Origin of the sequence: Nocardiopsis sp. NPDC007018 (assembly GCF_040635075.1) — a bacterium.
Lineage (GTDB): Bacteria > Actinomycetota > Actinomycetes > Streptosporangiales > Streptosporangiaceae > Nocardiopsis.
Genome location: NZ_JBEYHA010000002.1, coordinates 1 through 57,161, shown reverse-complemented (window position 1 = coordinate 57,161; position 57,161 = coordinate 1). Strand labels below are relative to the sequence as shown.

Below are 57,161 nucleotides of genomic sequence, written 5' to 3'. Positions count from 1 at the left end.
GTCAGGGGCGCCTCGGGCCCCCAGGACTTCGCGGCCCTGGTGGACTACTCGCACAAGCCCGGCGCCATCGAGGCCGTGCTCGGCGCGCTGCGGGAGACCACCGACGGCCAGATCACCATGGTGGTCGGCTGCGGCGGTGACCGCGACCGGGCCAAGCGGCCGCTGATGGGCGAGGCCGCCGCGCGCCTGGCCGACCAGCTGATCATCACCAACGACAACCCGCGCGGCGAGGACCCGGTGTCCATCGCGTCGGCGATGCTGGACGGCGTGGCCAAGGTCCCCGAGGACCAGCGCGCGCGGGTCACCGTGGAGTTCGACCGCGCCGAGGCCATCGGTCTGGGCGTGCACCGGACCGGCCCCGGCGACGTCGTCGTGGTCGCGGGCAAGGGGCACGAGACCGGTCAGTACGTCAAGGGCGAGGTGCTGCCCTTCGACGACCGCGAGGTCCTGCGGGGCGCCATCGAGGACGCCCTGCGCACCCGCTCCAGCGAACGCCTCGGCCAGGCCCTCCAGGACGTCCACCGCGCGCCCGACGAGGCCTGACGCCCGACACACCCGAGACGCGCCGTGGAGGGTGACGACCTCTTTCCGGGACGCGGTCCCAGACCGCGTCCCGGTGGCGTGCGCCGTCGCGACGTGCGCGAATCGTACGCGCGTGAGGTGTCGCCGATCACGAAGTGGAGCATATTGCTCCGCACAGGGCCCTGCCGGGACCCCAGACGCCCCAACATGTTCTAAGGTAGGTCCGGCAATCGCAGCCCGACACGTGCCGCCCACCCAGGCGCCCGCGGCCCGGTACCAGCCGGAGTCCGTGGCCCGGCGCGGCACCGCGCGCACGGTATCCGCGGTGCCATCCCCTGACCCGATCCCGAGGCCGGGTGGCCAATGCCCTTGGGGCGCCGTGGGCCGGGCCTGACCTGAGGAGTGGATTTGATCGCGCTCACGCTCGATCGGATCGCTGAGATCACCCAAACCGCCATCGGCGGATCAGCGCGCCCCGACGCCGTCGTCGACGGCCCCGTCGTCATCGACTCCCGACAGGTGGCGCCCGGAGCGCTCTTCGTCGCGCTGAGCGGTGAACGCGTCGACGGACACGACTACGCCGCCTCCGCCGTCGCCGCCGGAGCCGTCGCGGTCCTGGCCTCGCGCCCGGTCGACGCACCCCACCTGCTGGTGGACGGGGGCGACGACGAGGTCGTGGCGGCCCTGGCCCGACTCGCCCGGCACGTGGCCACCGAACTCGGCGACCCCGGGCGCGGAAGGGACACCACCGAGGTCGTGGGGGTCACCGGCTCCTCCGGGAAGACCACCACCAAGGACCTCATCGCGCAGGTCGTCGCCAACCTGGGTCCGACCGTCGCGCCCGCCGGTTCGTTCAACAACGAGATCGGCCACCCGCTCACGGTCCTGCGCGCCGACACCGGCACGAAGAACCTCGTGCTGGAGGTCGCGGCGCGCGGCATCGGGCACATCGCCCACCTGTGCCGCGTCGCGCCGCCCCGGATCGGCGTGGTGCTCAACGTCGGCAGCGCCCACATGGGCGAGTTCGGCGGCCGGGACGCCATCGCCCGGGCCAAGGGCGAGCTGGTGGAGTCCCTGCCCCCCGGCAGCGACCGGCGCGGCGAGGGCGGGCTGGCCGTGCTCAACGCCGACGACCCGCTCGTGCGCGCCATGAGCTCGCGCACCCGGGCCCGCGTGGTGCTCTACGGCACCGCCGAGGACGCCCAGGTGCGCGCCACGGACACCGTCATCGGCGCCGACGGCGCCCCGTCCTTCACCCTGCGCCTGCGCGGCCGCACGGCCCCGGTCCGGCTGGGGCTGGTCGGTGCCCACCAGGTCGGCAACGCGCTGGCCGCGGCGGCCGTCGCCGACGACCTCGGGATGGACATCGAAGACATCGCCGCCGCCCTCGGCGCGGCGACCCCGGTCAGCCGCTGGCGTATGGAGGTCACCGAACACCACGGTGCCACCCTCGTCAACGACGCCTACAACGCCAACCCCGAGTCGATGCGGGCGGCGCTGACCACCCTGGGCGCGCTCGCCCGGGACCGCCGGTCCATCGCGGTGCTCGCCCACATGGCCGAGCTCGGCGATGACGGACGGGCCGAACACGAGAGCGTGGGGGAGCTGGCCGCCGAGGCCGGAGTGGCCCACCTCGTCGTGGTCGGCGCGGAGGCCGAGGGGATCGCAGTCGGAGCCGAACGCGCCGCCCAGCAGGGGCGGTGGCACGGTGAGAGCATCCGGGTTCCCGACGCGGAGGCGGCAGCCGACGCGGTGCGCGAACGGATGCGCACAGGAGACGTTGTCATTGTGAAGGGATCGCGCGTGGCTGCGCTCGAAAGGGTCATCGACCTCATCACCAAGGGTGATGTCCAGTGATCGGCATCACCATCGCGGCGGGGCTCTCGCTGATCATCTCCATGGTGCTGATGCCGCCGCTCATCAAGCTCCTGTACCGGTTCAAGTTCGGCCAGGAGGTCCGCGACGACGGACCCGAGGGCCACAAGACCAAGCAGGGCACGCCCACCATGGGCGGCATCGTGATCATCCTCGGCGCGGTGGTGGGCTACTTCGGCTCCCACCTGCTGCTGTGGGCGATCCAACCGGCCGCGTCCGGGCCCACGGCCTCCGGCCTCCTGGTCATGTTCCTGTTCGTCGGTATGGGCTGTGTCGGCTTCCTGGACGACTTCATCAAGATCTACAAGCGCCGCAGCCTGGGCCTGCGCAGCGGCGCGAAGATGGTCGGCCAGGCCGTCATCGGCGTCGGCTTCGCCTACGGGGTCACCCAGTTCCCCAACGGCTACGGCTACACCCCGGCCGCCCCCCAGCTGTCGTTCCTCCGCGACTTCGGCCCGCCCCTGATGATCGGCGTGTTCGTCATCTGGGCGCTGTTCCTCATCGTGGGCTTCTCCAACGCGGTCAACCTCACCGACGGCCTGGACGGCCTGGCCACCGGTGCCACGATCCTGTCGCTGGCCGCCTACGTCATCATCGGCAACTGGCAGCTGCGCCAGTCCTGCGTGGAGGCGCTCACCTCCAGCTGCTACACGGTCCGCGACCCCCTGGACCTGGCCGTGGTCGCCTCCGCGGTGCTCGGCTCGTGCATCGGCTTCCTGTGGTTCAACGCCCCGCCGGCGAAGATCTTCATGGGCGACACCGGTTCGCTGGCCCTGGGCGGTCTCATCGTGGGTCTGGCCATCACGACCCGCACCCAGCTCCTGCTGCTGCTCATCGGCGGCCTGTTCGTCATCATCACCATGTCCGTGATGATCCAGATCACCTCGTTCCGCCTCACCGGCAAACGGGTGTTCCGCATGGCGCCGCTCCAGCACCACTTCGAGTTGAAGGGGTGGGCGGAGACCACCATCGTCATCCGGTTCTGGATCATCCAGGGCCTGTTCATGGCGATCGCGATCGGACTCTTCTACCTGGAATGGATGCCAAGCTAGAGGCATGCCGCACCAGCAACCTTCCGACAGCTCCCGCACCGCCGCCCCCGCCGAGGGTGGGAACGCCCTCGAGGGCGCGCGCGTGTGCGTCGCCGGTCTGGGTGTCTCCGGGCCCCCCGTCGCCAGGGCACTCCTGGCGCGGGGGGCCCGCGTCGTCGTCGTGGACGGCCGGGACGACGACACCACCCGGGCCGTGGCCGCCCCCCTGACCGAGGCCGGTGCCGAGGTCGTCCTGGGCTCCACGCCGCTGCCCGAGGACTGCGACCTCGTGGTCACCTCGCCCGGGTGGCGCCCCGACTCCCCGCTCCTGCTCCGCGCCGCCGAGGCCGGGGTGGAGGTCATCGGCGACGTGGAACTGGCCTGGCGGCTCAGGCCCGCGGACCAGGTGTGGCTCGCCATCACCGGCACCAACGGCAAGACCACCACCGTGCGCATGCTGGAGTCCATCCTGCGCGCGGACGGCCGCGACGCGCTCGCCGTCGGCAACGTGGGGACCCCGATCGTGGACGCCGTACTGCCCGACGAGGACGGTCACGTGCACGACGTCCTGGCCGTGGAGCTGTCCAGCTTCCAGCTGCACTGGTCCAGCAGCGTCCGGCCCCACGCGGCCGTGGTGCTCAACGTCGCCCCCGACCACCTGGACTGGCACGGCGGCCTGGAGCCCTACGCCCGCGCCAAGGGCCGGGTGTTCGCCCGCGGCACCGTCCGCGTCGTCAACACCGCCGACGCCTGGTCGGCGCGGCTCGCCGAGGAGGAGGGCGACCCGCACACCCCGGTGGTGGGGCTGCGCCTGGACACACCGCGCGCGGGTGAGCTCGGAGTGGTCGAGGACCTGCTGGTGGACCGCGCCTTCGTCGACGACCCGCACAGCAGCGCCGAGGAGCTCGCCACCCTGGGCGACGTGCGGCCCGCCGCTCCGCACAACGTGGCCAACGCCCTGGCCGCCGCCGCCCTGGCCCGCTCGGTGGGGGTCGCTCCCGCCTCGGTCGGGGCCGGGCTGCGCGCCTTCGTCCCCGAACCCCACCGCATCGCGCACGTGGCCTCGGTCGCGGGCGTGGACTACGTCGACGACTCCAAGGCCACCAACCCGCACGCGGCGGCCGCGTCGCTGAACTCCTACGCGTCGGTGGTGTGGATCGCGGGCGGCCTGCTGAAGGGGGCCGAGGTCGGCGAGCTGGTCGCCGGTGCGGCGGCCCGCCTGCGCGGCGCGGTGCTGATCGGCGCCGACCGCGAGCGCGTCCGCGAGGCCCTGGCCGAGCACGCCCCGCACGTGCCGGTGGTGGAGGTGGAGGGACCCGAGCCCGACGCGCCCGCCGGTCACACGGTGATGGACGCGGTGGTCGCCCGAGCCGCCGACCTGGCCCGCGACGGGGACACGGTGCTGCTCGCCCCGGCCGCCGCCTCCATGGACATGTTCACCAACTACCCGGAGCGCGGCCGCCTCTTCGCCGAGGCCGTCCTGCGCCTGCGCTGAGTCACCGGAGGCCACCCGTGCGTCACCTCCGGCGCGCGGGCGGCCTCCGGTGTGTCGCGGGGCACCCCGCCCGCCGCCAAAGATGGCCAACACGCGGGAAATGTCCACGGTTCCCGACCCGCCGGTACGCAAGTATTGAGGCGCGAATCGTGCGGAGGGTGTGGATGGCGGCGACGACAACGGTTCCCGGGGTGTCCCGTACCCGGGAACGTACGGCGGCCGGTGGCCGCGAACGCGGTCTCTGGCGTGAGTGGGCCCGGTCCCTGGACCGCCCCCTCACCTCCTACTACCTGGTGCTCAGTACCGCGGTGATGCTGATCTCGCTGGGCCTGGTCATGGTGCTGTCCTCGACCATGGTCAACTCCATCACCGAGACCGGGTCGGCCTTCTCCGTGGTCCAGCGGCAGATGGTCTCGGCCATGATCGGCCTGCCGCTCATGGTGATCGCCTCCCAGCTGCCCGTGTGGGTCTTCCGCATGGTCGGCTACCCGGCCATGATCCTGTCCGTGGCACTGCTCCTGCTCACCGCCTTCCAGGGCACCGAGATCAACGGAGCCATGCGGTGGCTGGAGATCGGCGGACTGGTCATCCAGCCCTCCGAACCCGCCAAGCTCGCCTTCGCCCTCTGGGGCGCGAACATCCTGGCGCGCAAGGAGGAGCTGAGGGAACTCACCGAGTGGCGCCACCTGCTCATCCCGCTGGTGCCCGGCTGCGGCCTGCTCGTCCTCCTCGTCCTGCTCGGGTCGGACCTGTCCACCTCCCTGGTGCTGCTGCTCATCTTCTTGAGCCTGCTCTGGGTGGTCGGCGCTCCCGCGCGGCTCTTCGTCGCCATGTTCGGCCTGGTCCTGGGACTGGCCGCGATCGTCATCGCGATCGAGCCCTTCCGTATGACCCGCATCGCCGTCTTCCTCGACCCCGAGTCCGACCCGAGCGGCTCCGGCTTCCAGTCCCTGCACGGCCTCTACGCCCTCGGCACCGGCGGGATCTTCGGGGTCGGCATCGGCGCCAGCCGGGAGAAGTGGGGCTTCCTGCCCTTCGCCGAGTCCGACTTCATCTTCGCCATCATCGGCGAGGAGTTCGGACTCATCGGCTCCCTGCTGGTCCTCGGCCTGTTCGGCATGCTGGGCTTCGCCGGGCTGCGCATCGGCTTCCGGGTCAAGGACCCGTTCGCGCGTCTGGCGTCCTTCGCCATCGTGACCTGGATCATCGGTCAGTCCATGATCAACATCGCCGCAGTCATCGGCCTGGTCCCCGTCACCGGCATCCCGCTGCCGCTGGTCTCCTACGGCGGTTCCGCGCTCATCCCCACGATGATCGCGCTCGGGGTGCTGCTCGCGATGGCCCGCCACGAACCCCAGGCCCAGAAGGCCCTGGCGGCCCGGGGTCCCAGCCGGGCCCAAAGGGCTCTAAGCTGGCTTGGTCTGGAGAACATCGTCGCTTCCGTCCGGAATCAGAGCGGTTCGGCGCCCTCCAAGCGCACCACGGCGCCGCGCACCCCACGCAGGACGGGTGAGCGCGGCGCACGCAGTGGTACCAAGACCACGGCCAAGAACAAGAGCGGACCGGTCCCGGCGGGTGATCGGCCAAGGAGGAATCGGCGACGATGAGGGTAGCCCTCGCCGGAGGCGGCACGGCCGGGCATATCGAGCCCGCACTCTCCCTAGCGGACGCGCTCCGGCGCGTGGAACCCGACACGGAGATCCTCTGCCTGGGAACGGAGCGGGGTCTGGAGACCCGGCTCGTCCCCATGCGCGGCTACGAACTGGGCCTGATCCCGGCGGTCCCCCTGCCGCGCAGGCTCACCCCGCAACTGCTCACGGTCCCCGGCAAGCTGGCCGGGGCCCTCAGCGCCGCGGGGGAGCAGCTCGACAAGCTCCAGGCCGACGTCCTGGTCGGCTTCGGCGGCTACGTGGCCACCCCCGGCTACCTGGCGGCCCGGCGCCGACGCGTCCCCATCGTGGTGCACGAGGCCAACCCCCTCCCGGGCCTGGCCAACCGGCTCGGCGCGCGCCTCACCCCGCACGTGTTCACCGGCCACCCCCACACCCAGATCCGCAACGGCCGCTTCATCGGCATCCCGCTGCGCCAGCAGATCACCTCGCTGGACCGGCTGGCCATGGGCGACAAGGCGCGCACGTACTTCGGTCTGCGCCCCGACCTGCCCACCCTGCTGATCTTCGGAGGCTCCCAGGGCGCCCAGCGCATCAACGAGACCGCCTTCCAGGCCGCCCCGGCGTTCCGCGCGGCGGGTGTGCAGGTCCTGCACGTGGTCGGCCCCAAGAACGCCGACGAGCCCCAGGACCTCACTCAGGACGGCGTCCCCTACGTCGCCGTCCCCTACGTGGACCGCATGGACATGGCCTACGCCGCCGCCGACGTCGCGATGTGCCGCTCCGGTGCCATGACCTGCGCCGAACTCACCGCCGTGGGCCTGCCGGGCGCCTTCGTGCCGCTGGCCATCGGCAACGGGGAGCAGGCGCTGAACGCCCAGCCGATCGTCCAGGCGGGCGGCGGTCTGATGGTCGAGAACGCCAACGTCTCGGTCGAGTGGATCACCGGCCAGCTCATTCCGCTGCTCACCGACACCGACCGCGTCGTCGCCATGTCGGAGGCGGCCGCCCGCATGGGCCGCCGCGACGCCGACACCGAACTGGCCCGAGAGGTCCTGGCGATCGCCCGCGGCGACAAGCCCACCCCTGAGATGCAACTGTCCGAGGACGACGGCGACGACGCCTTCTACGACGACGGGAAGGACACACGATGAGCCTGGTCACCCCGACCGACCCGGTCCCCGTCGACGAACTCGGCCGCACCCACTTCATCGGCCTGGGCGGGGCGGGCATGTCCGGCATCGCCCGCGTGCTGCTCCAGTCCGGGGTCGAGGTCTCGGGCAGCGACGCCCGCGACAGCGAGACCCTGCGCGAGCTCGAACGGATGGGCGCCGCGGTCTTCGTCGGCCACGCCGCCGAGAACCTCGGCAAGGCCGACACCCTGGTGGTCTCCTCGGCGATCCGCGAGGACAACCCCGAGCTCGCCGAGGCGCGCGCCCGGGGCATCCGGGTCCTGCCCAGGGCGGCCGCGTTGGGCGCGCTCCTGCTGGGCCGGGAGGGGGTCGCGGTCTCGGGCACCCACGGCAAGACCACCACCACCTCCATGGTCACCGTGGTCCTCCAACACCTGGGGGCCGACCCCGGGTACGTGATCGGCGGGAAGCTGGTCACCACCGGCCTGGGCGCGGACGCCGGTCTCGGCGAGGTCATCGCCGTGGAGGCGGACGAGAGCGACGGGTCCTTCCTCATGCTCTCGCCCAAGGTCGCCGTGGTCACCAACGTCGAGGCCGACCACCTGGACAACTACAGCGGGATCGACGAGATCCACGCCAACTTCGCGGACTTCGTCGAGCGGGTGGAGCGGACCCTCGTCGTCGGGATCGACGACCCCGGGGCGCGCACCGTCGCCGAACTCGCCCGCGAGCGGGGCAAGCGGGTACGTACCTACGGTGAGGCCGAGGACGCCGACTACCGGATCACCCGTATCCGCGCGCGCGGCTTCACCACCGAGTTCACCCTCACCACCGCCGACGGCGAGCCGATCGACGGCACCCTGGCCGTGCCCGGACGGCACAACGTCCTCAACGCCGCCGCCGCCGTGGCCGTGGCCGACGAACTCGGACACGACCTGGAGATCGCGGTGGAGGGCGTCGCCGACTTCGCCGGTGCCGCGCGCCGTTTCGAGCTCAAGGGCGAGGGCAACGGCGTGGGCGTCTACGACAGCTACGCCCACCACCCCACCGAGATCGACGCCGACCTGCGGGCCACCCGCGCCGCCCTGCGCTCCTTCTCCGAGGACTCCGAGGAGGAGATCCCCGAGGGCCGTGTGGTGGCGCTGTTCCAGCCCCACCTGTACAGCCGCACCCGGATCTTCGCCGAGGAGTTCGCGACCGCCCTGAGCCTGGCCGACGAGGTCGTGGTGACGGAGGTCTACGCGGCCCGCGAGGACCCCGAGCCCGGGGTCACGGGGGAGCTCATCACCTCCCGGGTCACCCACGACCGCGTCCGGTACGTGCCCGAGCGGGCCGACGCCGTGCGTACGGCGGCGGCGCTGGCCAGCCCCGGGGACATCGTCCTCACCATGGGCGCCGGCGACGTCACCGAACTGGGGCCGCTGATCGTGGAGGAGCTGGCCCGGGTCGCCGAAGGTACCGAGACCAGCTAGAGGAGCACCCACGTGGCCGCTGACCGCAGCAGAGCGAAGACCACGGAACGAGGCGGGGCCCAAGGCACGACCGGCGACGGGGCCGGGGGACGCGGTGGGTCGGACCCCTGGAAGGTCGCCTTCGCCGTCCTGCTCGTCGTTTCCCTGGTCTGTGTGGTCACGTGGGTTCTGCTCGGCTCCCGGCTGCTGGTGGTGCGCGACGTCGCGGTCACCGGCCTGGACCGGGTGTCGCGGGAGGAGGTGGTCGCGGCCGTGGCCGTCGAGACGGGCACCCCGCTGGTCCGGGTCGACCTGGAGCAGGGCGGCGAGCGCGCCGAGAGCCTCGACCTGGTCGAGTCCGCCGAGGTCACCCGGGGGTGGCCCGCCACCCTCCGGGTGGAGGTGGTCGAACGCCGCCCCCTGCTCGCGATCCGGGTGGGGGAGGAGTACCGGCTCGTCGACGGGGACGGCGTGCGCATCGAGGACTCCGCCGACCGGCCGGGAACGCACCCGCTGGTCCGGGTGACCGGGGAGATCGAGGGCAACACGGCGGTGCGCGCCGCCGCCGACATCGTCGAGGAGGCGCCGGACTCCCTCATCGCCCAGATACAGCTCATCGACGCCACCGACACCGGGCACATCACCGTGGAACTCGGTGACGGCTCGGTCGTGGAGTGGGGAGACGCGCACGACACCGCGGGCAAGAGCGATGTTCTGCGCGTGCTGATGCGTGAGCACCCGCCCGAGGAAGGTCGCGTCTACGACGTCGCGACGCCCGATCTGGCCATCGTCCGGTGAAGCGTGCCCCAAGGAACGGGATACCTCCGTACGAGCCGGGGCAAGAGCCGCTTCGGGGGACAAGGGGCGCGAGCGGGTGCTCCGCGCCCCGAACCGAAGCTCCCACGAGGACATTCCAGACGCGACGCGCCGAGTGTGCACTTCGCTTCCTCGCGTTATACGCCGTTAGGCTGAACTCGTCACCGGTTGCTCGCACTCGGCGGTCCGCTTACTGTCGGGAAGCACAACCAACGTCAACAACGCAGTAAGACACGCTTTCAGGGGTACACGGGAACCGTTCCAGAACGGTCTTCGGTGGCCCCGGGTCCCCCCACTCACGGTCGCCCCAGGGCGCTGTGCGGGGGTACCCGAAACGCACACTGTAGAACCGGATGCCGGACCGCCGGCGCTCCCGTGGCCCCAGGGCCGACGGACGCGGTGACGGAACGGCGTATGCGAGCGGAAAGGCCCCTCGTCGTGGCAGCACCGCAGAACTACCTCGCGGTCATCAAAGTCGTCGGTATCGGCGGCGGCGGTGTCAACGCCGTCAACCGAATGATCGAAGAGGGGCTCAAAGGCGTCGAGTTCATCGCGATCAATACCGACGCCCAAGCGCTGCTGATGAGCGACGCGGACGTCAAGCTCGACGTCGGCCGCGAGCTCACCCGTGGCCTTGGCGCGGGCGCCAACCCCGATGTCGGCCGCAAGGCCGCCGAGGACCACCGCGAGGAGATCGAGGAGGTCCTCAAGGGGGCCGACATGGTCTTCGTCACCGCGGGTGAGGGCGGCGGCACCGGCACGGGCGGCGCCCCGGTCGTGGCGAACATCGCCCGCTCCCTCGGAGCACTCACCATCGGTGTGGTCACCCGCCCCTTCGGATTCGAGGGCAAGCGGCGGGCGACCCAGGCCGAGTCGGGGATAGCGATGCTCCGTGAGGAGGTCGACACCCTCATCGTGATCCCCAACGACCGGCTCCTGTCCATCTCGGACCGGCAGGTCAGCGTCCTGGACGCCTTCAAGGCGGCCGACCAGGTCCTGCTCTCCGGTGTCCAGGGCATCACCGACCTGATCACCACCCCTGGCCTGATCAACCTGGACTTCGCCGACGTCAAGTCGGTCATGTCCGGGGCGGGATCGGCGCTGATGGGGATCGGATCGGCGAGAGGGGACGACAGGGCGGTCGCGGCCGCCGAACTGGCGATCTCCTCACCACTGCTGGAAGCGAGCATCGACGGCGCCCACGGTGTGCTGTTGTCCATCCAGGGCGGCTCCGACCTCGGACTCTTCGAGATCAACGAGGCGGCGCAGCTGGTCGCCAACTCCGCGGCGCCCGAGGCCAACATCATCTTCGGCGCCGTCATCGACGACGCCCTGGGCGACGAGGTCCGGGTGACCGTGATCGCGGCGGGGTTCGATGAACCCGAGACGACCGGTACCGCCACCCGGGAGCGCCAGCCGGTGGACCCTCCTGAGGCCGTCGCCCCCACGGCAGGCATCACGTCCGGCAGGGAGGAGTCGTCCACGAAGGCGACGCCCCCCGGCGCGGACGCGAGCGGGGCGCCGGCCAGCAGCATGCCGTGGATGACCCCGTCCCGTCCGGCCCAGCCGGTCCAGGAGGCGCCCCGGCCCGCGATGCCGCCGGTCCAGCCCGCGGTCGAGCCGGAGCCGGCCCGTCCCGAGCCGCAGGTCCAGGCCCCGGCCGAACCGCTCCAGGGCGAGTCCGAGGCGGTCGAGTCGGAGACGGTGCGGGTGGTCTCGGCGGCGGAGGCCGACGGCGCTGAGGCCGAGGCCGAACAGGAGACGCCGGACCACCCCGTCCAGTCGGTCTCGGAGGTCTCCGAGCGCCGGGGCGAGGTGCCCACGCCACGGCGTCGGGTCATCTTCGACGACCCCGACGACCTCGACGTGCCGGAGTTCCTCAAGTAGTCCGGCGCGGTCCCGGTACCATCGACGTGTCAGCGGCCCCGACCCACCAGCGGCGGGGCCGTCGCCGCCCTCGGCGGGGCGCGGCGGAGGACGGCGGGCGCCATCCCGCCGCCGCTCCCGCCCCCCCGCCGGGCACAGGGAAGGACCACGTCGCTTCGATGGGCAACGTCATCGACCTGGGGCACGGAGTCCGTGCCGCCGTCACCGAACGCAAGGGCGGCGTGAGCCAGCCTCCGTTCGACTCGCTCAACCTCGGTCTGGGCTCCGGCGACTCACGCGAGGCGGTCACCGCCAACCGCGCACGGGCGGCCGAGGAGCTCGGGTTCGACGTCGACCGGGTCGTGTGGATGAACCAGGTCCACAGCGCCGACGTGCTCGTGGCCACGGAGCCCGGCGGGGTCGGCACCTGCGACGGCGTGGTCACCACCCGGTCCGACCTGGTCCTGGCCTCGATGGCCGCCGACTGCCTGCCGGTCCTGGCCGTCGACGCCGAGGCCGGTGTCCTGGGCGCGGCGCACTCGGGCCGTCTGGGCACCGCGCACGGGGTCGCCGCCAACCTCGTCGACACGATGGTCGCCCAGGGCGCCCGTGCCGACCGCCTCACCGTCTTCCTCGGCCCCGCGATCTGCGGCAGCTGCTACGAGGTCCCCGCCGAACTCCGGGACCAGACCGCCGAACGCACCCCCGAGGCCGCCTCCACAACCCGTCGGGGAACCCCCGGTGTGGACATGGTCGCCGCGGTCACCGCCCAGCTGCGACGGGCGGGCGTCACCGACGTCACGGCCGACGGACGCTGCACCCTGGAGAGCCCCGAACTCTTCTCCCACCGGCGCGACGCGCCCACCGGACGGTTCGCCTCCTTCCTCTGGCGCACCTGACCGCCGAGCCGTCCGACCGAGCCGCCCTCCGGGGCCGGTTCCGGTCACGCGCACCCTCTCCGACCCAGAAGGAACGAACGACCGTGTCACAGACCGACCCCGAGCGCACCGAGCGGGTCCGCGCCAACCTCACGGCCGCGCGGGCCAGGATCGAGGCGGCCTGCCAGCGGGCCGACCGCGACCCCTCCGAGGTGTCGCTGATCGGCGTGACCAAGACCTATCCGGCCAGTGATGTGCGCATTCTCGCCTCGCTGGGCGTCACCGACGTCGGGGAGAACCGCGACCAGGAGGCGGCCCCCAAGGCCGCCGAGACCGCGGACCTCGACCTGACCTGGCACTTCGTGGGCCAGCTCCAGACCAACAAGGCGCGTTCGGTGGCCTCCTACGCCGACGTGGTGCACTCGGTCGACCGGGCGAAGCTGGCCCGGGCGCTCGGGGACCGCGCGGCCGCGGCCGGACGGAGCCTGACCTGCCTGGTCCAGGTCAACCTGGACACCGACTCCCGGGCCGGGGTGCTCGGTCCGCGCGGCGGTGTGGACCCGGCCGACGCGCCGACGCTCGCGGACGACATCGACGCGCACGAGGCGCTGACACTCGGGGGCGTGATGGCGGTGGCCCCGCTCGGTGGCGACCCGGACGCCGCCTTCGCCGTCCTGTACGAGGTGGCGAGCCGGATTCGGGATCGCTACCCTCAGGCGACGGTGGTCTCCGCGGGGATGAGCGGGGACCTGGAGGCCGCGGTCGGAAGAGGCGCGACACACCTGCGGCTCGGCACGGCGTTGCTTGGCGCTCGGGGACCGATCGTGGGGTAATGTCCCCACATAGACCTTGGGGCCCGTCTGTGGCGTTCGCCCGAATGGACGAACACCCCGCTGAGGCGGGGCGCAGGGGCTGGAAACGACGGAGGAGTCGGCTGCGGTGAGAACGCCGCGGGGACGACGGAGGACATGAGATGGCCGGCGCGATGCGCAAGATGGCGGTCTACCTCGGCCTCGTGGAGGACGACCGTTACGATCACCGCTATGCGGACGAATATGATGAGTTCGACGATTTCGACGAGGGCGTGGAGGAGCGGCGTGACCGCGACGCGGACACTCCACGAGGCGAGGAAACACGAGGCGACGCTGTGACGGACACCGGCGACTACCTGGGAACGGGTGAACGGCGCGGTGGAACGACCACGACAGCCTCAACCGCCGACCTGGCTCGGATCACCACGCTCCATCCACGCACCTACAACGAGGCGCGTACGATCGGAGAGCACTTCCGGGAAGGTACGCCGGTGATCATGAACCTGACCGAGATGGTCGACAGCGACGCCAAGCGTCTGGTCGACTTCGCGGCTGGTCTGATCTTCGGTCTCCATGGCAGTATCGAACGCGTGACGAACAAGGTGTTCCTGCTGTCCCCGGCCAACGTCGAGGTGACCGCCGAAGACAAGGCGCGGATCGCCGAGCGAGGGTTCTTCAATCAGAGCTAGATCATCACATTTGTCCAGAGATTGGGTCGGGGAACGACCGTGAGTATGGTCCTGTACGTGCTGCTGCTACTGCTTCAGCTGTTTGTCTTCGTGCTGATAGCGCGGGTGGTTCTGGAGATGGTGATGTCCTTCTCCAGGACCTGGCGGCCGACCGGGTTCGTGCTCGTGCTCGCCGAGATCGTGTACACGATCACCGACCCGCCACTGAAGTTCCTGCGCAGGTTCATCAAGCCGATCCGGCTGGGAAGCGTCGCACTCGACCTGAGTGTGCTGATTCTCTTCTTTGTCGTGATCATCCTTCAGAGTGTTCTGAGGGCTCTGATGGTGAGCTTCGCGTAGGGAATCGGGGACGGAAAGTACCGGCCCGGATTCCGATATGTGGTCTTGGTCATGATCTGGATTGCCGTAAGGTCACGATCAGGTAGCGTCCCTACGGACAGACTCCAAGCGCGCCAAGGAGACGAACATGCCGCTGACACCCGCTGATGTGCGGAACAAGCAGTTCAGTACCACCCGGCTCCGGCCGGGGTACGACGAAGAAGAGGTCGACGCCTTCCTCGACGAGGTCGAGTCCGAGCTGGACCGCCTCATCCAGGAGAACGAGGAACTGCGCGGCAAACTGGCCGAGTGCCTTCGGGGCAAGGTCCCCAACGCGGGCATGCAGGACTTCCAGCAGGAGCAGGCCCCCGAGGCCCCGCAGCAGATGGAGCAGATGCGCCCGGAGCCCGTCCAGGCGCAGCAGCCCGTCGAGCCGCAGCCCCAGCCGCCCGCGCCGCAGCCGCAGATGGGCATGACCGGAGCCAACCTCGCCATGGGCGGCGAGGAGAACATGGACACGGCCGCCCGCGTCCTGGCCCTGGCCCAGCAGACCGCCGACCAGGCGATCTCCGACGCCCGCCGTGAGGCGGACGAGACCCTCGGCCGCGCCCGCCACGAGTCCGAGGACATCCTCGGCAAGGCGCGCCGCCAGGCCGACCAGATCATCGGTGAGGCCCGGGCCCGTTCCGAGAACCTCGACCGTGACGCCCAGGAGCGCCACCGTCAGGTCATGGGCAGCCTCGTCCAGCAGCGCGAGGAGCTGGAGCACAAGGTCAACGTGCTCAAGGACTTCGAGCGCGAGTACCGCAGCCGTCTGAAGGACTACTTCGAGCGTCAGCTGCGCGAGCTCAACGAGGACGGCAAGTCGATCGAGCCCAACCCGAACACCACCGGCGGGTTCCAGACGATGGCGCCCCAGTCCGGCGGGTCCCCGGCGCTCCAGCAGCACGGCCCCGGCGGCAGCCCGTTCGGTCAGCCCGAGCCCGCCCAGCACGGTGGTTTCCACCCGGGTGAGGCCCCGCACGAGCGTCGCTGACCCGTCAGCGGACACGGCTCCGAACAACTGAAAACTCCGGCTCCACACGTGTAAAGGCCCTGGTCGACCCGTGATCCTTAGCCTCCTCGCCACCGTGGCGGTACTGGCGGCCCTCGTCGCCGTCGCGGCCGCCCTGGTACTCGCCGAGCCCACCCTGGTGTACGTCGCCCTGGGACTCGGCGGACTGAGCGTCCTCCTGTTGTTGGGCGCACTCGTCCAGGAACGGTTCGGCGGGAGCGGAAGGGACCGGGAACGGACGGACGGTTTGGGGAAGTCGTCCGTCCCCGTGATGGCCGCCGCGACGGCGGTCGGCACGGAACCGGGCACACAGTGGGAACCGGAGCACTCCGGGCGCGTACCCGCACCGGCTGAGCGGCCGGTGCGGGAATCCGCCGTCACGGAGCACCCCGTGCCCCAGGGGCACGAGGCCGACGCGCCCCCCGCCGCGGCGGCCGACGACAGTGACGAAGAGGCGGAGTTCGAGGTCCCCCGATGGCAGACCCCCACCGTGGGGAGCTGGCCGGAGCCGACCGGGACTCCGGAGTCCGAGCCGCGGCCGCAGGAACACTCCGCGCACGCCGAGACCGTCCCCGAACCCGACGGACCGGACCACACCCCGCTGGACACCGAGGCCTCCGACGCCCGGGAGGGCGACGCCCTTCGAGAGGACACGCCGGACCCCGTCCAGCCCGCAGGGGAGAGTGAACCCCCCGAGACCGGGGTCGTTTCCGAGCCCGACGTACCAGAGCCCGAGCCCGAGGCCGTCGAGCGCGAGATTCCCGAGTCGTCCGAGTCCGACGTACCCGAGGCCGATGAGTCTTCCGAAGCCGTGACCGCCGCGTCCGCCACGGCGGTGACGGGCGAGTCCGAGGCCGTCGAGCCCGACGGGCCCGAGGCTCCGACCTCCGAGCCCGACGCGGCCCCCGAGCCGGACGCGCGTGAGGAAGAGACGGAGCCGGTGGCCGAACCGGGCGCCGAACACGAGGCCTCCGAGGAGGCCCAGCCCGTCGAGGACGCCCCGGTCGAGCCGGGCGATCAGACCGACGAGGCCCGGGAATCGGACGAGGCCGCCGACGCGCCCGATACCCCCCGGGACGTCGCGGGGGAGACGGTCGGAACCGGCGCCGAGAGCGCCCGGGAGCACGACGCCGAGATCGACGACGTCCCCGACGTCCCCGACGCCGCCGAAGAGGCCGACGAGACCGGACCGGACTCGCCCGCCACCGACGAGCCCACCCGTCCCGTCGAGGACGGCGAGGGCGTCGACGGCGCGGAGCAGGCCGGGAACCGGCCCCGGAACGCGGACCACGCCCCGGAGGCCGACACCTCCGCCGCCCGCTGAACCCCGAACCACCGAAGGGCCCAGCTCTCCCGAGCGGGGCCCTTCGTCGTCAGCGCGCGGGGGCGGTTCAGGCGCGGCGGAACGCGAACACCACGTCGAACTCCTCCGACTCCGCGGAGTGCGGCGCGTCCTCGCCCGTCCCGGCCGCGAACGCGTCGGCCAGCACCTCACCGGCGATCATCCGGCCGTGCTCCGTCAACGCCTGACGGAGCGCCTCGTCCTCGGTCGTCCACCACACCCGGATACGGTCCGACACGTCCAGACCGCTGTTCTTCCGGGCCTCCTGGAGCATCCGGACCATCTCACGGGCCAGACCGGCGCGGCGCAGCTCCGGAGTCAGCTCCAGGTCCAGGGCCACCGTCTCCCCGGCCTCGGAGGCCACCGCCCAACCCTCGCGGGGCTGCTCGGTGACCAGCACCTCGTCGGCGTTGACCTCGACCGGCTCGTCCTCGACCCGCACCTGCGCCCAGCCGGTGTCGCGGACCTGGGCCACCAGCACGGCCGGGTCGGCGGCCTGGATGCCCTTGGCCACCAGCGGCGTACGCTTGCCGAACCGCTTGCCCAGGGCCCGGAAGTTCGGCTTGACCACGTAGTCCACGAGGTCGCCGCCGACCGACGACAGCGCGTCCAGCCCGGCCACGTTGAGCTCCTCGGCCACCTGGGCGCGGAGCTGCTCCGGCAGGTCGGCGAAGCCCGGAGCGCCCACCAGGGCGCGGGCCAGCGGCTGCCGGGTACGCATGGCCGAGTCCACGCGCGCGGACCGGCCCAGCTCCACCAGGCGGCGGGTGAGCGCCATGTTCCGCGACAGCTCGGGGTCGATCAGGGCGTCGTCGACCCGGGGCCAGGAGGCCAGGTGCACCGAGTCGGGAGCCTCCGGGCGGCGCAGCGCCGACCACACGTGCTCGGTCAGGAACGGGACGACCGGGGCCATCAGCAGGGTGACGGTCTCCAACGCCTCGAACAGCGTCGCGAAGGCGGCCGCGCCCTCGGGGGTGTCGGCCCCGCCCCAGAACCGGCGGCGGGAACGGCGCACGTACCAGTTGGAGACGTCGTCGACGAACGCGGTCAGACGGCGTCCGGCCCCGGTCGTGTCGAACTCCTCCATCGCCCGGGTGACGTCCCGCACGACCTCGTTCAGCTCCGACAACAGCCAGCGGTCCAGCACCGGCCGGTCCTGCGGGGCGGGCGCCTCGGCCAGCCTGGAGTGGTCCCAGCCGTTCCCGGCGTTGGCGTACAGGGTGAAGAACGACGTGGTGCTGTAGTAGGTCAGCAGCACCTTGCGGACGATCTCCTCCAGGGCTGCGTGACCGACCCGGCGGGCGGTCCACGGCGAGCCGCTGGCCAGCATGAACCAGCGCAGCGCGTCGGCGCCGTGCCGGTCCATCACCGCGATGGGCTCCATGACGTTGCCCAGGTGCTTGCTCATCTTGCGGCCGTCCTCGGCGAGGATGTGGCCGAGCACGACCACGTTCTCGAACGAGTTGCGGCCGAACACCAGGGTGCTCACCGCGAGCAGCGAGTAGAACCAGCCGCGGGTCTGGTCGATGGCCTCGGAGATGTACTGGGCGGGGAAGTTCTCCTCGAAGGTCTCCTTGTTCTCGTGCGGTGCGCCCCACTGGGCGAACGGCATGGAACCGGAGTCGAACCAGGCGTCGATGACCTCGGGCACCCGGCGGGCCACCCGCTGCTCCTCGGGCAGGGACGGGTCGGCGTCGGGGTCGGGGATGACGACGTCGTCCACGTAGGGGCGGTGCGGGTCCAGGTTGGACAGGTCCTGGCCGCTGAGGCGGCTCAGCTCCTCCAGGGACCCCACACAGATCTGGCGGCCGTCGGGGAACTCCCAGATCGGCAGCGGGGTGCCCCAGTAGCGGTTGCGGGACAGCGCCCAGTCGACGTTGCCGCGCAGCCACTCGCCGAAGCGGCCCTCCTTGACGTTCTCGGGGACCCAGGTGGTGACGTCGTTCTGCGCGAGCAGCTCGTCCTTGACGGCCGTGGTGCGGATGTACCAGGACGGCACCGCGTAGTAGAGCAGCGCGGTGTGGCAGCGCCAGCAGTGCGGGTAGGAGTGCTCGTAGTCGAGGTGCCGGAAGAGCAGGCCGCGGTCCTTGAGGTCGCGCACCAGCGTCTTGTCGGCCTCCTTGAAGAAGACCCCGCCCACGAGCGGCAGTTCGGCCTCGAAGGTGCCGTCCGGCCGCACCGGGTTGACCACGGGCAGGCCGTAGGAGCGGCAGACCAGCATGTCGTCGGCGCCGAAGGCCGGGGACTGGTGGACCAGACCCGTACCGTCCTCGACCGTGACGTAGTCGGCGAGCACCACGAAGTGCGCGGGCTCGTCGAAGGGCACGAGGTCGAAGGGGCGCTGGTAGGTCCACCGCTCCATCTCGTCGCCCTCGAAGCTCTCGCCCGTGAGTTCCCAGCCCTCGCCGAGGACCTTCTCGAACAGCGGCTCGGCTACCACCAGGCGCTCGTCGCCGTCGGTGGCCACCACGTACCGGACCTCCGGGTGCACTGCCACCGCCGTGTTGGACACCAGGGTCCACGGGGTGGTGGTCCACACCAGCAGCGAGGTGGGGTGCTCGGGGGAGGCCAACGGGCCGGACGTGACCGGGAAGCGCACGTACACCGAGGGGTCGGTGACGGTCTCGTAGCCCTGGGCCAGCTCGTGGTCGGAGAGCGTCGTGCCGCAGCGCGGGCAGTAGGGGCTGATCCGGTAGTCGCGGACCAGCAGGCCCTTGTCCCAGATCTGCTTGAGCGCCCACCAGACGGACTCCACGTACTGCGGGTCCATGGTGCGGTAGGCGTCGTCCATGTTCACCCAGTAGCCCATGCGCTCGGTCATGGAGGTGAAGGCGTCCACGTTGCGCAGGACGGACTCGCGGCAGCGGTCGTTGAACTCGGCGATACCGAAGGCCTCGATGTCCTTCTTGCCGCTCAGACCCAGTTCCTTCTCCACCGCGACCTCGACCGGCAGGCCGTGGCAGTCCCAGCCGGCCTTGCGGTCGACGTGGTAGCCGCGCATGGTGCGAAAGCGCGGGAAGACGTCCTTGAAGGCGCGGGCCTCCACGTGGTGCACGCCGGGCTGGCCGTTCGCGGTCGGCGGACCCTCGTAGAACACCCAGTTCTCGTTGCCGCGCGTCTGGTCGAGCGAGCGCTGGAAGACGTTCTCCTTCGACCAGCGGCCGAGGATCTCGCGCTCCGTCGCGGGCAGGTCGATCTGGGCGGGCAGCTGGGGCAGCGCGCGGGATTCGGGCCGGGGGTCGTCGGTCACCGTCGTACCTTTCTCCATCAGGGGCGTTCCTGACGGAGGGACGAGGCGCAGCCCCGCGGTACCACCCTCCTTGGAGCCGCGTCCGAGACCGCTGGGCGGCTCGCGGGCGGGTCCCACTTCGTTGGTTCGTGCCGGTTCTACTGGGGTGCGCGCACGGTGCGACACCCGTTCTTCCGGCGGCTCCGGGGTGATCTTCGCGCTGGTCGTCGCCCCCGGGCTCCCACCGTCCCCGGGTCGCTGGGCCGTACCCGCCCCTCTAGGCTGGGTGCGTCCGGTCGGGGCCAGCGTTACTCGTCCCCATCGACACGTCACCAGGATAACGCAGTGCGGCCGGGTGCGCCGCTGAACAGGGGTGAGGACGGGCCATGGCGGAGCGGACACGGGGCGCGGTCCTGGTGACCCTGCACGATCGCGACGACGCGGAGGAGCTCGCCGAACAGCTCCTGGAGCAGGGCTACGAGCCGTGCGGGGTGCACCGGGACGCCCTCGCGGGCGAGGACGACGCCGAGGACGCCGACTGGGTGATCGAGGTGCTGACCGGGCCGCACGGCGGATCGGCGGTCTTCGACGAACCGCACCTTCGGCTCCTCGCCGAGGACTACGGCGGGTTCGCCGTGGCGGAGTGAGGCGTGCGCGCCCCACCGTCGGGATCGTTGCCTTGGCGCGGCTGATTGCCTAGGCTCACGGCACCACTCACGACCGCTCCGATGGGGAGAACCCCAGTTCGGGAGGGGTGCGGAGGTCGTGGGGCAGGCGGAGGGGGAGTGCGATGAAGGCCACCCAGGCGGCGGCGTTGCCGGTGCGACCGGGCGAGGAGCCCTGGACGCCGGAGGAGCTCGCGGCGGTCCGCGAGCAGTTGGAGGGCGAGATCGCGGCCCAGCGGGAGGAGCTGAGCGAGGGGGAGCGGGAGCTCGCCGAGCGGCTCACCGACCCCGTGGAGGGTGCCGGGGACGACCCCGCGGACGCCGGGGCCAAGACCTTCCAGCGCGAACACGATCTGGCGTTGGCCTACAATACTCGTGACCTGCTCGCCAAGAGCGAGCGGGCGATCGAACGGATGGACGCGGGGACCTACGGGGTCTGCGAGTCATGCGGCCAGGCCATCGGAAAGGCACGACTCCAGGCCTTTCCGCGTGCCACCCTGTGCGTCCCCTGCAAACAGCGCGAGGAGCGTCGCTGACTGAGGTAGAGCCCTCCGGGGACAGCAACATGACCACGACCGACAACACCGTTGCCCGGCCGCGCAGGTACGTACTCCTGTTGTTGGTCGCGCTGACCGCGATCGTCGCCGACTTCCTGACCAAGGAGTGGGTGCTGGCGGCCTTCTCTCCGGGCGAGCGCCTCGACGTCGTCGGCGACCTCGTCCAGTTCACCCTGGTCTACAACACCGGCGCCGCGTTCTCGCTGGGCACCGGCTACACCTGGGTGTTCACCGCCATCGCCTCCGTCGTGGTCCTCGCGATCGCCTGGATCGGCTGGCGGGTGCGCAGCCTCTGGTGGGGTGCCACCCTGGGCCTGATGATGGGTGGCGCCGCGGGCAACCTCGTCGACCGCTACTTCCGGGGCGAGACCCCCGGCACCGGCGCGGTCGTCGACTTCATCAGCGTCGGGACCTTCCCCGTCTTCAACCTGGCCGACTCCTGCGTGGTCGTCGGCGCCTGTCTGGTGGTGGCGCTCACGTTCAAGGGGCTCAACCTGGACGGCACCCGGGCCGTGGGCGAGACGGCGGAGCCGGACGAGCCGTCCGCGAAGGACGGCGACAACGACAAGGGGAGCGGCGCGTGAGCGACATCAGGAGTCTGCCCGTCCCCGACGGCCTCGAGGGCGACCGGCTCGACGCCGCGATCGCGCGGATGTTCGGGCTCTCCCGGACCCGCGCGGCCGAGATCATCGGCGACGGCGGGGTGCTCCTCGACGGTGCCGAGGCGGCCAAGTCCGACCGGGTGAGCGCCGGGGCCTGGTTGGAGGTCACCCTCCCGCCGCCGCCCACCGCCCCGGTGCCCCGGGCCGAGGCCGTCCCGGGCATGCGGATCGTGCACGAGGACGCCGACATCATCGTGGTGGACAAGCCGGTCGGCGTGGTCGCGCACCCCACGGTCGGCTGGACCGGGCCCAGCGTGCTGGAGGGCCTGCTGGCCTCCGGGGTGCGGCTGGCCACCAGCGGCGCCGCCGAGCGTCAGGGCATCGTGCACCGGCTGGACGCCAACACCACCGGCCTGATGGTCGTGGCCAAGAGCGAGACCGCCTACAGCGTGCTCAAGCGGGCGTTCAAGGAACGCACCGTCGACAAGCGCTACCACACGCTGGTCCAGGGGCACCCGGACCCGCTGCGCGGCACCGTCGACGCTCCGATCGACCGCCACCCGGCGGGCGACGGCCGCTGGGCGGTGGTCGCGGGCGGGCGCCCCTCGGTGACGCACTACGACACCCAGGAGGCCTTCCGGGCCGCCAGTCTGCTGGAGATCAAGCTGGAGACGGGCCGCACCCACCAGATCAGGGTGCACATGTCCGCCCTGCGGCACCCGTGCGTGGGCGACCACCTGTACGGTGCCGACCCCACACTGGCCGAGCGGCTCGGGGTCCGGCGCCAGTGGCTGCACGCGGTGCGGCTGGGCTTCGACCACCCCACCGAGCACCGCCCGGTGGAGTTCTCCAGTCCCTACCCCGACGACCTGCGGGCGGCCGTGGAGGTCCTCCGCGAGGACTGACAGCCACGGCCCCGCCGGGCCCCCTCGGCCTCACGTACTCCGCCGTCCCGCCCCCTCCGGGGCCGGGCGGCGGACGCGTAGGACCCCCTGGCACAGGGCCGCGCCCAGGATGATCACGAGCGCTCCCACCGGCTGGTTCCAGGTCAGGGTCTCCCCGAGCAGGACCACCCCCGCGGTGACGGCCACCACCGGGACCACGTAGGTGACGGTGGTGGCCACGGTCGCGCCCGCCGCGCGGACCACCGCGTAGTTGAGGATGTAGGCGAACCCGGTGCCGAACACGCCCAGCGCGGTCACGGCGAGCGCGGCCCGCCAGGTCAGGTCGGTCGGCGCCGAGGTGAACAGCGGCGTCAGCACCAGCAGGGGCAGGGTTCCGAGCAGCATCTGGAGGGAGCTCAGCTCCAGCGCGGTGTGCGGGCTGCCCGCCACGAACCGGCGCAGGTAGGGGGTGCCGATCCCGTAGCAGACGGTGGCGCCCACGACCAGGAGCATGCCGATCAGGGCGTCGTCGCCGGAGACGTCGAGGCCGCCCAGGGAGTTCCAGACCCCGAAGACGGTGAGGACCCCGAGGAAGCCGATGCCCAGGCCGAGCAGGCGGGTCCGGTCGGGGCGTTCGTCGGTCAGGATCAGCATGGCGAACACGACCCCGAACAGCGGGGTGGAGGCGTTGACGATCCCCATCAGGGCGGACGGGATCAGCTGGGCGGCGTAGCCGAACAGGGTGAACGGCACGGTGTTCAGCAGCAGGGCGGCCACGAACATGTGTCCCCACAGCCGGGGCGAGGACGGCAGCCGACCTCGGCTCAGGAACAGGACGGCGAGTAGGGCCAGGGCTCCGGTTCCCATGCGCCCGAGGGCCAGCTGGAGCGGGGCGAGGACCTCGGCGCCGATCCGGATGAGGACGAAGCTCATGCCCCAGATGAGCGCGAGCAGGACGAACTTGGCGCGCCAGTCCAGGAAGGGGGAGCGCGGCGGGTGCGGGGCGGCTACCGGCGTGGCGAGGGCGCCGGGGAGAGTGGTCATGGGATGTTTCTATCCGCACACGATCGCTTAGGTCTACTTCGTTTCACTAAACCAGCGCGTTAGTTTTGCTTACATGCTCAGTGTCGAACGGCTCCGCGTCCTCCACGCCATCGCCGCCCACGGGTCCCTCAGCGCCGCCTCCCAGGCCCTGCACGTCACCAACTCCGCCGTCTCCCAACAGCTGACCAAGCTCGAACGCGAGGTCGGCCAGCCGCTGGTCGAGCGCAACGGGCGGGGTGTGCGCCTCACCGACGCCGCCGAGCTCCTGGTGGAACACACCTCCCGCATCCTCTCCCTGGTCCACCGGGCGCAGGCCGACCTGGAGGCCCACCGGGGCGAGGTCACCGGTCACCTGCGGCTGTCCGCCACCCCCACGGCGGTGCGCGGGCTGCTGCCCACCGCGCTGCCCGCCCTGCGTGAGGCCCACCCGGGGCTACGCGTCGAGCTGCACGAGGACGAACCCCAGGAGAGCGTCCCCGCGATGGTGCGCGGCGACGCCGACCTGGCCCTGGTCGTGGACTGGATGGGGGCGCCGCTGCAACTGCCGCAGGGCATGACCCGCGCCTCGCTCATGGAGGACGTCGGCGACATCGCGCTGCCCTCGGACCACCCCCTGGCCCATCGCGAGATCCTGGAGCTGGACGAGATCCTGGACCTGCCGTGGATCAGCTGGACCAGGGGTTCCATCTGCGACGACTGGCTGCACGACATCATCCGGGCGCGCGGAGCCGAGCCCCATGTCATCCACTCGGTGGAGGAACACCAGACCAAGCTGGCGCTCATCGCGGCCGGGATCGGCGCCGCCGTCATGCCCCGGCTCGGGCGCGGCCCCCTGCCCGAGGGGGTGCGGGTGGTACCGGTCCAGCCCGCCCTGGTGCGCCAGGTGTACGTGTTCTGGCGCACCGACGCCTCCCGTCGGCCCGCGATCAGGGCCGTGGTCCGCGCGCTGCGGGAAGCGGCCGCCTCCTACACCGAGTGAGTCGGAAGGGGTGACGGCGGGGGCGGGGCCGTCCCGCCCCCGCCGTCGTTCAGGCCTCGCCGAGCAGATCCGTCAGGGTGGCGGTCGGGCTGATCACCTCCGGGTCGGTGCGCACGTCCACCAGGGTGGGCAGGTCCGCGCCCACCGCCTCGGACAGGGCCTTCTCCAGCTCCTCACGGGTGTGCGCGGTGGCTCCCCGGGCCCCCAGCGCGCGGGCGTACCCGGCCAGGTCCAGGGGCCCGCTGATCTCCGTCGCCGCGATCCGTCCCAGCTCACGCGCCTGGTGCATCGCGATGGTTCCGTAGAGCCCGTTCTGGAACACGATCACCGTGATCGCCGCGCCGTGGCGCACCGCCGTCTCCAGCTCCTGCCCGGTCATCAGCGCGCCGCCGTCACCGGCCACCGCCACCACCGTCCGGTCGGGGGCGGCCAGCTTGGCGGCCACCGCGGCGGGAATGGCGTAACCCATGGCCCCGCTGGTCGGCGCCAGCTGGGAGTCCGCGTGCCGGTACCACCACCCCCGGTGCAGGAACGAGGCGAAGTTGCCCGCGTCGTTGGTGATCAGGGCGTCCTCGGGCAGGGCCTCCCGCATCCCGGCGATCACCGACCACGGGTGCATGCGGGCGCCCCGGTGCCGCTCGGCCTGCGCCGGGACGGTGGCGCTCTCCACCCACAGCCGCCGGGCCGCGCTCCAGTCGCGGTAGGGCGCCTTCACCGGAGCGGCGGCCAGGGACCGCAGGGCCTCGCCCGCGTCGGCCACCGCCCCCAGCCACACGTCCTTGGTGGCGCCGACCTGCTGGGGGTCGATGTCGATCTGTGCGACGCGCGTGCGTTCGTCCGACTCGGGCAGCCGGTACCCCTGTGTGGTGGTTTCGCTCATCCGGCAGCCCACCACCAGCACCGCGTCCGCGTCGGCCAGGGCCCCCAGCACCCCGCTCGGCGCGCCCAGTCCCAGGTGTCCGAGGTAGAGCGGGTGGTCGTTGGGGAACACGTCCTGGCGCCGCCAGGACGCGTAGACCCCGGCGCTGTACAACTCGGCCACGCGCACCAGGTCCGCGCGCGCCGCGCGCGCCCCGCCCCCGGCGATGATGACCGGGCGCACGGCCCGGGCCAGCCAGGTCGACAGCCGGTCCCGGTCCTCCTCGCCCAGCGGGGGCCGCGGGACCACCGGTACGTGCGGCGCGGGCGTCGGGCCCACCCGCTGGCCGAACAGGTCGCCCGGCACGGCGATGGCCACCGGGCCCGGTCTGCCGGTGGTGGCGATCCGGATCGCCCGCGCCGTCACCTCGGCCAGCCGGTCGGCCCGGTGCACGGTGGTCGACCACTTGGTGATGGGCGCGTAGAAGGCGGTCAGGTCCACCTCCTGGAAGGCCTCCCGGCCCAGGCGCTCGGTCTCGGCCTGGCCGAGGAAGACGATCATCGGGGTGGAGTCCTGCATGGCGGTGTGCACGCCCACCGCCAGGTTGGCCGCCCCGGGGCCGCGCGTCGCGGCGGCCACCGCGGGGACCCCGGTGAGCTTGGCGTCGGCCTCCGCCATGAAGGCGGCGCCGCCCTCGTGGCGGGTGGAGACCAGGGCCATCTCCGGGTGCTGGTCGATGGCGTCGGCCAGTTCGAGGAAGCTCTCGCCGGGGACGGTGTAGCACCGTCTGATCCCGGCGGCGGCCAGGACCGACACCGCCGCGTGCGCGGCGGTGTCGGTGGGGGGCTGGGGCCGTGGTGCGGCTGGGGCCATGGAGGCGGGTCCTTCCATCGTCGCAAGGTCCACTCGGCGCGCCCCCGGGGCAGGGGTGTGCCACAGAACACGTGCGGCTGACTCTGGCAGGCGGCCCATGACCGGTCAAGGCCGACCCCCGCCCCCTGTGGACAACCCCGCCCGTACCGCCACGGGAGGCTCCTACGCCACCCCGAGGGCGCGCAGCGCGGCGGTCGTCCCGGCGGCGGCCACCACCACCAGCAGGAACGGTGCGCGCAGCACCAAGGCGAGCAGGGCCGCACCCACGCCCGCCATCCGGGCGGTGTCCCAGTGCAGGGCCTGGCCGTCGCCCAGGGCCTGCACGGCGATCAGCGCGGCCAGCAGGGCCAGCGGCACGGCCATCGCGAAGCGCTGGAGCCACGGGTTGTCCAGCAGGCGGCGTGGGGCCGCCAGCCCCGCGTACTTGAGCAGGTAGCACCCGGCGGCCGTGGCGATCAGCACGATCCACAACGTCATGACCGCGCCCCCCGACCGCCCGGGCCCGCTGCCGGGCTCCCCGGGCCCGGGCGGTCGCGGGCCCCCCTCGGCTCGTGGTCCGCGCCCGCGAAGGACAGGAGTGCGGCGGAGGCGGCCAACAGTACCGGGACCCCGGGCGGAAGGAACGGGGTCGCGGCCAGCGCCAGCCCCGCCCCCAGGGCCGCGATCAGCCAGGTGCGCGGCCCTCCCTCACGCAGGCGGGGCCACAGCAGCCCCAGGAAGATGGCCGGACCCACGGCGTCCAGCCCGAAGGCGTCGACGTCGTCCACGCGGTCGGTGGCCAGGGCCCCCACCAGGGTCGTGGCGACCCAGAAGGTGCCCAGGACCGCGTAGGTCGTCACGAACGCGGTACGCGCCGACTCCCGGTCCGGCTGGATCAGCGTGACCGCCGTGGTCTCGTCGATCACCCCGTGCGCGGCCAAGGCCCGCCGGGTGCCCCGGTACCCGAGTATGTCGGCCAACCGCAGCCCGTACAGGGTGTTGCGGGCCCCCAGCAGGAGGGCGCCCAGCGCGCCCGCGACGAGGTTGCCGCCCCCCGCGATCACCCCGACCAGGGCGAACTGGGAGGCGCCGGTGAACATGAACAGGCTGAGGAACACCGACTGGGCGGGTGACAGCCCGGCGGCCACGGCGGCGGTGCCGAAGGCCAGACCGGCGGCGCCGACGGCGACACCGATCCCCAGGCTGTCCCGCACCGCCGGCGAGCGGAGTACGGAGAAGGTCTTCACGTTCGCCCACGCTAGAGGGGGCGCGTCGGCGGGTCTTGAACGTTCTTGCGCGGACCGGCGCGCCGGGAGGGCCGGTCAGTAGGCGGGGAAGGCCCGACCGGAGGGATGGAAGGGCTCCCGTTCGGCCCGGAAGGCCGTCGAGCAACGCGACAGGGAGCCCGGTGTCGGCTCGGCGCCGCGTCCGGCCGCCGCCAGGGACACCAACGTCGTCCCGTCCAGAAAGGCGGCGCCGAGTTCGGCCGTGGACAGCCGCAGGTCGGCGGTGGCCCCGGTGCGTTCGCACCGGACGTCATCACCGTCGGCGCGCAGCCGGTAGCGGTCCGCGTTCCACGGGCAGAACGCGTCGTCCACTTCCAGGACCACGTCCAGGGGCAGGGCGTAGCGGCGCGCGGCCAGGGCCCGCTCCACGTCCACCAGGCGCACCCACAGGTTGTCGACCAGCTCCGTGGTCAGGGCCCCGGCGGTGCGGCGTCCTCTGACGATCCGGTGGGTGCCGGGGCGAGGATTAGGAGGCACGCAGGGCGCGCTGGTAGGCGACGGGCGGGACGCCCAGGTGGCGGCGGAAATGGCGGGTCAGGTGGGACTGGTCGGCGAAGCCGACCTCCACGGCCACCTCGCCCGCGCGGCGCCCCCGGAGCAGGAGGGAGCGGGCCCGGTCCACCCGCATCTGGTTCAGATAGGCGTGCGGGGGCAGGCCGTAGGCCGCCCGGAAGGCCCTGGCCAGGGCGAACGGCCCGAGCCCGGTGTGCGTCGCCAGTTCCTCCAGGGTCGGCGGGTCCACCAGACGCGCCGCGAGCAGTTCCCGCGCCAGCGCCACCTCGGGTCGCGCGGCGGGGTCCGGTCCCCGCGAGCCGCGTTCGCGCCCGTGCGAGCGCAGCAGCATGGCGATGCCCTGCCGGGCCAGGGAGGAGGCGGTCAGCCGCTCCCCGCGCTCGGCCGCCATGTGCGCCCGCACCAGCACCGCCGAGACCTCGGGGGCGTGGATACCGGACCCGGCGAAGCCCGGGGTCCCGCGCATCCCCAGCTCCCGGCCGATGCCCTCGACCACCTCGGGCGCGGGGTAGAACACCCGGTACCCCCATCCCTCGGGCACCCCTGCGTGGCCGGTGTGCACCTCGTCGGGGCCGACCACGGCCAGACCGCCCGGCCCCACCCGCGAACTCCCGCCCGCGTGCGAGTACTCCTCGATCCCGGCCGTGATCATGCCGATCGTGTACGTGGGATGGGTGTGCCTCGTGAAGGCCGTGGTGACGAACCGCGCCGTGAGGAGCTCGGTGTCGGGCAGCCCGGAGAAACGCCAGTACCGCGCGCGCTCCACGCGCGGGTCCTCGACGGTGGGGTGAACGTCGCTGGGCAGATCCATATGTCCAGGTTAGAACGGGTCGGGGGCGGCCGTCGGCGTCGACCCGGGCACGGATAGTCTGCGCCCATGAGCAAGCCACAGATCCGCCGGGCCCTGGACGACCGGGACCGTGCGGCCGTCTTCGTGATCAGGGGCGCCGTCTTCGTCGCCGAACAGCGGGTGCCCATCGAGGAGGAGTGGGACGACCGCGACTCCACCGCCGCCCACCTCCTCGCCGTCGTCGACGACGTCCCGGTGGGCACGGTCCGGCTCGTCGACCAGGGCGACGGCTCCGGACTCCTGGGGCGCATGGCGGTCCTGCCCGACGGCCGGGGGAACGGCACCGGGGCGGCGCTGGTGCGCGCCGCCGAGGACCTGGCCCGCGAGTCCGGGCTCGCGCGGGTCGAGCTGCACGCGCAGACGCACGCGCTCGGCTTCTACGAGCGACTGGGCTACACGGCCCACGGCGAGGAGTTCATGGACGCCGGAATCCCGCACCTGCACATGGAGCACCAGCTGGCCTGACCGGGCCCTTCACGGACGGGCTCCCCGTCCGGTGTGACGGGGAGCGCACGCCTCGGGCACGCCCCGGACGGGTACTACCGAGTAGGATTCGGTTCTGATGCCGGCCCCCGCCGGCGCGCCCGCGCGGCGCCCCCGCCAGTCCGAGCGCGAACAACCGATCCGACGAGGAACACATGACGGTCAACACGCAACCGGCCACCGAGAGCCCCGACGACCCGCGAGCCTACGGACTCCCGCTCGTCGACGCCCACTCGATCCCCGCCGAGCTGCGCACGTTGGTCTCCCGCGTGCACGACCTCGTCGACGCCGTCGCCAACACCGAGGTCGACTCCGACACCCTGGCCGAGACCGCCGCCGTCGTCGAGGGCCTCACCGACCGGCTCAACGTCGCCCGCCGGGAGATCGGCACCATGGTGCGGCGCGAACTCGGCGACGGCACCACCGTGATCGGCACCATCACGAACATCGTCGAGGGCGAGACCAACCCGGCCGCCCCGCCGATGTTCCTCGACCGCACCGAGGACGGCCTGCGCGCCGAGGTCACCCTCAACACCACCTACCAGGGTCCGCCCGGGCTGGTGCACGGCGGGTGGATCGCCGCCATGCTCGACCAGGCCATCGGAAGCGTCTCCTCCGTCGAGACCAGCCCCGGCCTCACCGCCCGGCTGGAGATCGACTACCGCCGCCCCACCCCCTTGTTCACCCCTCTGGAGATCACCTCCTGGGTGGAACGCGTCGAGGGCCGCAAGGTCTACGTGGCCGGACGCATCCGCGCCCACGGTGAGGTGACCGCCGAGGCCAGCGCGCTCATGATCCGGGTCGACGTCCCCGAGTGACCCGCCTCCCCGAGGCGGGGTCGCGCCCCCACCGTGTAGTAACATCACCACCGTGACCCACTGCTATCGCGTGTTTAGCCAGCCGACGCACCCGTCGGCCGCTCGCACGTAGGCGGAAACGGGAACGTCGGCAACAGAGCACTCGGGCTTCGGCCCGGTGCTCTTTCGTCTTTTCGGGCGGCCGACGTCCCGGTGCACACCACCCCGACGGGTCGAACGGCCGCGCCGCCTCCGCGAACGCATCCACCCGAGAGGGACCACCGTGCACGACCGCCACAGCGAACCCGCGCCCGCCCACGAGCAGATCCTGCGCCTGCGCGGCCGCATCGACCAGATGGACGCCGAACTGGCCGCGCTCCTCGAACGCCGCGCCCTGGTCGCCGCCCAGGTACAGCGCCTCAAGCCGGTCGGCTACTTCGCCGGACGCGACATGGACCGCGAACGCCTCCTCGTGGAGCGCATGGCCGAGCACGCGCCGCGCCTGGGAGCCGACCGCCTCGCCGCCATCATGGACAGCGTCATCAGCGCCGGACTGGCGGCGGCGCAGGAGGAGGCCCGGGACGGCGGGTGAGGACGCCACGGCCGCTGCTGGCCGGGCCCGGCCACGGGCGGCGGGGCGGGCAACCGGACCGCGCCCCGCCGCGTCCCACGGGTGCCGACCCGGACCCCCACCGCCGGGCGCACCAGGGAGGCCCCCGTGAACCCACCCCCGCCCCGACGCCGATCCACGGCCTCGGCCCTCCTGGCCATCGGCCTCCACCAGGCCAGGGCCGGAAGCCGTCGCTGGACCGAACACCGCAGGGCCATGCGACGCATGAGGGACCACAACCGTCGGGAACTCGAACTGGCCTTCCGGACGCAGCACGACGCCGAGCGGGCCGCCGATCAGGCCAGGGAGGAGTTCGAGAGGACCCTGGCCGAGCTGGTCAGCCTTCGGAACCGCCGTGAGGACCGCGCGCGCTGGTTCCTCCTGCCGGTCCTGTGCCTGTGCGCCTGCCTGGTCCTCACCGTGTTGGCCGGGGTGTGGGGGGCGCGCAACCGCGCCCTGGACGAACGCGGGATCACTGTGTACGCACAGGTCAGGGAGCACCATGGGGGCTCTCTCCAGGCCATCTACCTGCTGGAGGGCCGCAGAGTGCTGTTCACGGTCCCGACGCCGTCCGATCAACAGGTGGATCGTCAGTACGTGCAGAGGCAGTGGAGGCAGGGCCACCAGGTCCTGGTCCGGATCGACGTGGTACCCGACACGCCCGCCATCGTGAGGCCCCACGGCGAACGCTGGCCCGCGGGGACCGCGGCTCTGGGCGCGCTCGCCTGCCTGGTCGCCGCGGGCGGCGCCTTCGCCTGGCACGCGCGAGTGTCGGCGCGCTATCCCCTGCTTCCAGGAACCGACAGCCTTCGCGAACGCTCACGGGGCGCCCTCTGGTCGTCCCCCGGAATTACTCTCGTGCTCTGCGGGCTGGCGGGCTGCTTCTTCCTCTTCCTTGAGTCGGCCCTGGCCGAGCCGGTGGTGGACCCGCGCACGACCAAGGCCGTCGTCGAGGACTACTGGAAGTGCGAGGCGAGGTCATGTATCGGCTACGACGGGGAGCTCTCCTACACCGTGGACGGCGTGGAGTACCGGGCCACCGTGTCGGGCGTACCGCCGAGGGTGGGGGCGCCCGTCGAGATCCGGTACTGGGGGAGCGCCCCGCACACCGTCGTCGCGACCCGGGGCCAGAACACCGGCTCGGCGGGGTTCGTGGAGGCCTTCGACCACCTGTTCGTCCCCGCGCTGCTACTCGCGTGCGTCGGCGCGGCGTTCTACGCGCCGATCGACTACCGGATCAGGCGCGGGGAGCCCGCGGCCGACGACGTCTGAGGGGGCGGGCCCCACCCGCCGCCGCGACCGCTAGGGGCGCAGCACGTCCACCCACACCAGGCGGTGGTCGGAGCTGGGGAAGGGGTAGTCGCCCGTCAGCCGGAACAGCGGATCGTCCACGGTCGGCCAGAACACACCCGAACCGCGCGCGGGAAGCGACCGCGAGGGCAGCACGTAGTCCACCCGCAGGTTGCCCGGCCCGGGCACGTCGTTGAAGTCCGCGCTGTCCAGGTCGGGATCGCCCGTGTGCTCCTCGTTCGCGCCGCCCTGGCGCTGCGCGGCCCCGCGCCCGCCCTGGCTGGAGGGGCGCACGTCCACGATGTGGCGGTGCTCCAGCAGTCGCGTCACGGCCTCGGGGTGCCCGTCGCCGTCGTTGGGGTCCGCGTTGAGGTCGCCCGCGATCACGAACGGCGCCCCCGGGGCCAGGCCGCCGCGCACCCCCGCGTCGTCGTAGACGTACCCGCCGGCCCGAGGGGTCACGTAGTCCGCCCAGAAGCGGATCTCGTCGTGGTTGCGCGCCACGTTGCGCTTCTCCGGGCCGTCGAAGGTCGGCGGCGTCGGGTGGCTGGCCAGCAGGTGCACCGGTCGGCCGCGGCCGGTGTCGATCGGGATGTCCCAGTGGCTCTTGGAGGACAACCGCAGCACCTCCAGGGCCTCCTCGGAGTAGTAGGACTCACCGGTCTCCGGGTCGGTGGGCAGCAGGGCGTCGGGCATGTCCGCCCAGCGGAAGTTCTGGAAGGTGCGCACCTCGTCCGTGACGATCGGGTACATCGAGTACACGACCATCCCGTACTGGCCGGGGAAGACCCCGTAGCCGAAGGCGTCCTCCGCGTACTCGGGGGTGCCCGGCTCGGTCACCGCCGCGCCGTCCCCGTTCAGGTCCACGCCCGAGGCCACACCCGTGTTGACCGGCGCGGTGTACACGTACGGGTATTCGATGGGCTCGGCGCCGGACTGGCCCACGGACAGGTAGTTGTCCTGGAAGAGGCGGGGGCCCGCGCCCTCCTCGTCGTAGTCGAACTCGTTGACCAGCAGCACGTCGGGGCGCACGTGCTGGATGATCTCGGCCACGTTGCGGGCCTGTTCACTGTCGGGGGTGGCGAGCTCCTCCACCAGGGCGCCCTGTTCCCGGCGCTCCAGGGCCGTGTTGAAGGTGGCGAAGCGCACCTCGTGCGCCCCGGGCGGGGCGGGGACCGACGGTGACTCGGCCGCCGACGACGGCAGGGCGGTCAGCGCGGAGGCCGCCAACACCAGCGTGGCGGTGGAGGCGATCCGGCGGGGCGTGTGGTTCACGGGAGGGAAGTCCTCTCAGCGGGGGAGCGGGGGGCCGACCGCCGGAGGCTAACAGGCGCGCGTGTCCGAGCGGTGTACCACCACCGTCGGAACGGCGTCGAATCCCTATCGACAGCCGCCCCCACCTGGCCCCGGCCGGCCGGTGCTCTGTTATGGACCGGTCCAGGGAAGGGTGAACCGGTGGCCGGGACCGGCCCTGGAAAACACCCCCGCCAAGAGTGAACACGGAACTACGCTGGAGAGGCCGGTCCGCCGGGACCGGAACGTGGCCACCCCTGACCCCCTGTTGGAGTGTCTGCCGTGACCGAGTTGCGTGTCGTTCAGGATGAGGAGACCGAATCCGAGCCGCGTGCGGCGTCGCTGGCCTTGAGGTACTACGCCACCGAGCTCAAGCGTCACCGGGAGGCGGCCGGTCTGACCCAGGCCCAGCTCGCGGATCTCATTCCGTACTCGAAGTCCATGATCTCGATGGTGGAGACCGCCAAGCGGTCGCCCCTGGAAACCCGGGAGGGTGACCGGGCCACATCCAAGTTCACCGAGTACTGTGACGAGGTGCTTCACACCGGCGGGGCGCTCGCTCGGATACTTCCTCTGCTCGAGCGTTCGAACGATGTGTACAAGAGCTGGTTCAGGCCCTACGCCGCACTGGAGAGCGAAGCCGCGGCGATCAGTACCTTCCAGTCCCAGACGGTGCCGGGACTCCTGCAGACGGAGGAGTACGCGAGGGCGGTGCTCGCCTGCGGTCGCCCGTACATGGGTGGAAGCGAGGTCGCCCGCCAGACGGCGGCCAGGATGCAACGTCAGCAGATCCTCCACGGCGATCGCCCGCCGGTAGTGACAGCCGTGATGGACGAACTCGTCGTCCGGCGGCCGATTGGTGGGACGATCGTGCTGAAACGGCAGATCGAACATCTCATCGATCTGGTGGAGAGTCACGCCGTGACGATCGGGATTCTGCCGATGGGGGCGATGGAACACGCTGGCCTGGACGGTTCGTGGAACCTCCTGGACTTCTCGCACCAGGAGCCACTCCTGTACGTCGAAGCCGGTGGTGCTGGCACAATGTCGCATCGGGCGAAGGACGTCCTCCCGACGCGGCAGGCGTTCAGCGCACTGTGCATGCAGGCCTTGTCGCCCCGTGCCTCTGCTGAGCTGATGATGGGGATTGCGAGAGAGCTATGACGAACGCGCGAGAGCTTCCCGAACTCGAGTGGTGGAAGTCCTCCCACAGCGGAAGCAAGGGCGGCGACTGTGTCGAGGTCGCCCGGAGCCACCGCCACACGCACCTTCGCGACTCCAGGAATCCCGTTCTGGGCCACATCTCCCTCGACTCGCGTGAGTGGGGCACGTTTCTCGCCACGGCCGTGCGGAACTGACCACACTGGTTCCCCCATGAGCGCTCTGTGAGTAGAGGGACCTAGAGGCCCGATAACCCGGCGGCAGTCCGTGGCCCTAGGACCTCCGACGCGCGCGGGCGCGTCGTGGCCTGCCCCGGAGTCCGATCAGCTCAGCGCGAGGCAGCGGTCCCAGCCGCTCGCTGGTTCGGTGTCCGTGGCGAAGGTGTGCAGTGCCAACGCGACCCCCGCGAGTCCTTCGAGGAGACCACCGGCCATCCTCTCAGGATCGAGGTGGTCCATGACCTGTTCGGCGATCGCCGGAATCTGCTCCTGTAACCGATGATCGTCGCTCGTGCCCGCCACGCGCCACGTGGCCTGTAGCACTCCGGCCCATCCGTGACAGAGCGACGGCTCGGTGACCAACCCGGTGAGAGTGGGGTTGTGGAGCACAGCGGTGAGCCCTTCGACAGCCGCGGCCTCCCAATCCGGCCGCAGCAGGGCGACCCCGGCAAGCTGTACGGCCCGGGCGGTGCCAGCGGTGCCGTAACACCACGTCGGCCGGTTCGGAAGGGCGGGTGCACCCTGGCGGCCGGATTCGGAGCTGAGGATTCCCGGCCAACCCTGCCAGGACTCCGCCCCTGGGCTGTCACCCGCTCTGGGCCCCCATCGCAGCAGCCATTCGGTGATCCGGGTGATCGCGGCTGTCTGTCCCGGAACGCGCTCTCCTTCGGCCCAGGCCAGGGCCAACAGGGCGAGAACGCCACTCACACCGTGGGCGATCCCGAGATTGAGGTGTCCCAGAGGATACGGCGTCGGGAGGCCGGGAGTGGGGCTGTCGGGGGTCCACCAACCCGGTGTTGGCCGTCCGCCGGGGCCACGAACCGGAACGGTGAGTTCCACCAGGTAGGAGAGCAGTGCTTGGAGCGCGGTGGGGGAGGAACGCCTGCGCAGCAAGAGGAGCCCCAGGCCAGTTGCCCCGGACACCAGGTCGTAGGACTTGAGGCGAACGCCGGAACGCCCCGACCGCCGGCGTTCCTGGTCCTGTCGAAGGAGCGTGTGCACGCGGCCTACGACGAAATCGTCCAACCGTGGGAGTGCCTCTGAGTAGTCCCCCGGTCTCGCCGCTGCGGTCAGGGAGAAGGCGAGCGCGGGTGCTCCCTGGTACAGGCCGTTGTCTTCCTGGGTGAACACCTCCGTGCCAGCCGCGGACAGCCAGTCATGCGCGATCGAGCGGTATGCGGAATCCACGTGGCCCAACTCCGCGAACAGGAGGGCGACACCCCAAGGCCCCTGATCCAGTGACGTCGCGCTCGGGAGGCCGGATGGGGGGACGGCGAGTCGTTCGGCGATCCGATACGTGAACTCACCCGCACGCCCACGCGCATCCTGTGGGCGGTTCATGGAGTCCGGCCGCTGTTCGTGCGCCACTGTTGGGCGCGAACGACGTCGCGGGCCACCGCGAGTGATGCTGCCTCCGTTTCGGGGGAGATGCCCAGGAGACGGTTCACGTGCATGTGGAGGAGGGAAGTGAGCACCGTCTCCGGCTGCGGGCCTTGGCCGCCTCCCGAGAACCCGTCGAGTTGGGCGCGATACTTCGCCAGGGCCGTACGGCGGAGGTTCCAGGATTCCATGACCCGCTCTCCTCCGAAGGCGCTCAGGTGACCGGCCCCGTTACTGTCGGAGGCGAGGGCGAATGCGATCTCCCTGTGCGCTCGGAAGACCTGATGCTGAGGGTTCTTGGGGAGGTGTTCGAACCAGGCACGATGGTCGTCCCCCAATAAGGAACGCGCGATCCCGACGTGGTTGGCGGCGGCCAGTACCAGCGCAGGTATGTTCGTCCGGCCGGAGCGCAGGCAACGCAGTTGGTCGAGGACGGCGTGGCTGTCGGTGATGAACACCTGCTCCGCCGCCGTCATCGCTGACCCCGAGCCGTATCAGGGGCGTACGTGGTCAGATCAAGGCGGTCCACCATGTACGCGTCGCGCAGGTGGGCGACCCAGGCCCGCAGCCGGGGTAGCACCACGGAGTTGAGTGAGTCCGGGGTGTCTCGGAACCTTAGGCGTAGATGGGGGTGCGGATCGTCGTACCGGACGAGGAACCAGTCGTCACCGGGCAGGCTTTCGAGAAGTCGGGGGAGGTGTTCGACGATGACGTCGTCCATGAGCTCAGGTGAACAGGAGACCTGGGCGCTCAGCCATGAACCGCCGGGGAGGTGTTCGAGCTCCGGTTCGTAGCGCCTCAGGGACGCGGGGTGCGAGCGCGGAGCGAACCTCTCTCGCAGGGTGAGGGGGAAGACGACCTCGTTGCCGTGCCCCGCCGACCAGCCGGTGTTCTCGGGTGCGGCCGAAGGACACTCGGAGATGACGATCTCGTTGTGCCGCCCTAGTTCCTCCCGGCATAGGCGTCGGTGGGATTCCTCCCGCAGGTCCAGGACCAGCTGTCGGTCCCGGCTGACTCTCGGTGCCAGTAGCTGGACCATGTCCGGAACATCCCAGAGGTCCCGCCAGCGGGCGAAGGAGTCCTGCCAGGCGTCGACGTTTCCCTGGGGCGTGTGCAGCGCGGCAGGTACCCGCCAGCGAGCCGGAGCAAGGATCGTGCGCCGGTAGCGGACCCGGGGTAGGTGGGGGAGGTGTACCGCTGCTCCCCAGAGCCAGGGTTGCCAGGGCCGTGTCCCGCCGAGTCCGATCTCGCGGAGCAGCCGAGCGAGCTGAGGCGCATGAGAGCGGTAGTTCAACGCGTGGTACCCGACTGGTGTGACCTCGCGCTGGTGACGGAGCGAATAGAGGAAGAGCCGGTCGGACGTGGCCGAGACGAAGAGGTCGTCAGGGGCGAGGACCCTGGGATCGTCGGGATCGCTGAATGTGCCCAAGGGGATGATGTGCTCTGTTGCCCCGCGGCCTCGAAGGATGTTGAGGTTGCGCGATTGCCGTGGTGGAAACTCCAACCGTGCGCGAAGGGGCGGGAGACCCGGCATCGGAGTCGAGGCGCTCGTATCCTGCGGCTGAGCGCACCGCCCGTCGTGGAAGAGATGGGAGAAACGGCCGGTCATCGCTCCGATGGTGGGGGAACCGAAAGCGGGGGTCAGAGCGAGAAGGAAGTCTCCCGAGGTCAGTGCCTCGGTGGACGAGGCGAGCAGGTGGGCGCACAGTTCCGCTTCGGTGGGTGGCGGATCGTGCGAGCCCGGACCGGACAGCGCGAGTACCAGCTCCTCACTCAGGACGACCTCGGCGCCCGCTCGAGTCGCTTCCTGGGCCGGGGTGGAGAGTATGCGGTCACGGCTGTCCTGGGCTGGGGGCGTTGCACGCGTCGTGTCCGTTCCGTGCCGGTAGCCCGCGGGTGGTGACACTCCCCTCTCTGGATCGAGGACCTCCTTGACGGGCACCAAGGTGGAAACGCCGTACCTGCGGACGAAACGGCGGTGGAAGTCCAGCATGGGCGCGCGATGGGCAGCGCTCAACCGGGTGAGTACGTTCGCTGCTCCCTCGGCCTCGGCAGCGACCAGACGCGGCAGCTTGACACCGATGTCCAGGGCCAGGTCGACCTGGACAGCGTGGTCGTTCGCGGTGTCGTGTACGACCTGTAGCCGTGCCCGCGCCGACCTCAGCACCTCGAGCCCCGAACCGACGGGCAGACCGCCGTAGACAGCCAGGTCCTGCCGGGCCCGGTGGATGCGGTGCAGGTCATCAGCGACGTCGGGCGGGAGGGCTCCGTCGGGGAAGTCCTCCAGCACGGACATGACATGGGCCAGAGGGTCGGGTTCCCCCGGAACAGGGTGCAACCGGGTCAGAAGCAGCCCCGCTCCGGTCATCTGCCGGAGCAGTGAGTCGATCACGGCGCCCGGCACGTCCGGATGCTCCTCTTGGAGCCGGCTCCGGACATCCCGGTAGGGGGTGGGGGTGCGCGCGGCTTCCAGCACGGAGCGGATCGGGTCAGTCAGCCGCACGGACAGGTGGGCGCAACCCTGCTCGGCCGTGCGGCCGTCGGTGAGCAGCAGCCGATGGCCTCGAACACGGCAGAGGTTGTTCACCACGACCTGGAGGTGAACGAGGACGTCAGGGCGCGTCTCGTAACCGCGTACCCAGGAGGAGAGCCATGCGAGATCCACGGACGCGATCTTTCGGTGCTCATCACCCCATCGGACGGACGGATCAGAGCCGATGGTGGCCTGGCCGACCCCTGCCAGCACTCCGAACGGTGTCGAACGGCTGCGCATGCGCAGGAGGTAGCGGACCAGGGACCTCGCCACCCGGCGGATCTTGCGTGGTGGTGGGTCCACGCCCTCGAGTATCTGGTCCAGTGTCCGGGCCAGGGGTGGGCTGGAGATCTCGATGGCCTCGCGAAGCACGGCATCCGCGGAGACCACCGCTCGTACCCAGCTCGTGAGTTCCTCCACTTCGGAACCACCGCGCTCCGACGCGTTCGGATGGATGGCGGGCAGCGGGTGGAACGCCATGAGCGGAGAGCGCAACATGACGGTGTCCGCGCATGTGTAGCGGGAGATTTCGGTTCACCTGACCCGTGTTCGGAGGCGAAGCTGGCGAGGGAGACGGGAGGCCGCCGCCTCCGTCAGTCCGGCGACGGCGGCACGGCTTCTAACTCGGAGACTCGACGAAGCAGTTCGGCAGCGTGGCGCACGTGTCGGTGCAGTCCCCGGAGGCGGGGGCGTTCGTCGCTGCCTGGGCGGGCTCCGCGATGATGCGCACGTCGAGCTGGAACTCACTGTGGGATTCGTTCATGGCTCTCCTGATGGTGAGGAACACTCGCAATCGCACCTGACCCACAGGGGTGGTGCCTCAGGGACTCTTCCCCTGGAACCAGCCGAGAAGTGCTGTACTTCGCTCACCGGCCACTTGTAGGCAGGGTGCCGGTAGGGCGCGAACTCTCGTGGCCGCCTGTGAGCACGGGGACCGCCCCTGTGGGCGGCGCCGAAGTGTGTGGCCTCGGATTGAGGTGTCACGCTGCAGTCCGGGCCGTGAAGGGGCCGGGAATCCCAGCCGCCCCCGAGTGTGAACGTCCGAGCCACCGGGTCGGGTTCCACCGCCCAGGCGGGTGCCGTGTCCACAGGCGGCTCCGAAAGTCGTGGGGAAGTCGTAGGCTCAGGGGACACCACCCGTCCGTCTACCCGCCTGGGGGCACCCGCGTCATGGCCGACTCCTTCGCACATCTGCACGTCCACACCGAGTACTCGATGCTCGACGGTGCGGCGAAGCTGAAGCCCCTGTTCAAGGAGGCCGCGAGGTTGGGGATGCCCGCCGTGGCCATGACCGACCACGGCAACATGTTCGGCGCCTACGAGTTCTACCAGCAGTCCAAGGGCTCGGGCGTCAAACCCATCATCGGCATCGAGGCCTACGTCGCCCCCGAGTCGCGGTTCCACAAGAAGCGGGTCTTCTGGGGGCGCTCGAACTCCTCCGACGACGCCTCGGCCGAGGGCGGCAAGGACATCTCCGGCGGCGGCCGGTACCTGCACATGACCATGCTCGCGCGGAACGCGCAGGGGCTGCGCAACCTGTTCCGGATGTCGTCCCTGGCCTCCGCCGAGGGCTACTACATGAAGCCCCGCATGGATCTCGAACTCATGCAGCAGTACAACGAGGGCATCATCGTCTCCACCGGGTGCCCCTCCGGTGGCGTGCAGACGCGGCTGAGGCTGGGGCAGGAGAAGGAGGCGATCGAGTACGCCGCCGGTCTCCAGGACATCTTCGGCAGGGAGAACGTCTTCCTGGAGCTGATGGACCACGGCGTGCCGATCGAGAAGGAGGTCCGGGACGGACTGCTCAAGGTCGGTCGCGAACTGAGCATCCCACCGCTGGTCACCAACGACTCCCACTACGTGTACGAGTCCCAGTCCTCGGCGCACGACGCCCTTCTGGCGGTGGGCGTGGGAAAGAACCTGGACGACCCGACCAGGTTCCGGTTCAACGGTTCGGGCTACTACCTCAAGACCGCCGACGAAATGCGCGGCCTGCTCAACTTCGAGGAGTGGGCTAAGGGGTGTAAGAACACCCTGCTCATCGCGGAACGGGTCGAGGCCGGTGCCTACGACGAGGTCTTCGCACACCGGGACCTCATGCCGGAGTTCCCTATTCCGGAGGGGGAGACCCAGGCCTCCTGGTTGGCCAAGGAAGTGGAACGGCTGCTCCCGTCCCGTTACCCGGACGGCACTGGTGACGACGTCCGCCGCCGGGTGGAGTTCGAACTCGGCATCATCAACGAAATGGGCTTTCCTGCCTACTTCCTGGTGGTCTCCGACATCTGCCAACACGCCCGCAAGAATGGGATCGCCCTGGGCCCGGGCCGTGGCTCGGCGGCGGGGTCGATGGTCGCCTACGTCCTGGGCATCACCGACCTCGACCCCCTGGAGCACGGTCTGCTGTTCGAGCGGTTCCTCAACCCCGAACGTGTGACCATGCCCGATGTCGACCTGGACTTCGACGAGCGTCGGCGCGGGGAGATGATCGACTACGTCACCCAGTTGTACGGCGAGGAGCGGGTTGCGCAGATCCTGACGTTCGGCACGATCAAGGCCAAGGCCGCGGTGAAGGACTCCACCCGGATCCTGGGCATGCCCTACTCTGTCGGTGACCAGATCACCAAGGCCTTTCCGGCGGCGGTCGGCGGCAAGGAGATCGCGCTCGACGCCGTCTTCAACACCGAGAACGAGCGATACAGCGAGACCACCGAGCTGCGCAACCTGGTCGACAACGACCCGCAGGTCGCCAAGGTCATGGAGACGGCGCGCGGCATCGAGGGCCTGACCCGCGGAACGGGTGTGCACGCCGCGGGCGTCATCCTCTCCAAGGAGCCCCTGCTCGACGTCATCCCCCTCCACAAGCGGGACTCCGACGGCGCCATCATCACCGGCTTTCCCTACCCTCAGTGCGAGGACATGGGTCTGCTCAAGATGGACTTCCTGGGCCTGCGCAACCTGACGATCATGGACGACGCGGTCAAGAGCATCAAGGAGGCCGAGGGGACCGACATCGACCTCGCCCAGCTGCCGCTCGACGACAAGAAGACCTACCAGCTGCTCTCCCGGGGCGACACTCTGGGCGTGTTCCAGCTGGACGGCGGCGCGATGCGCAACCTGCTCAAGCGGATGGAGCCGAAGAAGTTCGGTGACATCGCAGCCGTCCTCTCCCTGTATCGCCCCGGTCCGATGGCAGCGAACGCCCACAACGACTACGCGGACCGCTCGAACGGGCGTCAGGAGATCACCCCGATTCACCCCGAACTCAAGGACGCGCTGGAGCCGATCCTCGGGGAGACCTTCCACCTGCTCGTGTACCAGGAGCAGATCATGGCCATCGCCCAGCAGCTGGCCGGGTACACGCTGGGCGGCGCCGACCTGATGCGGCGCGCCATGGGTAAGAAGAAGAAGGAAGCCTTGGAGGAGGAGGAAGCCAAGTTCTTCCCCGGGGCGAAGGAGCGCGGCTTCTCCCAGGAGGCCATCCAGGCCCTGTGGGACGTCATGCTCCCCTTCGCGGGTTACGCGTTCAACAAGTCGCACGCCGCCGGGTACGCGCTGGTCTCCTACTGGACCGCCTACCTCAAGGCCAACTACCCCGCCGCGTACATGGCGGCGCTGTTGACCTCGGTCAGTGACGACAAGGACAAGATGGCGGTGTACCTGGCCGAGTGCCGGGCGCAGCACATCAAGGTGCTGCCGCCGGACGTCAACGAGTCGGGCCTGCGCTTCACCCCGGTCGGCAAGGACATCCGTTTCGGCATGGGCGCGGTCCGCAACGTCGGCGCGAACGTGGTGAACTCGATCGTCAAGACCCGTACGGAGAAGGGGAAGTACACGTCCTTCACGGACTTCCTGTCCAAGATCGAGCTGGCGGCGTGCAACAAGCGCGTCATCGAGTCGCTGATCAAGGCGGGCGGGTTCGACTCCCTGGGCCAGCCCCGGCGTGAGCTGTACCGGCACCACGAGGTGGCGGTGGACGGCATGATCAGCTCCAAGAAGCAGGAGGCGCACGGCCAGTTCGACCTGTTCGGCGGCGGTGACGACGACGGGGACTCCACGCCGATCGGGTTGAACATCCAGTGGGGTGACGAGGAGTGGGACCGCAAGACCAAGCTGGCCTTCGAACGGGAGATGCTGGGCCTGTACGTGTCCAGCCACCCGCTGGCCGGGGCGGAGCGGGTGCTGGCGCGTTCGCGGGACACCTCGATCGCGCAGATCGTCGCGGGCGACCTGGCGCGTGAGCGGGGCGAGGTGCGTATCTCGGGGCTGATCTCCAAGGTGGACAAGCGCACCAACAAGGCGGGCAACCAGTGGGCCATCGCGACGGTGGAGGACCTGGACGCCAGCATGGAGGTGCTGTTCTTCCCCAAGACCTACCCGTTGTACGTGGAGGCGTTGCTGGAGGACACGGCGGTCACGGTCAAGGGGCGGCTCAACGACCGGGACGGCACCTGGTCGATGTTCGCGTCGGAGATGTCGATCCTGGACATCTCGCACGTCACCGAGGGGGAGCCTCCGGTCCTGCTGACGGTGGCGGAGGAGCGTCTGGACGCGGCGCTGATCGACGACCTGCGCCAGGTGCTGAGCACGCACAAGGGGGAGACCCCGGTACGCATCCGGGTGGACAACCCGGTGCGGTCCCGGATCTACGCGGTGGACCGCTACTCGGTGCGCATCTCGCCGGAGTTCAACGGTGAGATGAAGAGCCTGTTGGGGGCGTACGCGGTCGACTACTGACCGGGCCCCCGGCCCCCGACGGTGGACCGGGCGCCTGCCCGACGATCCCCGTGTGCGACACCGCACACGGGGATTTCTCTGTCCGTGCCCTTGTCATGACAGAGTTAACGATATATCTTTGATCTATCGGAACACGCAAAAACAGTCGTGAACGATGACAAACAGTCGACACTGAGGAGAACGACATGACCGCGATGGCACTTCCCGGCCCCTGGTCCTGGGGCGGGCGGCGCACCGAGCGCCCCCAGCTGCCCTGGACCTGGCGGCCGACCGACACCCCCCGGGCCCACCACGGCCCTCGACACGACCATGACGACCACGACGACCAACGGGGCTCGCGCCGCGACGCGTTCGGCCACCCGCCGCCCCCGCCCGGTCCTCCCGGGGCCCCGCCTCCGCCGTGGGGAGCGGGCCCGGCCGGTCCCTTCGGTCACGGCGGTCCTCCCGACCACGGCGGCCCGGGAGGCCCCTTCGGTCCGGGCTTCCCCTTCGGGGGCGGGCACGGGCGCCGCAGGGGCGGCCCCCGGGCCCGGCGCGGTGACGTGCGTACCGGCATCCTCATGCTCCTGGCGGAGGAGCCGCGCAGCGGCTACGAGATCATCCGGGAGGGCCGCGAACGCAGCGGCGGGGCCTGGCGTCCCAGCCCCGGTTCGGTCTACCCCATGCTCCAGCAGCTGGAGGACGAGGGTCTGGTCGCACCGGTCGCGGGGGAGGGGCGCCGCCGCCCCTACCAGCTCACCGACGAGGGAGTCGCCCACCTGGAGGAGAACGGCGCCGACCTCACCCCGCCGTGGGAGGCGGGCGCCGACGCCTACGCCGACGCGCGGTCCCGCTACGAGGAGATCAGCACCCTGGCCTACCAGCTCTCGGCCGCCGCGGCCCAGGTCGCCCAGGCCGGGACCCCGGACCAGCTGGACCGCGCCAAGCGGCTGCTCGCCGAGACCAAGCGGGGGCTCTACCTGATCCTCGCCGACGACGACGGCGCCGGCGCGGACGACGACCAGGACTGACGCGCACACGACGCGGGCCCGGGACACACCGTCCCGGGCCCGTTCGCGTCGTGGGTCCTACTCTCCGGTCACGCCGTCCGCCAGCTCCCGCAGGACGTCCAGGTGCCCGTTGTGCCGGGCGGTCTCCTCGATCATGTGCAGGACCACCCAGCGCAGGGTGACCCGGTCGAGGTCGTTCAGGACTCGCCGGGCGAAGTTGCCCAGCTCCAGGTGGGAGGTGATCTCCCGGGATCGCGCGCACTGGTCGGCGTACTCGGAGAGGAGTTCGTCCAGGGGCCGCTCCGCGCCCGCCCGGAACTCCCCGTCGGGGTCCCGCGTCGAGTAGGGGGCGACGTCGGGCTGGTTGAGCATCACCACCTCGAACCAGAACGCCTCCACCCAGCGCAGGTGCGAGACGATCCCGCCGATGGTGGTCATGGGCGAGCCCGGCAGCGGCGCCGAGGAGGACAGGTCGGCGGCCAGGCCCGCGCACTTGCGGTGCACCGTCGCGCGGTGCCAGTCCAACCAGGCCAGGAGCATCGTGCGTTCGTCGGCCGCTGTGGGAGTGTCGACACGCTCGGGAGGGTTCTGAAGGCTGCTCTTGTCGCTCATGGCGGTATTCTCCTTCGGGCCATGTCCGGTATCCACTGGTTTTCGGTGGGCCCGGGCGGCGATGACGAGGAGCGGTGATGGCGGGACTGAGCGGTACGGGGCCGGTGCCCGGGCCGGTGCGCGGGCTGGTCGTGGGCGCGGCCCTCTTCGGGGGGACCGTCCTGCTCGGTGTGCTCCTGGCGCCGTTGTGGTGGTGGCTCGCGCCGCGCCCCGAGGTGGTGGTCCTTCCGGACGGAGGGGTGTTCACGGGCGCCTCGGAGGACGTGTTCGCCGGAGAGGGCTACTTCGTCGTCATCACCGCCCTGGCGGGGCTGGTCACGGGCTACGCCACCTACATGGTCCAGTTCTCCCTGGCCCGGCGCAGGTTCCAGGACCTGCGGACCGTCGGCCTCGTCGCGGGCACGCTGGGCGCCGCCGCCGCGTCCGTCCTGGTGTGGCGGATCGGCGTCGCCCTGGACGGTCCGGCCCGGGAGGCGATGCTGGCCACCGACCCCGGCGGCACCGTCGTCGCGGCCCTCCAGCTCCAGGCCACCGCCTTCCTGGTCGCGTGGCCCTTCGTGCACGTCCTGCAGTACGGGTTGCTGGACGCCTTCAGCCTGATGCGCGCGGACCAGCCCGGTGTTCCCGAACCGGTCCGGGTGGTCGCCCCGCCCTCGGAGGCGTCCGAGGGCGGCGAGGGCCGGGACCCCCGGCCCGGTGGCACCCACCCGGGGGAGGCGGGGACCTCCGGCTGACCGGCCCCCGGTCCCGGCCGTGGTTCACAGCCTCTCGACGGAACCCTCGTACATGCCGTCGAGCAGGTCCCGGTACCGCTCCTCCACCGCCCTGCGGCGCATCTTCAGGCTCGGCGTGATCTCCCCCTGCTCCACCGTCAGCTCGTTCGGGAGCACCGCGAAGTCCTTGACGGACTCGTGCCGGGGCAGACCGCGGTTGAGTTCGTCGATGGCCTCCTGGAGCATCGCCCGCACCCGCGGCTCGCGGGTCAGGCCGAGGTAGTTCAGCGCGCCCAGTCCGTTGGCCTCGGCCCAGACCTCGATGGCCTCGGAGTCCAGGGTCACCAGGGCCACGCAGTAGGGGCGGCGGTCGCCGTGCACCACCAGGTTGCCCACGTAGGGGCACAGGGACTTGAAGCGGCTCTCGATGCTCTGCGGAGCCACGTACTTGCCGCCGGAGGTCTTGATCAGTTCCTTCTTGCGGTCGGTGATCCGCAGGCGCCCGTTCTCCAGGGCGCCGATGTCGCCGGTGGCGAACCATCCGTCCTCGTCGAGCACCTCCTCGGTGGCGCCGGAGAGGTTGTGGTAGCCGCGCATCACGCTTCCGCCGCGCAGCAGGACCTCGCCGTCCTCGGCGATTCGTACCTCGGTGCCGGGCAGGGGCAGTCCCACGGACCCGAAGCGCACGTCGCCGGGCCGGTTGAGGAAGGCCCCCGCCGAGGTCTCGGTCAGGCCGTAGCCCTCCAGGATGGTGATCCCCGCGCCGTAGAAGAACCTCCCGATCTCGGGGGCCAGCGGTGCGCTGCCGGACACGAAGAACTTCAGCCGGTCGCCGAACCGGGCCCGCAGCTTCGCGAACACCAGCCGGTCGGCGACGCGGTGCTGGGCGGCGAGGGCGCCCCGGGGCTCCCTGCCCTCCTCGCGGAGCCGGGCCACCCGGTCGCCCACGCCGACCGCCCACCTGAAGATCCGGTACTTCGCGGGCCCGCCCTCCTTGGCCTGCATGACGACCCGGTTGAACACCTTCTCGAAGATGCGCGGGGCCGCCGCCATGAAGGTGGGGCGCACGACGGCCAGGTTGTCGACGATGCGGTCGACGCGGCCGTCGACGGCCGTGGTGAACCCCAGGCGCAGCTGGGCGACCTGCATGACCTTGCCGAAGCTGTGCGCGAGCGGCAGCCACAGGTACTGCACGTCGTCGGCGTCCAGCATCTCCCAGCCCTGGGCGCGCATCTCGTCGCCCATGACCCGCAGCGCCTCGGCCTCGTACAGCCAGTTGGCGTGGTCCAGACGCACGCCCTTGGGGCGGCCGGTGGTGCCGGAGGTGTAGATGAGCGTGGCCAGGTGGTCGGCGCGGACGGAGGCGACCAGCTCGTCGAAGAGTTCGGGCCGTTCCTCGTGCAGTCGGGTGCCGGCGGCCTCCAGCTCGGCCAGGCCCATGACCCAGTCGTCGTCGCCCCCGTTGTCCCCCTCGAAGGCGATGACCCGGGACAGGCCGGGCATCGCCCCCCGCTGTTCCAGCAGCTTGGCGACCTGTTCGTCGTTCTCGGCGAAGGCCACCATGCTGCCGGAGTCGGACACGATGTAGGCGCAGTCGGGCGGGCCCGAGCTCGGGTAGATCGTGGTGGAGGCACCGCCCGCGCACAGGATCGCGAGGTCGGCCAGGACCCACTCCACGCGCGTGCTCGACGCGATCGCGCAACGGGCCTGGGAGGTCACACCGAGGGAGTGCAGGCCCAACGCCAGCGCGCGGACGCGGTCGCGGGTCTGGTTCCAGGTCAGTGACTCCCACTTCTCGTCTCCGCCGGAGGGGGAGGGGACCGGATAGGTGAACGCCTCCCGGTCACCGGACTCGGCGACGCGGGAAGCGAACATGTCGGGGACGGAACGATAGGGGGATGAAGTGTTGCCCATGTCACAAAGCTACCCCTGGGTAAGGGGTCGGGCAACACTCCGTGGGCGAATGTGTGCGGGTCCACGGACCCCTGTGACCCAGCTGGTCCGAGGGGTCCCGGGACCCGGTCACCGGACCACTTCGCCGGTGGGGGAGGACACCCCCGGGCCCTGCGGGGCGACGGTCCCTCAGACGGTGCCGATCGGTGCCACGGACGCCTCGGTCAGGGCGATCAGGTCCCTGGGCGTGAGCTCCATCTGGAGGCCCCGCCGACCGGCGGACACGTACACCGAACGCAGCTCCGTCACGGACGAGTCGATGACCGTGCGCAGCCGTTTGCGCTGCCCCAGCGGGCTGATGCCGCCGCGCACGTACCCGGTGATCTTCTCGGCCCTGCCCGGGTCGGCCATGGTCGCCCTCTTGCCCCCGACCGCCATGGCCAGAGCCTTGAGGTCGAGCGACGTGCTCACCGGCACCACTCCGACGGTGAACACACCGTCCACCTCGGCCACCAGGGTCTTGAACACCTGCTCGTGGGGCACTCCGATCGCGTCGGCGGCGTCCGCGCCGTAGGAGTGGCCCTCGCCCCCGACTGCCTCGTAGGGATGCAGCGTGAACGTGGTCTTGGTCCTGCTGGCGGCCACGGTCGCGGGCGTGGCTTTTCCACTCATGGGTCACCTGGGCCTTCCACTTCGGTACGTCCGACCTCAGGGCAGGCTACTCCTCCGATGGGGCGCCGCCGCCGCAGGCGGGAGGCGGGTCCGGCGGGCGCGTCCTAGTTGAAGGAGACCCCGTTGTCGAGGAAGGGGCCCGCGGGAAGGTTCGGCAGGTCGGGTGCGGCCACGATCCGGTTCTCCCGACGCAGGAACCGCGCCGCCACCGCCAGCCGGGTCGCGGCGTCCTCGGCCTCCAGCAGGCGCTGCTTCTCCGCCGAGTCCAGGACGACGGCGGTCGCCACCGCGTACGACAGCGCCACGGGGTCGCTCGGCAGCTCGCGGGCGGTCTCGGTCGCCATGCCGATCTCCGCGAGCCTGCGCTGGTACACCTCGTACAGGTCGCGCACCCTGTCGGCGTGTTCCTCGGCGTCGGGGCCCATCGCCTCGGGCAGCAGGGACACCGAGGCCGTGGAGTAGGCGTCGGTGGAGGATGCGTCCACCTCCGACAGGTCGTTGACGGCGAACCGGGTCCCGCCCTCGATCACCAGGTCGTAGCGGCCGTCCTCGTAGGTGCGCACGTCGCGCACCACGGCCGTGCAGCCGGTCGCGCTCACCAGCGGAAGGGAGGGCGAGGCCCCGGGCCCGGCGGTGCTGGGCGCCCCGGTGTCGGCGCCGCCCGCCCCCTGCCCGGACTCGCCGGCCACCTCGTGCCCCAGCTCGATCCACACGACCCCGAACCGCGCGGGTCCGCGCTCGCGGCCCCCCGCCTCACCCCCGGCCAGGGTCGGGCCGAGCAGCTCCGTGACCAGGCGCCGGTACCTCTGCTCGAACACGTGGAGCGGAATCGTCATACCGGGGAACAGCACGGTGTTCAGCGGAAAGATCGGCAGGGCCTCTGGCATGGTCCCAGTATGCCCGCGCCGGGGCGCGGACGCGGGCGCCCCGCCCGGGGCGGCCGGACGGGGCTCCCGCGTCCCGGTCGGCGCGACGGACCGACCGTCAGGAGACGGCGGGACCGGCGGTGCCGGGCGCGCCCTGGCTGCCGTGCTCCTCGCTCGGCATGTCGCGGGCCACGAAGGTCTCCACGTCGAACAGGTTGCCGTTGGAGCGGTCCACGACGTTGAGGAGGGTCGACATCTTGGCGACCTCCTCCACCTGCTCCTGGATGAACCACTGGAGGAACTGCTCCCCGGCGTAGTCGTCCTCGTCGCGGGCGACCCGGGCCAGCCGCTGGAAGTTGTCGGTGACCTCGCGCTCCTGGCGCAGCGCCAGAGCGACCAGATCACGCGTGACCGCGAAATCGGTCTCGATCTCGTCCACGCCGGGAAGGGCGAACGCGACGTCGTTGTCCAGCAGGTAGCGCACGATCATCATCGCGTGGTCGCGCTCCTCCAGGGACTGTTCGTAGAAGACCCTGGCCAGCTGGGGCAGGTCCTGGTCGTCGAACCAGGCGGCGATCGCCACGTACTGGTGCGAGGCGGTGAACTCGTGCCGCACCTGGTCGATGAGGAGTCGGTGGAACTTGGAATGGCCGCTATCGCCGGTCTTGTTGGAAGTCATGTCATCACGATAACCCATTTAAAGGCATTTTGTGAAACACCCCGAAGTGGTGTCGCAATGGATAAGGTAAGCCTTTCTTTCGTTATGTGAGGTTAGGTGTCCCAAAGTTAGGCAAGGCTTGTTCGCCGCCTTTTCGGGGTGATGTGCGGGGCCGGGCGCGGGCGTCGTCCCGGACGGAGTTCGCGCCGGTCGGACGGGTGTGGTGTCCATCATCCGGACACCGCCACCCGTGTGAGGGGCCGAGCCCCCTAGACTGGTCCCGTGATCAGTCGAATCGACCTCCGAGGCTCCCAGGACGACCCGCGCGACGCGCTTCCGCGCGCCGAAATCGATGTGGCGGACGCCACCGAACGCGTCCGACCGCTCTGCGAGGACGTCCGCCATCGGGGGACCGCGGCACTGGTCGAACTCACCGAACGCTTCGACGGCGTGCGGCTCACCGACATCCGCGTCCCCAAGGACGCCATCGACACCGCCCTGGTCGAACTCGACCCCGCCGTGCGCGCGGCTCTGGAGGAGTCCATCCGCCGCGCCCGCAAGGTCCACCACGCCCAGCGCCGCCAGGACCACACCACCCAGGTCGTGCCCGGCGGCACCGTCACCGAGAAGTGGATTCCGGTCGACCGTGTCGGCCTCTACGTGCCGGGCGGCCGCGCCGTCTACCCCTCCAGCGTCATCATGAACGTCGTCCCCGCCCAGGAGGCGGGCGTGTCCTCCCTCGCGGTGACCTCGCCACCCCAGAAGGAGTTCGGCGGACTGCCCCACCCGACGATCCTCGCCGCCTGCGCCCTGCTCGGCGTCGACGAGGTGTACGCGGTCGGCGGGGCCCAGGCCGTGGCGATGTTCGCGTACGGGACCGACGACTGCGCCCGCGCCGACATGGTCACCGGCCCCGGCAACATCTGGGTCGCCGCCGCCAAGCGCCTCCTCAAGGGCGTCATCGGCATCGACGCCGAGGCCGGGCCCACCGAGATCGCCGTCCTGGCCGACTCCACCGCCAACCCCGACTACGTCGCGGCCGACCTCGTCAGCCAGGCCGAGCACGACGTCGTCGCCGCCTCCGTCCTGGTCACCCCGGACGAGGCATTGGCCGACGCGGTCACTGAGCGCCTCGAGGCGCGCGTGGCCGCCACCAAGCACAGCGAGCGCGTGCGCCAGGCCCTGTCCGGCCCGCAGTCCGGCATCGTCCTGGTCGACGACCTCGAACAGGGGCTGGCCGTGGTCGACGCCTACGCGGCCGAGCACCTGGAGATCATGACCGCCGACGCGCCGGCCTGGGCCGCGCGCGTGCGCAACGCCGGAGCGATCTTCGTCGGCGACTACTCCCCGGTGTCCCTGGGCGACTACGCGGCGGGCTCCAACCACGTGCTCCCCACCGGCGGCTGCGCCTGCCACTCCGGCGGGCTGAGCGTGCAGACCTTCCTGAGGGGGGTGCACGTCGTCGAGTACGACCGCGACGCGCTGGCCGACGTCGCCCACCACGTCATCACCCTCGCCCGGGCGGAGGACCTGCCCGCGCACGGCGAGGCCGTGGCCGCGCGCGGCGAGGACGGGAACACGCCCTGACCAGGGGGTGTTCCAGCAGCACCGGGGAAGGCCGGGGGCACCACCCCCGGCGGCGCCCGAACAACGGCCGAAGCGAACCGGAGGCCGTCAGACGCCCGCCCCGGCGGGACGCCCCGCGCGGGCGGCCGCGTGACCACGGCGGTCACCGCGGCCCCCGGAGCGCGTCCCGCCACGACCGACCACGAGTGTGACACCAGTGAGCTTCACTCTGAACGACCTGCCGCTCCGCGACGACCTGCGCGGCCGATCGCCCTACGGCGCTCCCCAGCTGGACGTGCCGGTGGTCCTCAACACCAACGAGAACCCCCACGCCCCCTCCCCGCGACTGGCGAAGGCGCTGGCCGACGCGGTGGCCGACACCGCCCTGGGCCTCAACCGCTACCCCGACCGCGACGCGGTCCGCCTGCGCCGGGACCTGGCCGCCTACCTCGGCCACGGGCTGACGTCCGAGCACGTCTGGGCCGCCAACGGCTCCAACGAGGTCCTCCAACAGCTGCTCCAGGCCTTCGGCGGCCCGGGCCGCACCGCCATGGGCTTCGAACCGTCGTACTCCATGCACCCGATCATCTCCCGGGGCACCGGGACGCACTGGGTGCCGGTGCCGCGTGACGCGGACTTCCGGATCGACGTGGACGCCGCGCTGGCGGCCATCGCCGAGCACCGACCCAGCGTCGTCTTCCTGACCTCGCCCAACAACCCCACCGGCACCGCCCTGGAGATCGCCGACATCGAGCGCGTCGTCCGGGCCGCCCCCGGGGTCGTGGTCGTCGACGAGGCCTACGCCGAGTTCCGCAGGCAGGGCACTCCCAGCGCCCTGACCCTGCTGCCGGAGCACCCGCGGCTCATCGTCTCGCGCACCATGTCCAAGGCCTTCGCTCTGGCCGGGGCCCGCGTGGGCTACCTCGCCGCGCACCCGGCGGTGGTGGAGGCCCTCCAGCTGGTCCGCCTGCCCTACCACCTGTCGGCCGTCACCCAGACGGTCGCCGTCACCGCCCTGGAGCACGCCGAGGAGCTCCTCGGCGCCGTCGCCGACCTGCGCGCCGAACGCGACGCCCTCGTCACCTGGCTGAGGGAACAGGGCTTCGCGGTGGCCGACTCCGACGCCAACTTCGTCCTCTTCGGCGAGTTCGAGGACCGCGGCCGGGTCTGGCGGGACCTGCTCGACCAGGACGTCCTCATCCGCGAGACCGGACCGGACGGTTGGCTCCGCGTCACCGTCGGGACCGCCGACGAGATGGCCGCCTTCCGGACGGCGCTCCTCAAGGTCACCGGCGGCTGACACCGCCGGACACGACCGCAACCCCACCCACCGCACCACCACGGCACCACCAAGGATCGGGCACCATGAGCCGCATCGGGCGCGTCGAACGCGCAACCAAGGAAACGAAGGTCCTGGTCGAGGTCGACCTGGACGGCACCGGCGTCGCCGACGTCTCCACCGGGGTCGGGTTCTTCGACCACATGCTCGACCAGCTCGCCAAGCACGGGCTGTTCGACATCACCGTGCGTACCGAGGGCGACCTGCACATCGACGCGCACCACACGATGGAGGACACCGCCCTCGCCCTGGGCGCCGCCTTCCGCGAGGCCCTCGGCGACCGCGCGGGCATCCGCCGCTTCGCCGACGCCAAGGTGCCCCTGGACGAGGCCCTGGCCGAGGTCACCGTCGACGTCTCCGGCCGCCCCTACCTCGTGCACTCCGAGCCCGAGGGCATGGCACCGCTGATCGGCCGCGACTACGACACCACCATGACCCGGCACATCCTGGAGTCGTTCGTGGCCCAGGCACGGGTGGCCCTGCACGTCCACGTGCCCTACGGCCGTAACGCGCACCACATCGTCGAGGCGCAGTTCAAGGCGCTGGCCCGGGCACTGCGCACCGCCACCGAGAACGACCCCCGTGTGGACTGGGTCCCCTCCACCAAGGGCGTCCTGTAGATGGACACCGACCTCTGGGGCCTGTTCCTGCTGGTCCTGGGCGGCTTCCTCGCGGGCGGCGTCTACGCCCTGTGGGGGAGGAACCGCCTGATCGCCGTGGCCCTGGCCGGGTGCGTCGTGCTCGCCGTGGTCTCCGGCGTGCTGCGGCTCGGCTACCTCTAGTCGCCGGGCCCCCGCCACCTCACCAAACGAAGGGCACGCAGATGTCACGTGTGGTCGTCTTCGACTACGGGTCGGGCAACCTCCGCTCGGCCCAGCGCGCCATGGAGCGCACCGGTGCCGACGTCACCGTCACCTCCGACCCGCACGCCGCCCTCGACGCCGACGGGCTCGTCGTCCCCGGCGTGGGTTCCTTCAGCGCCTGCGCGGCCAGCCTGATGGCGGCGGGCGGAGACCGGATCATCGGCCGTCGCATCGCGGGGGGCCGCCCCGTCCTGGGGATCTGCGTGGGCATGCAGGTCCTGTTCGACCGGGGTGTCGAACAGGCCGACGCCCGCGCGGAGGACCGCGCCACCGAGGGCTGCGGCGAGTGGCCGGGCACGGTCGAGCGCCTGCGGGCGCCCGTCGTCCCGCACATGGGGTGGAACACCGTCTCCCCGCCCGACGGCTCACGCCTGTTCGCGGGCGTGCGCCCCGAGGAACGCTTCTACTTCGTGCACTCCTACGCGGTCCGGCGGTGGGAGTTCGTCAGCCACAGTGAGCGCGTCCGCGGCCCCCAGGTGACATGGTCCGAGCACGGCGAGCCCTTCGTGGCAGCCGTGGAGAACGGACCCCTCAGCGCCACCCAGTTCCACCCGGAGAAGTCCGGCGACGCCGGAGCCCGCGTCCTGGCCAACTGGGTCGCGACCCTGTGACCCCGGGGCCCGCCCGACGGCGGCCCCGTGCACCCAGTCCCTCAACCAACCGAGCACGAGAAGGCACCATGACCGGCGACCACACCACGTCGACCCCCGTACTCGAACTGCTCCCCGCCGTGGACGTGTCGGGCGGGCAGGCCGTCCAGCTCGTCCAGGGCCGGGCGGGCTCCGGCGGCCAGTACGGCGACCCCTTCGAGGCCGCCCGCGCCTGGCGCGACGCCGGTGCCGAGTGGATTCACCTGGTCGACCTGGACGCGGCCTTCGGCCGGGGCCACAACCGCGACCTGCTGCGCGACATCGTGGACCGCCTCGACGTCAAGGTCGAGATGTCCGGCGGTATCCGCGACGACGAGTCGCTGAACGCCGCCCTGGCCACCGGCTGCACCCGGGTGAACATCGGTACCGCCGCCCTGGAGAACCCGCAGTGGTGCGCCCGGATCATCGCCGAGCACGGCGACCGGATCGCCATCGGCCTGGACGTGCGCGGCACCACGCTGGCCGCCCGGGGCTGGACGCGTGACGGCGGCGACCTCCTGGAGACCCTCGACCGCCTGGAGTCCGAGGGCTGCGCCCGGTACGTGGTCACCGACGTCAACAAGGACGGCACCCTCAAGGGGCCCAACCTCGACCTGCTGCGGACCGTGTGCGAGCGCACCGACAAGCCGGTGGTCGCCAGCGGCGGCGTGTCCAGCCTCGCCGACCTGGAGGCCATCTCCAGCCTGGTCCCGCTGGGCGTGGAGGGCGCCATCATGGGCACCGCCCTGTATGAGGGCGCCTTCTCCCTGGAGGACGCCCTGACCACGGTGCGGGGGGCCGACCGGTGAGCCTGGCGATCCGCGTCATCCCGTGCCTGGACGTCGACGCCGGACGCGTGGTCAAGGGCGTCAACTTCGAGAACCTGCGCGACGCCGGCGACCCGGTCGAGCTCGCGGGCACCTACGACGCGCAGGGGGCCGACGAACTCACCTTCCTGGACGTCACCGCCTCCAGCGGCGACCGGGAGACCACCTTCGACGTGGTGCGCCGCACCGCCGACCAGGTGTTCATCCCGCTCACCGTCGGGGGAGGGGTGCGCTCCACCGAGGACGTGGACCGGCTGCTGCGCGCGGGCGCCGACAAGGTGGGCGTGAACACCGCCGCGATCGCCCGCCCGGAGCTGATCGGCGAGATCGCGGCCCGCTTCGGCCGCCAGGTCCTGGTGCTCTCCGCCGACGTGCGGCGGGTGCCCGAGGGCGGCCCGCCCACCGCCAGCGGCTTCGAGGTCACCACGCACGGCGGGCGCCGCGGCGCCGGTCTCGACGCGCTGGAGTGGTGCGAGCGCGCCGCCGAACTGGGCGCGGGGGAGATCCTGCTCAACTCGATGGACGCCGACGGCACCCGGACCGGTTTCGACCTGGAGCTGATCCGCGCGGTGCGGGCGCGGGTGGACGTCCCGCTGATCGCCTCGGGCGGCGCGGGCGCCGTGGAGCACTTCGTTCCGGCGGTGGCGGCGGGCGCGGACGCGGTCCTGGCCGCGACCGTCTTCCACTTCGGTGAGTTCACCATCGCCGACGTCAAGCGGAGCCTGCGCGAGGCGGGGTACCCGGTCCGGTAGCGCGGCGCGGTGGCCACCGCGACACGCCGTGGAGAGGTCGGAACAGGCCCTGGGTGAGACTCGCTCAGGGCCTGTGACCTGCACAACCGTGTCAATGATTACTGTCAGTAATCAAAGCGTGTCATGGCGTTGATCAAGCTGTGATCCGTGTGAGCATGAGCGCGTCTTACCCAGCCACGACAGGGAGATTGTCGCCCATCATGTCCAAGCACGTCTTCACCGGCCTCTCTCGCCGGTTCGCCTCTCTCGCCACCGCCGGTGCCATCGCCCTCGGCGGTCTGACCCTCATGGCGCCGACCGCCGCCGCCGACGACTACGACCGGACCTCGGCCGAGGTCATCCAGATGATCGAGGCCCAGGTCTGGCCCAACTACTCGCTCCAGAACCCCGGCCCGAGCGTCGACATCCTGGCCGCGCAGTACTTCCTCAACCACCTCACCTACGTCACGGAGAACCCGAGCTCGACCTTCACCCGGGAGTTCGACCGCACGCTCCGCGACTTCGAGCGCCGGGAGGGCATCACCGTCAACGGCGTCCTCGAGTCGCAGAGCTGGATCAAGATCAGGAACATGCTGTTCCCGACCACGGCCGACGCCTTCCAGCGCGACGACCGCGGATACGGCGTCCGCGCCGTGCAGGTGCTGCTCAACGAGAAGTTCGACGCCGGCCTGACCGTGAACGGCCGCTACAACTCCGCCACGGAGCGGGCCGTGCGCAACGCCCAGCGCGACCTGTGCATCGGCGTCGACGGCGCCTTCGGCCGCCTCACCTACAAGGCCGTCATCACCGGCGTCGACAGCTGCCGCGCCGACAACGCCGAGGCCGTGGCCGAGGAGGCCCCCGCCGAGGAGGGCGCCGAGGCCGCTGAGCAGGCTCCCGCCGAGGAGGGCGCCGAGGCCGCCGAGCAGGCTCCGGTCCAGGAGGCCCCCGCCGAAGAGGGCGACCAGGCCCGCGAGCTGGAGGCCGTGCGCGGCCACTAGATGAGTGATTCCAAGGGGTCAGTGATCGTAAGCGGTCAATGAGCGTAGGACCGGCTGGCCGGTGCGGTCGTTGTGCCAGACCACGGCGGTC

General features: G+C 71.2%; 52 protein-coding genes and 1 pseudogene (1 of these 53 running past the window's edge). 37 read left to right on the top strand and 16 right to left on the bottom strand.

Annotated features, from left to right (window positions below; genetic code table 11):
• From ABZ635_RS01295 to ABZ635_RS01225, 15 genes are all read left to right on the top strand, one after another.
• A protein-coding gene (locus ABZ635_RS01295; protein ID WP_357757063.1) for a UDP-N-acetylmuramoyl-L-alanyl-D-glutamate--2,6-diaminopimelate ligase crosses the window boundary here: on the top strand, window positions 1-543 show its end. 1,122 nt of this gene lie to the left of the window's left edge; only the last 543 of its 1,665 coding nucleotides appear in the window; its start codon lies beyond the left edge, outside the window; it ends in the stop codon at window positions 541-543.
• A 387-nt stretch (window positions 544-930) separates the two neighbouring features.
• A complete protein-coding gene (murF, locus tag ABZ635_RS01290; RefSeq protein ID WP_357757061.1) occupies window positions 931-2,379 on the top strand; it encodes a UDP-N-acetylmuramoyl-tripeptide--D-alanyl-D-alanine ligase in 1,449 nt (482 codons plus the stop codon).
• Entirely contained in the window at window positions 2,376-3,449 is a 1,074-nt protein-coding gene (gene mraY, locus ABZ635_RS01285; protein ID WP_017544493.1) for a phospho-N-acetylmuramoyl-pentapeptide-transferase, read from the top strand. The genes murF and mraY overlap by 4 nt, the downstream gene beginning before the upstream one ends.
• A gap of 4 nt (window positions 3,450-3,453) precedes the next feature.
• Window positions 3,454-4,923 carry a UDP-N-acetylmuramoyl-L-alanine--D-glutamate ligase gene (gene murD / locus ABZ635_RS01280; RefSeq protein WP_357757058.1) on the top strand — a complete coding sequence of 490 codons (1,470 nt, stop codon included), beginning with the start codon at window positions 3,454-3,456 and terminating at the stop codon, window positions 4,921-4,923.
• A gap of 164 nt (window positions 4,924-5,087) precedes the next feature.
• On the top strand, window positions 5,088-6,530 hold the full coding sequence (gene ftsW / locus ABZ635_RS01275) for a putative lipid II flippase FtsW (RefSeq protein ID WP_357757055.1): 1,443 nt from the start codon (window positions 5,088-5,090) through the stop codon (window positions 6,528-6,530).
• Window positions 6,527-7,687, top strand: a complete 1,161-nt coding sequence (gene murG / locus ABZ635_RS01270) for an undecaprenyldiphospho-muramoylpentapeptide beta-N-acetylglucosaminyltransferase (protein WP_357757052.1) — start codon at window positions 6,527-6,529, stop codon at window positions 7,685-7,687. The genes ftsW and murG overlap by 4 nt, the downstream gene beginning before the upstream one ends.
• Complete coding sequence (gene murC, locus ABZ635_RS01265; protein WP_357757049.1) at window positions 7,684-9,138, top strand: UDP-N-acetylmuramate--L-alanine ligase; 1,455 nt, start codon at window positions 7,684-7,686, stop codon at window positions 9,136-9,138. The genes murG and murC overlap by 4 nt, the downstream gene beginning before the upstream one ends.
• A gap of 12 nt (window positions 9,139-9,150) precedes the next feature.
• Window positions 9,151-9,915 (top strand): FtsQ-type POTRA domain-containing protein, encoded by a 765-nt coding sequence (locus ABZ635_RS01260; RefSeq protein ID WP_357757047.1) that lies wholly within the window; start codon window positions 9,151-9,153, stop codon window positions 9,913-9,915.
• 456 nt (window positions 9,916-10,371) lie between these two features.
• On the top strand, window positions 10,372-11,820 hold the full coding sequence (ftsZ, locus tag ABZ635_RS01255; protein ID WP_357757044.1) for a cell division protein FtsZ: 1,449 nt from the start codon (window positions 10,372-10,374) through the stop codon (window positions 11,818-11,820).
• Between the two features lie 158 nt (window positions 11,821-11,978).
• A complete protein-coding gene (pgeF, locus tag ABZ635_RS01250; protein ID WP_357757041.1) occupies window positions 11,979-12,698 on the top strand; it encodes a peptidoglycan editing factor PgeF in 720 nt (239 codons plus the stop codon).
• 83 nt (window positions 12,699-12,781) lie between these two features.
• Complete coding sequence (locus ABZ635_RS01245) at window positions 12,782-13,510, top strand: YggS family pyridoxal phosphate-dependent enzyme (RefSeq protein WP_357757039.1); 729 nt, start codon at window positions 12,782-12,784, stop codon at window positions 13,508-13,510.
• A gap of 140 nt (window positions 13,511-13,650) precedes the next feature.
• Window positions 13,651-14,178 carry a cell division protein SepF gene (sepF, locus tag ABZ635_RS01240; protein WP_357757036.1) on the top strand — a complete coding sequence of 176 codons (528 nt, stop codon included), beginning with the start codon at window positions 13,651-13,653 and terminating at the stop codon, window positions 14,176-14,178.
• A 39-nt stretch (window positions 14,179-14,217) separates the two neighbouring features.
• Complete coding sequence (locus ABZ635_RS01235) at window positions 14,218-14,517, top strand: YggT family protein (protein WP_357757033.1); 300 nt, start codon at window positions 14,218-14,220, stop codon at window positions 14,515-14,517.
• Between the two features lie 127 nt (window positions 14,518-14,644).
• Entirely contained in the window at window positions 14,645-15,532 is an 888-nt protein-coding gene (locus tag ABZ635_RS01230) for a DivIVA domain-containing protein (RefSeq protein WP_357757030.1), read from the top strand.
• 70 nt (window positions 15,533-15,602) lie between these two features.
• Complete coding sequence (locus ABZ635_RS01225; protein ID WP_357757027.1) at window positions 15,603-16,874, top strand: hypothetical protein; 1,272 nt, start codon at window positions 15,603-15,605, stop codon at window positions 16,872-16,874.
• Between the two features lie 67 nt (window positions 16,875-16,941).
• On the opposite strand, the gene ileS is transcribed toward ABZ635_RS01225, so the two are convergent.
• Window positions 16,942-20,142 (bottom strand): isoleucine--tRNA ligase, encoded by a 3,201-nt coding sequence (gene ileS / locus ABZ635_RS01220; protein WP_357757381.1) that lies wholly within the window; start codon window positions 20,140-20,142, stop codon window positions 16,942-16,944.
• 365 nt (window positions 20,143-20,507) lie between these two features.
• Between ileS and ABZ635_RS01215 the strand changes: the two genes are divergently transcribed.
• The 4 genes from ABZ635_RS01215 (at window position 20,508) to ABZ635_RS01200 (ending at window position 22,850) form a co-directional block, all read left to right on the top strand.
• Window positions 20,508-20,768, top strand: a complete 261-nt coding sequence (locus ABZ635_RS01215) for a hypothetical protein (protein WP_357757024.1) — start codon at window positions 20,508-20,510, stop codon at window positions 20,766-20,768.
• 143 nt (window positions 20,769-20,911) lie between these two features.
• Window positions 20,912-21,322 carry a TraR/DksA C4-type zinc finger protein gene (locus ABZ635_RS01210; protein ID WP_357757022.1) on the top strand — a complete coding sequence of 137 codons (411 nt, stop codon included), beginning with the start codon at window positions 20,912-20,914 and terminating at the stop codon, window positions 21,320-21,322.
• Between the two features lie 29 nt (window positions 21,323-21,351).
• The gene (gene lspA / locus ABZ635_RS01205) at window positions 21,352-21,927 is read left to right on the top strand and encodes a signal peptidase II (protein WP_357757020.1); all 576 of its coding nucleotides are present in this window, start codon (window positions 21,352-21,354) and stop codon (window positions 21,925-21,927) included.
• The gene (locus ABZ635_RS01200; RefSeq protein ID WP_357757017.1) at window positions 21,924-22,850 is read left to right on the top strand and encodes an RluA family pseudouridine synthase; all 927 of its coding nucleotides are present in this window, start codon (window positions 21,924-21,926) and stop codon (window positions 22,848-22,850) included. Before lspA ends, ABZ635_RS01200 begins: the two co-directional genes overlap by 4 nt.
• Before the next feature lie 30 nt (window positions 22,851-22,880).
• On the opposite strand, the gene ABZ635_RS01195 is transcribed toward ABZ635_RS01200, so the two are convergent.
• Window positions 22,881-23,873 carry a DMT family transporter gene (locus ABZ635_RS01195; RefSeq protein ID WP_357757014.1) on the bottom strand — a complete coding sequence of 331 codons (993 nt, stop codon included), beginning with the start codon at window positions 23,871-23,873 and terminating at the stop codon, window positions 22,881-22,883.
• 73 nt (window positions 23,874-23,946) lie between these two features.
• Between ABZ635_RS01195 and ABZ635_RS01190 the strand changes: the two genes are divergently transcribed.
• Window positions 23,947-24,852 (top strand): LysR family transcriptional regulator, encoded by a 906-nt coding sequence (locus ABZ635_RS01190; RefSeq protein WP_357757011.1) that lies wholly within the window; start codon window positions 23,947-23,949, stop codon window positions 24,850-24,852.
• A 49-nt stretch (window positions 24,853-24,901) separates the two neighbouring features.
• Here the strand turns inward: ABZ635_RS01190 and ABZ635_RS01185 are convergent, their stop codons facing one another.
• The 5 genes from ABZ635_RS01185 to ABZ635_RS01165 all read right to left on the bottom strand — a co-directional run bounded on the left by ABZ635_RS01185 (window position 24,902) and on the right by ABZ635_RS01165 (window position 29,173).
• Complete coding sequence (locus ABZ635_RS01185) at window positions 24,902-26,584, bottom strand: thiamine pyrophosphate-dependent enzyme (protein ID WP_357757009.1); 1,683 nt, start codon at window positions 26,582-26,584, stop codon at window positions 24,902-24,904.
• Window positions 26,585-26,746: 162 nt separating this feature from the next.
• Window positions 26,747-27,061, bottom strand: a complete 315-nt coding sequence (locus ABZ635_RS01180) for an AzlD domain-containing protein (protein ID WP_357757006.1) — start codon at window positions 27,059-27,061, stop codon at window positions 26,747-26,749.
• Entirely contained in the window at window positions 27,058-27,777 is a 720-nt protein-coding gene (locus ABZ635_RS01175) for an AzlC family ABC transporter permease (RefSeq protein WP_357757378.1), read from the bottom strand. Before ABZ635_RS01175 ends, ABZ635_RS01180 begins: the two co-directional genes overlap by 4 nt.
• Before the next feature lie 108 nt (window positions 27,778-27,885).
• Window positions 27,886-28,326 (bottom strand): sterol carrier protein domain-containing protein, encoded by a 441-nt coding sequence (locus tag ABZ635_RS01170; protein WP_357757003.1) that lies wholly within the window; start codon window positions 28,324-28,326, stop codon window positions 27,886-27,888.
• Entirely contained in the window at window positions 28,316-29,173 is an 858-nt protein-coding gene (locus ABZ635_RS01165; protein ID WP_357757000.1) for an AraC family transcriptional regulator, read from the bottom strand. The genes ABZ635_RS01170 and ABZ635_RS01165 overlap by 11 nt, the downstream gene beginning before the upstream one ends.
• Window positions 29,174-29,239: 66 nt before the next feature.
• On the opposite strand from ABZ635_RS01165, the gene ABZ635_RS01160 reads away from it, so the two are divergent.
• The 4 genes from ABZ635_RS01160 (at window position 29,240) to ABZ635_RS01145 (ending at window position 32,374) form a co-directional block, all read left to right on the top strand.
• Window positions 29,240-29,677: a GNAT family N-acetyltransferase gene (locus ABZ635_RS01160; protein ID WP_357756997.1), complete on the top strand. Its 438-nt coding sequence runs from the start codon at window positions 29,240-29,242 to the stop codon at window positions 29,675-29,677.
• Between the two features lie 173 nt (window positions 29,678-29,850).
• Window positions 29,851-30,513, top strand: coding sequence for a PaaI family thioesterase (locus ABZ635_RS01155; protein WP_357756995.1), 663 nt, complete (start codon window positions 29,851-29,853; stop codon window positions 30,511-30,513).
• Between the two features lie 262 nt (window positions 30,514-30,775).
• Window positions 30,776-31,084, top strand: a complete 309-nt coding sequence (locus tag ABZ635_RS01150; protein WP_357756992.1) for a chorismate mutase — start codon at window positions 30,776-30,778, stop codon at window positions 31,082-31,084.
• 126 nt (window positions 31,085-31,210) lie between these two features.
• Window positions 31,211-32,374, top strand: coding sequence for a hypothetical protein (locus ABZ635_RS01145; protein ID WP_357756989.1), 1,164 nt, complete (start codon window positions 31,211-31,213; stop codon window positions 32,372-32,374).
• Window positions 32,375-32,404: 30 nt separating this feature from the next.
• On the opposite strand, the gene ABZ635_RS01140 is transcribed toward ABZ635_RS01145, so the two are convergent.
• Window positions 32,405-33,667 carry an endonuclease/exonuclease/phosphatase family protein gene (locus tag ABZ635_RS01140; protein ID WP_357756986.1) on the bottom strand — a complete coding sequence of 421 codons (1,263 nt, stop codon included), beginning with the start codon at window positions 33,665-33,667 and terminating at the stop codon, window positions 32,405-32,407.
• A gap of 300 nt (window positions 33,668-33,967) precedes the next feature.
• Between ABZ635_RS01140 and ABZ635_RS01135 the strand changes: the two genes are divergently transcribed.
• Window positions 33,968-34,849 (top strand): helix-turn-helix transcriptional regulator, encoded by an 882-nt coding sequence (locus ABZ635_RS01135; protein WP_357756983.1) that lies wholly within the window; start codon window positions 33,968-33,970, stop codon window positions 34,847-34,849.
• Entirely contained in the window at window positions 34,846-35,043 is a 198-nt protein-coding gene (locus tag ABZ635_RS01130) for a DUF397 domain-containing protein (RefSeq protein WP_357756980.1), read from the top strand. The genes ABZ635_RS01135 and ABZ635_RS01130 overlap by 4 nt, the downstream gene beginning before the upstream one ends.
• 126 nt (window positions 35,044-35,169) lie before the next feature.
• On the opposite strand, the gene ABZ635_RS01125 is transcribed toward ABZ635_RS01130, so the two are convergent.
• The 3 genes and pseudogenes from ABZ635_RS01125 to ABZ635_RS01115 form a co-directional block, all read right to left on the bottom strand.
• Window positions 35,170-36,405: a lanthionine synthetase C family protein gene (locus tag ABZ635_RS01125; protein WP_357757376.1), complete on the bottom strand. Its 1,236-nt coding sequence runs from the start codon at window positions 36,403-36,405 to the stop codon at window positions 35,170-35,172.
• Window positions 36,402-39,457 (bottom strand): annotated as a pseudogene (locus ABZ635_RS01120) (lantibiotic dehydratase). Before ABZ635_RS01120 ends, ABZ635_RS01125 begins: the two are co-directional and overlap by 4 nt.
• A gap of 139 nt (window positions 39,458-39,596) precedes the next feature.
• Complete coding sequence (locus ABZ635_RS01115; RefSeq protein WP_357756977.1) at window positions 39,597-39,740, bottom strand: hypothetical protein; 144 nt, start codon at window positions 39,738-39,740, stop codon at window positions 39,597-39,599.
• Between the two features lie 407 nt (window positions 39,741-40,147).
• Between ABZ635_RS01115 and dnaE the strand changes: the two genes are divergently transcribed.
• Both dnaE and ABZ635_RS01105 read left to right on the top strand, forming a co-directional pair.
• Window positions 40,148-43,711 (top strand): DNA polymerase III subunit alpha, encoded by a 3,564-nt coding sequence (gene dnaE / locus ABZ635_RS01110; RefSeq protein ID WP_357756974.1) that lies wholly within the window; start codon window positions 40,148-40,150, stop codon window positions 43,709-43,711.
• A 185-nt stretch (window positions 43,712-43,896) separates the two neighbouring features.
• On the top strand, window positions 43,897-44,721 hold the full coding sequence (locus ABZ635_RS01105) for a PadR family transcriptional regulator (protein ID WP_357756971.1): 825 nt from the start codon (window positions 43,897-43,899) through the stop codon (window positions 44,719-44,721).
• A 57-nt stretch (window positions 44,722-44,778) separates the two neighbouring features.
• On the opposite strand, the gene ABZ635_RS01100 is transcribed toward ABZ635_RS01105, so the two are convergent.
• Entirely contained in the window at window positions 44,779-45,312 is a 534-nt protein-coding gene (locus ABZ635_RS01100) for a DinB family protein (protein ID WP_357756968.1), read from the bottom strand.
• A 77-nt stretch (window positions 45,313-45,389) separates the two neighbouring features.
• On the opposite strand from ABZ635_RS01100, the gene ABZ635_RS01095 reads away from it, so the two are divergent.
• Window positions 45,390-46,046: a hypothetical protein gene (locus tag ABZ635_RS01095; RefSeq protein ID WP_357756966.1), complete on the top strand. Its 657-nt coding sequence runs from the start codon at window positions 45,390-45,392 to the stop codon at window positions 46,044-46,046.
• 24 nt (window positions 46,047-46,070) lie between these two features.
• Here the strand turns inward: ABZ635_RS01095 and ABZ635_RS01090 are convergent, their stop codons facing one another.
• The 4 genes from ABZ635_RS01090 to ABZ635_RS01075 all read right to left on the bottom strand — a co-directional run bounded on the left by ABZ635_RS01090 (window position 46,071) and on the right by ABZ635_RS01075 (window position 50,135).
• Complete coding sequence (locus tag ABZ635_RS01090; RefSeq protein WP_357756963.1) at window positions 46,071-47,939, bottom strand: long-chain fatty acid--CoA ligase; 1,869 nt, start codon at window positions 47,937-47,939, stop codon at window positions 46,071-46,073.
• A 168-nt stretch (window positions 47,940-48,107) separates the two neighbouring features.
• Window positions 48,108-48,590, bottom strand: coding sequence for a Cys-tRNA(Pro) deacylase (gene ybaK, locus ABZ635_RS01085; protein WP_357756961.1), 483 nt, complete (start codon window positions 48,588-48,590; stop codon window positions 48,108-48,110).
• Between the two features lie 104 nt (window positions 48,591-48,694).
• On the bottom strand, window positions 48,695-49,477 hold the full coding sequence (locus ABZ635_RS01080; protein ID WP_357756960.1) for an LON peptidase substrate-binding domain-containing protein: 783 nt from the start codon (window positions 49,475-49,477) through the stop codon (window positions 48,695-48,697).
• Window positions 49,478-49,574: 97 nt separating this feature from the next.
• Window positions 49,575-50,135, bottom strand: a complete 561-nt coding sequence (locus ABZ635_RS01075) for a ferritin (RefSeq protein WP_357756957.1) — start codon at window positions 50,133-50,135, stop codon at window positions 49,575-49,577.
• Window positions 50,136-50,396: 261 nt separating this feature from the next.
• Between ABZ635_RS01075 and hisD the strand changes: the two genes are divergently transcribed.
• The 8 genes from hisD to ABZ635_RS01035 all read left to right on the top strand — a co-directional run bounded on the left by hisD (window position 50,397) and on the right by ABZ635_RS01035 (window position 57,070).
• The gene (hisD, locus tag ABZ635_RS01070; RefSeq protein ID WP_357756954.1) at window positions 50,397-51,701 is read left to right on the top strand and encodes a histidinol dehydrogenase; all 1,305 of its coding nucleotides are present in this window, start codon (window positions 50,397-50,399) and stop codon (window positions 51,699-51,701) included.
• Window positions 51,702-51,897: 196 nt separating this feature from the next.
• Window positions 51,898-52,980 carry a histidinol-phosphate transaminase gene (locus ABZ635_RS01065; RefSeq protein WP_357756951.1) on the top strand — a complete coding sequence of 361 codons (1,083 nt, stop codon included), beginning with the start codon at window positions 51,898-51,900 and terminating at the stop codon, window positions 52,978-52,980.
• Between the two features lie 65 nt (window positions 52,981-53,045).
• The gene (hisB, locus tag ABZ635_RS01060; RefSeq protein WP_357756948.1) at window positions 53,046-53,639 is read left to right on the top strand and encodes an imidazoleglycerol-phosphate dehydratase HisB; all 594 of its coding nucleotides are present in this window, start codon (window positions 53,046-53,048) and stop codon (window positions 53,637-53,639) included.
• Window positions 53,640-53,801: a hypothetical protein gene (locus ABZ635_RS01055; protein ID WP_357756945.1), complete on the top strand. Its 162-nt coding sequence runs from the start codon at window positions 53,640-53,642 to the stop codon at window positions 53,799-53,801.
• 41 nt (window positions 53,802-53,842) lie between these two features.
• Window positions 53,843-54,493 carry an imidazole glycerol phosphate synthase subunit HisH gene (hisH, locus tag ABZ635_RS01050; RefSeq protein ID WP_357756942.1) on the top strand — a complete coding sequence of 217 codons (651 nt, stop codon included), beginning with the start codon at window positions 53,843-53,845 and terminating at the stop codon, window positions 54,491-54,493.
• Window positions 54,494-54,561: 68 nt separating this feature from the next.
• Window positions 54,562-55,320, top strand: a complete 759-nt coding sequence (gene priA, locus ABZ635_RS01045; protein ID WP_357756939.1) for a bifunctional 1-(5-phosphoribosyl)-5-((5-phosphoribosylamino)methylideneamino)imidazole-4-carboxamide isomerase/phosphoribosylanthranilate isomerase PriA — start codon at window positions 54,562-54,564, stop codon at window positions 55,318-55,320.
• The gene (gene hisF / locus ABZ635_RS01040; protein WP_357756936.1) at window positions 55,317-56,090 is read left to right on the top strand and encodes an imidazole glycerol phosphate synthase subunit HisF; all 774 of its coding nucleotides are present in this window, start codon (window positions 55,317-55,319) and stop codon (window positions 56,088-56,090) included. The genes priA and hisF overlap by 4 nt, the downstream gene beginning before the upstream one ends.
• A gap of 200 nt (window positions 56,091-56,290) precedes the next feature.
• The gene (locus ABZ635_RS01035) at window positions 56,291-57,070 is read left to right on the top strand and encodes a peptidoglycan-binding domain-containing protein (RefSeq protein ID WP_357756933.1); all 780 of its coding nucleotides are present in this window, start codon (window positions 56,291-56,293) and stop codon (window positions 57,068-57,070) included.
• Window positions 57,071-57,161: the final 91 nt, after the last annotated feature.

Bases quoted from the DNA above. Each gene is read 5' to 3' on its own strand.
- murD (WP_357757058.1), top strand. From the start codon at position 3,454: ATGCCGCACCAGCAACCTTCCGACAGCTCCCGCACCGCCGCCCCCGCC.
- ftsW (WP_357757055.1), top strand. From the start codon at position 5,088: ATGGCGGCGACGACAACGGTTCCCGGGGTGTCCCGTACCCGGGAACGT.
- murG (WP_357757052.1), top strand. From the start codon at position 6,527: ATGAGGGTAGCCCTCGCCGGAGGCGGCACGGCCGGGCATATCGAGCCC.
- murC (WP_357757049.1), top strand. From the start codon at position 7,684: ATGAGCCTGGTCACCCCGACCGACCCGGTCCCCGTCGACGAACTCGGC.
- pgeF (WP_357757041.1), top strand. From the start codon at position 11,979: ATGGGCAACGTCATCGACCTGGGGCACGGAGTCCGTGCCGCCGTCACC.
- sepF (WP_357757036.1), top strand. From the start codon at position 13,651: ATGGCCGGCGCGATGCGCAAGATGGCGGTCTACCTCGGCCTCGTGGAG.
- ABZ635_RS01230 (WP_357757030.1), top strand. From the start codon at position 14,645: ATGCCGCTGACACCCGCTGATGTGCGGAACAAGCAGTTCAGTACCACC.
- ABZ635_RS01215 (WP_357757024.1), top strand. From the start codon at position 20,508: ATGGCGGAGCGGACACGGGGCGCGGTCCTGGTGACCCTGCACGATCGC.
- ABZ635_RS01210 (WP_357757022.1), top strand. From the start codon at position 20,912: ATGAAGGCCACCCAGGCGGCGGCGTTGCCGGTGCGACCGGGCGAGGAG.
- lspA (WP_357757020.1), top strand. From the start codon at position 21,352: ATGACCACGACCGACAACACCGTTGCCCGGCCGCGCAGGTACGTACTC.
- ABZ635_RS01195 (WP_357757014.1), bottom strand. From the start codon at position 23,873: ATGACCACTCTCCCCGGCGCCCTCGCCACGCCGGTAGCCGCCCCGCAC.
- ABZ635_RS01190 (WP_357757011.1), top strand. From the start codon at position 23,947: ATGCTCAGTGTCGAACGGCTCCGCGTCCTCCACGCCATCGCCGCCCAC.
- ABZ635_RS01185 (WP_357757009.1), bottom strand. From the start codon at position 26,584: ATGGCCCCAGCCGCACCACGGCCCCAGCCCCCCACCGACACCGCCGCG.
- ABZ635_RS01180 (WP_357757006.1), bottom strand. From the start codon at position 27,061: ATGACGTTGTGGATCGTGCTGATCGCCACGGCCGCCGGGTGCTACCTG.
- ABZ635_RS01165 (WP_357757000.1), bottom strand. From the start codon at position 29,173: ATGGATCTGCCCAGCGACGTTCACCCCACCGTCGAGGACCCGCGCGTG.
- ABZ635_RS01160 (WP_357756997.1), top strand. From the start codon at position 29,240: ATGAGCAAGCCACAGATCCGCCGGGCCCTGGACGACCGGGACCGTGCG.
- ABZ635_RS01155 (WP_357756995.1), top strand. From the start codon at position 29,851: ATGACGGTCAACACGCAACCGGCCACCGAGAGCCCCGACGACCCGCGA.
- ABZ635_RS01130 (WP_357756980.1), top strand. From the start codon at position 34,846: ATGACGAACGCGCGAGAGCTTCCCGAACTCGAGTGGTGGAAGTCCTCC.
- ABZ635_RS01125 (WP_357757376.1), bottom strand. From the start codon at position 36,405: ATGAACCGCCCACAGGATGCGCGTGGGCGTGCGGGTGAGTTCACGTAT.
- ABZ635_RS01115 (WP_357756977.1), bottom strand. From the start codon at position 39,740: ATGAACGAATCCCACAGTGAGTTCCAGCTCGACGTGCGCATCATCGCG.
- dnaE (WP_357756974.1), top strand. From the start codon at position 40,148: ATGGCCGACTCCTTCGCACATCTGCACGTCCACACCGAGTACTCGATG.
- ABZ635_RS01105 (WP_357756971.1), top strand. From the start codon at position 43,897: ATGACCGCGATGGCACTTCCCGGCCCCTGGTCCTGGGGCGGGCGGCGC.
- ABZ635_RS01100 (WP_357756968.1), bottom strand. From the start codon at position 45,312: ATGAGCGACAAGAGCAGCCTTCAGAACCCTCCCGAGCGTGTCGACACT.
- ABZ635_RS01095 (WP_357756966.1), top strand. From the start codon at position 45,390: ATGGCGGGACTGAGCGGTACGGGGCCGGTGCCCGGGCCGGTGCGCGGG.
- ABZ635_RS01090 (WP_357756963.1), bottom strand. From the start codon at position 47,939: ATGGGCAACACTTCATCCCCCTATCGTTCCGTCCCCGACATGTTCGCT.
- ybaK (WP_357756961.1), bottom strand. From the start codon at position 48,590: ATGAGTGGAAAAGCCACGCCCGCGACCGTGGCCGCCAGCAGGACCAAG.
- ABZ635_RS01080 (WP_357756960.1), bottom strand. From the start codon at position 49,477: ATGCCAGAGGCCCTGCCGATCTTTCCGCTGAACACCGTGCTGTTCCCC.
- ABZ635_RS01075 (WP_357756957.1), bottom strand. From the start codon at position 50,135: ATGACTTCCAACAAGACCGGCGATAGCGGCCATTCCAAGTTCCACCGA.
- hisB (WP_357756948.1), top strand. From the start codon at position 53,046: ATGAGCCGCATCGGGCGCGTCGAACGCGCAACCAAGGAAACGAAGGTC.
- ABZ635_RS01055 (WP_357756945.1), top strand. From the start codon at position 53,640: ATGGACACCGACCTCTGGGGCCTGTTCCTGCTGGTCCTGGGCGGCTTC.
- hisH (WP_357756942.1), top strand. From the start codon at position 53,843: ATGTCACGTGTGGTCGTCTTCGACTACGGGTCGGGCAACCTCCGCTCG.
- priA (WP_357756939.1), top strand. From the start codon at position 54,562: ATGACCGGCGACCACACCACGTCGACCCCCGTACTCGAACTGCTCCCC.
- ABZ635_RS01035 (WP_357756933.1), top strand. From the start codon at position 56,291: ATGTCCAAGCACGTCTTCACCGGCCTCTCTCGCCGGTTCGCCTCTCTC.